The following is a 57671-nucleotide window of genomic DNA, read 5'->3' on the forward strand; positions in this document are numbered from 1 at the left end:
TTCGCCAAGGGCGGCAAGACCTACGCCGCTCCGGTGACCCTGCAGGGCCACCCGATCTACTACAACAAGGCGCTCTACGAGCGGGCCGGCCTCGACCCGGCGAAGCCGGCCACGACGTGGCAGGAGTTCGTCGCCAACTGCGCCACCATCACCCAGAAGACAGGTGCCAAGTGCTTCGCCCAGGGCAACAAGGAGGGCATCGGCATCCAGTTCTTCCTGTCGGCCATGGCGTCGGGAGTCCTCACCCCGCAGGAGTACGACAACTGGATCGCCGGCAAGCGCGACTGGAACTCGCCGAACGTGAAGAAGATCTTCGAGCTGTGGAAGGAGACCGGCACCGCGAAGCTGAACAACGACGGGGCCAACTCCACCGCGATGTTCAACGACGCCTTCGCCGTCTTCCAGTCCGGTAAGGCCGCCCACATCATCGGTCTGATGTCGGACATCGGGCACTGGAAGGACTTCAACGAGTTCATCACGCCGGAGAAGCTCGGCGTGATGATGGCCCCGACGGTGACCAGCGGCGCCACCCCGAGCCTGCCGTACGACGGTGGTATCGGTTACGCGGTCGCCAAGTGGACCAAGGACCCGAAGGTGGCCGCCGACCTGGTGCGCTCGCTGACCTCCACCGACGCCCTGAAGGCGTTCTACGCCAACGCCGGCGCGATCACCGCCGACACGACAATCGACGTGTCGCAGTCGGGGCCGGCCGTGACCACGATCGTCGGCGCGCTCAAGACCGGCAAGCCGGCGCCGCACGTGGCGCTCTCCTCGAAGGCGCTCGACCTGATGGGCAGGCTCTCCCAGCAGCTGCTCAGCGGTTCGATCAGTGTCGACGACGTCGTGAAGCAGATGGCCGCCGCGGACACGGCGGGCTGATCTCGTGTCGATTGGTAAGTCGCTCCCGTCGGTCCGCTCGGCCTCGGCCGAGCGGGCCGGCGGGGTCCCGCCCGTGCCACCGACGTCTCGCGACCGTGCCGTTCCCCGGCGCGTCGCCGGCGGCCGTCGCGCCGAGATGCTCGCGCCCTTCGTGCTTGTCGCGCCGGCCGTCCTGATCCTCGTGCTGTTGCGGCTGTACCCGCTGCTGCTCGGCGTCAACTTCTCCTTCACCGGCGACGGCGACCGCGACGGGGCGATGGTCGGCTTCGACAACTACGTCGACCTGTTGCAGGACCCGCTGTTCCAGGGCGCCCTGCGCAACGTGGGACTGCTGGTGCTGCTCCTGCCGGTGGCGGTGGCCATCCCGGGTCTGCTCGCCACCTTCATCTACCTGCGCGTCCCCGGCCACCGGTTCTACCGCAGCGTCTACTTCTTCCCGGCCGTGCTGTCGCCGGTCATCGTCGGCGCGATCTTCAACCTGTTGCTCTCGTTCGACGGCCCGGTCAACAGCATCCTCGGCGCGGTGGGCATCGGCCCGGTGGACTGGCTCGGTGACCCGGACGTCGCCATGTTCGCGGTCGTCGGCGTGCACGTGTGGGCGACCTTCGGCATGGCCCTGGTCGTGTTCCTCGCGGGCTTCGCGACCCTGGACTCCGCGCTGCTTGACGCCGCGCGGGTGGATGGCGCGTCCCTGACCCAGGTCATCTGGCACGTGATCATCCCCAGCCTCTCCCGCACCATCCAGTTCGTCTTCGTGACCACGATGATCGGGATGCTGACGTCCATGTTCGGCCTGCTCTACGTCATGACCAGTGGCGGCCCGGAGGGCTCGACGTACCTGCCGGAGTACTACATCTGGATCCAGCAGGGGCAGATGAACAGGCCGGCGCTCGCGTCGGCCGCGTCCACCGTCCTCTTCGTCATCATGCTCGTCGTCGGGCTGTTGCAACTCAAGCTGCTCCGACGAGCGGGGAGGGAAGACTGATGTCCCGCGTCCGACTGGGCAGATGGCTGCTCGTGATCCCGATGGGGCTCCTCGCGCTCGCGACGATCTACCCGCTGCTGTTCACGGCGAACGTCGCCATGAAGACCCGGCGGGAGTACATTCTCGACCGCTTCTCACTTGCGGACTCGCTGCGCTTCGAGAACATCACCACGGCGTGGACAAGCGTCGGCATGGGCCGCTACGCCGTCAACTCGGTCCTCGTGGTGGCCTGCTCGGTGTTCCTGCTGCTGCTGTTCGGATCGATGGCCGGCTTCGCGCTGAGCCAACTGCGATTCCGGGGCTCGAACGCGTTGTTCATCGGCTGCCTCGCGGCGCTCTTCATCCCCTTCCAGGTGATCATGGTGCCGCTGGCCCGGGTCATGGCGGACAGCGGCCTCGTCGACACGTACCCGGGGCTGATCCTCGCGTACGTCGCGCAGTTCCTGCCCTTCACGGTCTTCCTGATGACCAGCTACTACAAGACCATCCCGGCGGAGATCGTCGACGCGGCCCGGATCGACGGCAACACCGTGTACGGCGTCTACCGGCGGATCATGCTGCCGCTCGGTGCTCCGGCGCTGCTCTCGGTAGGCATCCTCAACACGCTGTTCTGCTGGAACGACGTGCTCATCTCGTTGCTGCTGATGCCGTCGGCCGACCACCGCACCCTCATGGTCGGGGTGACCTCGCTGCGGGGGCAGTACTCCGAGGACATTCCCACGTTCGCCTCCGGGGTGCTCATCGCCGCGATCCCCGTCCTGGCGGTCTACCTGTTCCTTCAGCGCCAGATCGCCGACGGCGTCGCCGCTGGTTCCACGAAAGGCTGACATGCGCATCACCGGGTATCGAACCCTCACCACGGTCCAGGAGTGGGGCCGGCCCGTCGGGGACGCCAACGGCGTGTTCCCCGACGGCGTCACGACGGTGCCGATCACCATCGTCGAGACCGACGCGGGGATCAGCGGCGTCGGCCTGGGACCGCACGTGGAGATCGAGAAGATCTTCCCGGCCATCGAGGGGGAAGATCCCCGCGCGGTGACCACCCTGTACGACCGGATGCTCCGGCACACCTTCAAGGCCGGTCACGGCGGCCCGGTGTTCGGGACGATCGGCGCCCTGGACACGGCACTGTGGGACATCAAGGCGCAGCTCGCCGGTGAGCCGCTCTGGCGGCTGCTCGGCGGACGGGACCGGCGCGTCCCCGCCTACGCGTCCGGGCTCGACATCGGTCTGACCGACGACGAGCTCGTCGCGGAGTACGAGGTCTACGCGGGGTTGGGCCTGCGTGCCGCGAAGCTCAAGGGCGGTCTCGACATCGAGCGGGATCGACACCGGCTCGGGTTGGTGCGGGACGTGCTGACCGAGGCGGGCCACGGCCGGCGGCCCGGTCTGATGCTCGACGTCAACGAGGCGTGGTCGCGCAAGCAGGCCGTCCGGCACGTGGCCGAGCTGGAACGCACCCTCGATCTGATCTGGATCGAGGAGCCGGTCCGCCGCTGGGACGCCGAGGGTCTGGCCGCGGTCGGCCGGGGCGTCCGAGCCTCGGTCGCCACCGGCGAGAACCTCACAGGCCTGGAGCAGTACCGCCCGCTGATCGGGGCGGGCGCTGTCGACATCGTCCAGATGGCCGCCGTCTGGGGCGTCACCCACTTCCTGCGGGTGGCGGCCCTGGCACATGCCCACGACCTGCCGGTCAGCCCCATCGGCAACATCCCCGTCGGGCTGCTGCACGCCGCCACCTCGGTGCCGAACCACCTGGTCAGCGAGCTACAGGATCTGCGGCCGCCCGCGGGCATCGGCCTCGACCTGCACGTCGAGGACGGCGCGTTCATCCTCGGCGACACGCCGGGCCTGGGCATCCAGATCGACGAGGTGGCGATCGCGGCGGCCGGACACCGAGCCGGCAGCCAGGCCGCGCACAGCCCGAACGTCCGACCGGAACGGGCGGGCAAACGCCTGCTGGCGGTGGCCGAGCACATGCCCACCGCCCCACCGGTCCGGGTCGACGCCCTGCTCGCCGACGCCGTCGCCGCGCAGAACGACGTGGCGCCCCTGCGGCACTGAGGCCGCCGACCGCTTCCACGACCGAAGGGAGGCAGAATGTCGTGCCTCTGGTACGCGGCGACGACTGGACCAGAATTCGTCGGATGATTACGGTGTCCGTGTCGTCGACACAAGGGAGGCAGGTCTGGCCGTCCTGGCACACGCCTCCGCACGCCTGCCGCCGTTCGGCTTCAGCTTCCCTGGTGAGCCAAGGACTGTGGACCTCGGGTGTGCCGGGCGGCAGTGCGCCCATGGTCGTGGGCACCGTACGAACCAACCACGTTGAGACGGAGCAGCAGTGAAGGCAGTTGTCTACCGGGGTGCGCGTGATCTCGGGATCGAGGATCGCGCCCCCGAACCGCCGGGCCCCGGCCAGGTGCGGATCGCGGTGGCGTACACCGGGATCTGCGGCACGGACCTGCACATCTTCCACGGCGACATGGACGCCCGGGTGGGCGCGTCGGCGGTGATCGGGCACGAGATGTCCGGCCGGGTCGCCGCGCTGGGCGACGGCGTCGACGGCCTGACCGTCGGGCAGCCCGTCACAGTGATGCCGACCCGCGCCTGCGGGCGGTGCGCGGCGTGCCGCCGCGGCAATTCGCACATCTGCCACGCCATGAACTTCCTCGGCATCGACTCGCCCGGTGCGATGCAGTCCTCGTGGACCGTGCCGGCCGAGTTGGTGCTTCCGCTCCCCGACGACCTGCCGTTGGACCACGCGGCGCTCGTCGAGCCGGTCGCGGTCGCGGTGCACGACGTCGGACGGGCGAAGGTGACGTCCGGAGACCACGTGGTCGTCGTCGGCGGCGGCCCGGTGGGCGTCCTCATCGCGGCCGTCGCCCAGGCGCGTGGGGCGGAGGTCCTGCTCGTCGAACCGGACGGCTTCCGGCGCGGGGTCGCGTCGGGGATCGGGATCGAGGCTGTGGACCCGGGTCCGACCGATGTGGTGGCCCTCGTCGACGAGCGGACCGGGGGCGCGGGCGCGGACGTCGCGTTCGAGGTGTCCGGTTCCGCCGCCGGGGTCGGCACGGCCGTGGACGTGCTGACCACCCGGGGTCGGCTGGTGATGGTGGCGATCCACCCGCAGCCGCGTCCGGTGAACCTGCACCGGTTCTTCTGGCGGGAGCTGGAGTTGCTGGGCGCGCGGTTGTACCAGCGCGAGGACGTGGTGGAGGCGATCCGGCTTGTCGCGGCGGGCGCCATTCCCGCCCAGGAGCTGATCTCCCGGGTGCTCCCCGTGGCCGGCGTCACGGACGCGTTCACGGCTCTGGAGGGTGGTGGCGGCGTCATGAAGGTGCTGCTCGACTGGCGGGAGGAGGGCCGATGAGCGCCCTGTTCGACCTGACGGGACGTACGGCGTTGGTGACCGGCGCCCGGCGCGGGATCGGCCTGGCGATGGCGGAGGCCCTGGCCGTGGCCGGCGCGGACGTCATCGGGGTGTCGGCACAGATGGAGTCCGAGGGCAGCGAGGTGCAGCGGCGGGTCGAGGCGGCCGGTCGCCGGTTCACAGGCATCCGCACGGACCTGGGTGACCGGGCCGCGGTCTACCGGTTGGCCGAGGAGGCCGCGGCGGTGGCGCCGGTGGACATCCTCGTGAACAACGGTGGCACGATCGCCAGGGCGCCTGCCGCCGAGCACCCGGACGAGATGTGGGACCGGGTGTTGCAGGTGAACCTGTCCAGCCAGTTCGTGTTGAGCCGGGAGATCGGTCGGCGGATGCTCGACCGCGGCCGGGGCAAGATCATCTTTACCGCCTCGCTGCTGAGCTTCCAGGGCGGCATCAACGTCGCCAGCTACACCGCGGCGAAGTCGGGCCTCGCCGGGCTGACCAGAGCCCTGTCCAACGAGTGGGCCGGTCGCGGGGTGAACGTCAACGCGATCGCGCCCGGGTACATCGCCACCGACAACACCCAGGCGCTCCGTGACGACGCCGCGCGCAACGACGCGATCCTGGGCCGGATCCCGGCCGGCCGCTGGGGACGCGCCGACGACCTGGCCGGCGCCACCGTGTTCCTGGCCGCCGCGGCCTCGGACTACGTGCACGGCACCGTCCTGCCCGTCGACGGCGGCTGGTTGGGCCGATGACGCAGACCTCGCCGGCCGGGCGCCCCGGCATCGTCGACGCCCACCACCATCTCTGGGTCCGTGCGCGACACCCGCAACCCTGGATCGACCCGGACACGATGGCGGCGATCGACAACGACTTCACCCCGGCGGACCTCGCCCCGGCAGCACGGGCCGCCGGCGTCACCGAGACCGTCGTCGTGCAGTCCATCGCCTCAGTGGCGGAGACGGAACACCTGCTCGGCATCGCGGCCGACGACCCGCTCATCAGCGGAGTCGTCGGCTGGGTCAACCTCACCGCAGACGACATCGACGAGCGCCTCGACCGGCTCCGGGCGGCACGCGGCGGGGAGCGGCTGGTAAGCATCCGGCACCTCGTCCAGTCCGAACCCGACCCGGCGTACCTCGACCGACGCGACGTCCGGCGGGGCATCGCGGCGGTCGGCGCGGCCGGCCTCGCCTACGACCTGCTGGTCCGCGACCACCAGCTGCCGGCGGCCACCCGGCTCGCCCGCGACCTGCCCGAGGTGTCGTTCGTCCTGGACCACCTCGGCAAACCGGCGCTCGGCACGGGGGGCCTCGGCGACTGGCCGACCCACCTGCGGGCGCTCGCCGCGGAACCGAACGTCACCGCGAAGCTCTCCGGGCTGGTGACCGAGGTGGACGGATCATCCTGGACGGCCGACGACCTGCGGCCGGCCGTCGACCACGCGCTCGCCGTGTTCGGCCCGGACCGGCTCATGTTCGGCTCGGACTGGCCGGTGTGCCTGCTCGCCAGCTCCTACACCAGGTGGGTCGCCGTGCTCGCCGACCTGGTGCAACGACTCGGTGACGAGGAGCAGGCGGCGATCTGGCGGGAAACCGCCCTCCGTGCCTACCGGTTGGAGGCGTCATGACGAGCCGGGCGCTGCCCCACCGGCCGGCGGTCCGCCTCACCGCGCTGGGCTTCGGCGCCGCCCAGGGCGGCAACCTGTACCGGGGGACGTCGGACGACGAGTTCGCCGCCGCCGTCGACGCCGCCTGGGCCGCCGGCATCAGGTACTTCGACACCGCGCCGCACTACGGCCTCGGCCTGTCCGAGCGGCGGTTGGGCGACGCGCTGCGGTCCCGGCCGCGCGACGAGTACGTGGTGTCGACGAAGGTCGGGCGGCTGCTCGTACCCTCGCCGGAGACCGCGGGGGAGCGCGACTCGGAGGGCTTCGACGTGCCGGCCGACAAGCGGCGGGTCTGGGACTTCAGCCGCGACGGCGTACGCCGGTCGTTGGAGGCCAGCCTGGAACGCACCGGCCTGGACCGCGTGGACGTGGTGTACCTGCACGACCCGGACGAGCACTGGGAGCAGGCGGCGACCGAGGCGGTGCCCGCGCTTGTGGAACTGCGCGACCAGGGCGTCATCGGCGCGATCGGGGCCGGCATGAACCAGTCGGCGATGCTGGCCCGGTTCGTCGAGCAGACCGACATCGACGTGGTCATGTGCGCCGGCCGCTACACACTCCTCGAACAGGGCGCGCTCGACGACCTGCTGCCCGCCGCGCAGGCCCGTGGGGTCGGCGTGGTGATCGCCGGCGTCTACAACTCGGGTCTGCTGGCCCGCGACCAGCCGCCGGCGGACGCGGTCTACAACTACCAGCAGGCGCCGCCGGAGCTGATCGAGCGGGCCCGGCGGATCGCCGCGGTCTGTCAGGCGTACGGCGTCACGCTGCCGCAGGCGGCACTGGCGTTCGTCCGCCGGCATCCGACAGTGGTCTCGACAGTTGTCGGCCTGCGCGACGCCGCCCAGGTGACCGAGACCCTGCGCCGGTCGGACGTGAAGGTGCCGGAGCAGCTCTGGGCGGCGCTGCGCGATGCCGGGCTGCTCGGCGGGTGACGGCACACAGCTGAACGCGGTGCGCCGGCCACCCGATCCTCAGATCGGGTGGCCGGCGCCTTTGCGGAGCTACGGCCTGATCGTTAGACCGCGGTGAACCGCCACTGCTGGTTGGTGGCGCTGTGGCAGCCCCACTGCAACAGTCGGGCCCCGTCGGCGGTCGAGGCGCCGTTGACATCGAGGCAGAGCCCGCTGAGCGCGCTCTTGACCGTGTAGACACCCGTGGTGCCGGTCGCCGTCACGGTGAACTTCTGCTGGTTGGAGTTGGTGCAGGTGCTGTGTTGCAGGAAGGCGCCCTGTGCGGTGGATCCGCCGGTGACGTCGAGGCACTTACCGCTGTGCACCGCCTTGAGGTAGACGGCGCCGTTGCCGGCGTCCACCGCCTGCCACTTCTGGTTGTTGCCGCCGGTGGCCGCCCACTGCACGACCTGGGCGCCGTCGGCGGTGGAGTTGCCGCTGACGTCCATCAGCTTGCCGCTGTGCTGCGCCGCGACGGTCCAGGTCCGGCCGGCGATTCCGCCGCCGGAGCTGGGGACCCCCACGCCGTTGCCCCCGAAGGTGAACGAGTCGAGGTCGAACCAGTTGGACGACGAGCCCTTGAACACCATGTAGAGCGTGTGCGTCCCGGACAGGGCCGCCACGGACACCGCCGACGTGGACTGGTAGTTGTCCCAGCCGCCGGTGCTGGGCACCGTCGTGGTGGCCAGCAGGGTGCCGGTAGGCGAGTCGGCCCGCAGCTCGATGGAACCCCCACCGCTCGGTGACGACAGCCGGTAGCTGACGTTGCTGATGCCCGACAGGCTCATCGGGTTGAACGCCACCCAGTCGTTGTTGGAGATGTCACCGACGCGCTTGCCACTCTCCGCGGCGGTCTGGTCGACGACCCGGATGCCGGACTGGCTGCTGAAGTACTCGGCCTGCTTGTGCTTGGGCTGCAGGATCGCCGTCGCGTAGCCGGTCAGCGGCGCCGCGCCACCCGAGCCACCGTCGTCGGTGTAGCGGGCGTTGAGCACGTAGTACAGGTTCGCGCCCTCGGGGTGCCCGCCGAGCAGGTCGGTGGAGATGGTGCCCGAGCATCCCGGGTACTCAGTGGTCTCGTGCGCGTGGTCGTCGTGACCGAGAGCCGGGTTGACGAGCACCTTCGAGCAGTCGATTGCCGCGCCGCCGGGGTCGGAGACACTTACCGTGTACGACACCTTGTCGCCGAAGTTCAGCATGCCGCCGTTGGGCGGCACGTTGATGGTGACGACCGGGGCGGTGTTGCCGACGGTGATCTGCACGTTGGCGAAGCCGGTCTTGCCGGTGTTGTCGGTGACCTTCAGCTGCGCCGTGTAGTTGCCGTTGGTGGTGTAGGTGTGCGACGGGTTCGCTGCCGTGGACGTGTCACCGTCACCGAAGGTCCACTGGTAGCTGAGGGTGTTTCCGGCGTCCGGGTCCGCAGTGCCGGCGCTGCTGAACTGGACGGTCAGCGGGGAGCTGCCGCTGGTGGGCGTGCCGACGGCCTTCGCGATCGGTGAGCGTCCACCCTGGATGTAGTCGATGCGGTAGAGCCCGGAGTCGTTGTTGCCGCCGCCGAAGTTGGAGCCCCACTCCAGCAGGTAGAGCGAGCCGTCCGGGCCGAACTCCATGTCCATCGGCTTGTTGAAGTTGCCGCCGGGCATGAACGAGTTGGTCCGCGTGACAGCCGTCGACGAGTCGAAGTGCGTCTCCTTGATGAAGTTGCGCGACCACTCGTAGAAGAAGTGCACGCCGTCGTAGTAGGCTGGGAACTTCGTCGCCGACGGGTTCGCCGCGTTGTAGCGGTAGACCGGCCCACCCATCGGCGCCGACCCGCCGGAGCCCAGCTCCGGGAAGGTCGTCGAGGCGGGGTAGCCGTACCAGATGTTGGGCGCGACGATCGGCTTGAGGTTGACCAGGCCGGTGTTGTTGGGCGAGTTGTTGACCGGGGCGCTGCAGTTGAACTTCGACCCGACGACGCCGGTGTCCGGGTTGAACGGCGCGTACGGCTGGTTGTTGCCGTGGCAGAAGGGCCAGCCGTAGTTGCCGGCCGCCTTGATCACGTTGAGCTCGACGAGCCCCTCGGGACCCCTGTTGGTCGTCGGCGGGTTGCGGTCGGGGCCGTAGTCGGCCAGGTAGACCCAGCCGGTGGACGCGTCGATCGAGAATCGGAACGGGTTGCGGAAGCCCATCGCGTAGACCTCGGGTCGGGTCTGCGCGGTGCCCTGGGGGTAGAGGTTGCCCGTCGGGATGGTGTAGCCACCGGTGGCCGAGGGCGTGATGCGCAGCAGCTTGCCGCGCAGGTCGTTGGTGTTGCCGGCGGATCGGGCGGCGTCCAGGTTGGCCTTGCCCGACCGCCAGTCCAGCGGGGCGTAGCCCTGCCAGTTGGGGTCGAGGTTGGGCGGGGTGTCGTCGCCGGTGCCGATGTAGAGGTTGCCGTCCGGACCGAACTCGATGTAGCCGCCGGTGTGGCCGGGCTCGGCGAAGGTCCGGTCCCGGTACGCCGGGATGTCGATGATCCGGGCCTCGCTGGCCAGGTTCAGGGTGTCACCGGTGAGCGTGTAGCGGGAGACCCGGTTGACGTCGGTCGTGCTGCTCGCCGGCGAATGATAGACGTACACGTATCCGTTGCTGGCGAATGCCGGGTCTATCGCGACGCCGGTGAGGCCGTCCTCACCGCCGGTGTAGACGCTCAGCGTGGCGGCGGTGACGGTGCTGTTCGTGCTCGGCTTGAAGATCTTGACCTGTCCGCCGCGCTGGACGTAGAGCACGCGGCCGTCCGGCAGCACGGCCAGCGCCATCGGGTCGGCGGTGTTGTCGTCCAGGGTGCGCTTCTCGAAGTTGCTCCAGACGGTGCCGCCACAGTCGCCGGGCTGGTTGCCGGCGGCCCACTTGACGCCGCCGAGGACGTGGTTGCGGAAGTACGTCTCGCTGTAGGACTCGATCGCGTGGCCCATCGCGGTGGCCCACACCCGGCCGCCGCCGGCGTTACGGCACCACGAGATCGGGTGGTCCGGACCCATCGCCCGGGAGCCCGGGTTGTACGTGCGCTCGTCGGCGGTCACCAGGACGTGGACGTTGCCGCGCGGGTTGGAGTCGAAGTTGTACCACTCCTCGCTGCGGTTCCAGCGGTCCGGCAGGCCGACAGTCGACGGGTGCTGCTTGTCGGCGACGATGGCGGTGCCGGCGAGAACGCCTGGGGAGTGCTCGGGCATGTGGGCGCCGCCGTTGATGGTCTGGTCCCACCACGGGTACTCGGACTCGATGCCCATGTCGGTGGCGTTGTGCACACCGACGATGCCCTTGCCGCTGGCGAGGTAGCCCTCCACGGCCTGGCGTTGGGCGGCCGAGGTCCACACCATGCCGGAGGTCTGGAACATGATGATGACGTCGAAGGTGGCGAGGTTGGAGGGCGTGAAGACACTCGCGTCCTCGGTCGCCACAAGCTCGAAGTTGTTCGCGGCCGCCTGCTGCTGGAACATCGAGATTCCGGCGGCGATCGAGTCGTGCCGGTAGCCGGCGGTCTTGGTGAACAACAGGGCGCGGAAGGCCGGGGCGGCCGAGGCCGGCGGGGCCAGGCCGAGGGCCACTAACAGGCCGACGATCATTCCTATGATCATGGTGGGGCGACGCATGCCGTCTCCTAGGTCTGGGCGGGCAACTCCGTTTGCGAGCACGGGTCCGGCACGCGCCAGGTTGTGCCTGGGCGCGTGTGGGCCACGAATGTGCTGGTCGCGGTCGTCGTGCCGTCCGCCGAAACGGCAGTCAGCCCCGCAGGACGTCACACAGCGTGACGTGGGCTGTGTGTGCGTCCCTGGTCTGCGAGGTCAGGATGGGCTATCCAGTGATCGGTGTCAATGTAACGTCGAGCGTCTGATGTTACCCCCGAGTAGGAGTGGTCGGGTCTGACCCGCCTGGGCCGACAGTCGGGCCGATCGAGTGCCGGGCCTGGCAGTCGCCGCAGATCGAGGATTGCGGACGCGCATCCAAACATCTATCTTCATACGTGTGATGTTTCCTCGATGTCAAGGAAATGTTTGCACCATAAAAACGCAAGTTCTGCAGAGAGCTACGAAAGTGCGTCGCTCAGCGCGTCGAACGGCCTACCGACCGACGTATGGATCTCTTCGATGACTACTATGTGTAAGGGCTATCGGGATGGCAGATCCACCACCGGCACCGTTGCTGGCCCTGCGGGGCATCGGCAAGTCCTTTCTCGGTGTGCGCGTCCTCGACGGGGTCGACCTCGACGTGGCGCCGGGCGAGGTCCACGCGGTCGTCGGTGAGAACGGCGCCGGGAAGTCGACGCTCATGAAGATCGTCTCGGGTGGGTACGCCCCGGACGAGGGCACCGTCGAGTTCGCCGGCCGACCGCGCGTCTTCCAGGGCCCCCGCGACGCGCAGCGGGCCGGCGTCGGCATCATCCACCAGGAGTTCAACCTGCTGCCCGAGCGCACCGTCGCGGAGAACGTCTATCTGGGCCACGAGCCGGTCCGGCGCGGGCTGGTCGACCGCCGCGAGATGCTCGACCGCACCCGGCGTCTGCTGGCCTCGATCGGGGAGACCGCGCTGCCGGCCGACTCCCGCGTGGGGCGGCTCGGCGTCGCCCAGCAACAGGTCGTCGAGATCGCCAAGGCGCTCGCCCTGGACGCGCGGCTGCTCATCATGGACGAGCCGACCGCGGCGCTTGCGGACCAGGAGGTCGAGCTGCTCTACGGGCTGGTACGCCGCCTGCAGGAACGCGGCATCGGCCTGCTGTACGTCTCGCACCGGCTCACCGAGGTCTTCGACCTGTCCACCCGGATCACGGTCCTCAAGGACGGCCGCCGGGTGACCACTGTGAACACCGCGCAGACCACCGCCGACGAGCTGGTGCGGCACATGGTCGGCCGCGAGCTGTCCAGCTACTACCCGCAGCGGGCCGGTCCCGACGATCGCGGGCCGGTGCGCCTCACCGTCCGCGGCGGGGGCAACCGGAAGCTGCGCGGAGTGGACCTCGAGTTGCGCGCCGGCGAGGTGCTCGGCGTCGGCGGCCTGCAGGGTTCCGGACGGTCGGCGCTGGCCCGTGCGCTCTTCGGAGTCGCCCCGTTCACGACCGGCGACGTCGAGCTCGACGGCGAACCGGTGCGGCTGCGCTCACCGCGCGCCGCCATGCGGGCGGGCATCGCGTACGTCACCGAGGACCGCAAGGGTGAGGGCATCGTGGCCCGGCAGTCGGTGCTCGACAACGCGCTGCTCGCCAGCCGGGCCGTGTTCGCGGCGCGGTCCGGTCGCGCCGCCCGCACCGCGCGGGTGCGTGAACTGCTCGACGCCGTCGAGGTCCGTGCCGCAGGCGACGACCAGGAGATCCGTTTCCTCTCCGGCGGCAACCAGCAGAAGGTCGTCCTGGCCCGCTGGCTCGCGCTGACACCACGGATCCTGCTCTTCGACGAGCCGACCCGGGGTATCGACGTGGGCGCGAAGTCGGCCATCCACGATCTCGTCCGCCGCCTGGCGACCGACGGCGCGGCCGTTCTGATGATCTCGTCGGAGTTGCCGGAGCTGCTCGGCATGAGCGACCGCATCGTCGTCCTGCGCGACGGCCGGATCGCGGGCGAGCTGCCCGCCGGCGCGACCGAGGAGGATGTCGTCGCCCTCGCGGTCGGCACCGTCCGGGAGGCCGCCGCGTGAGCGCGAGGAGTGAGCCGGCTTTGCGAGCCCCGCAGTCGCGAACGAAAGGCGGTTCAGCGTGAGCGCGAGGAGTGAGCCGGGTTTGCGAGCCCCGCAGTCGCGAATGGAGTTGGTCCGGTGAGCGCCCTGTCGCTTCGTCCGGCCCGACACGCCGTACCGGGTGTGTTCGTGGCCCTGGCCCTCACCCTGGTCATCGGCTGGCTTGTCGTCCTGCTCGACGGCGGGCAGCTCTTCAACCAGTCGACGACTGTGAGTCTGCTGCACGTCGCCGCCGGCCTCGGGCTCGTCGCCGTCGGGCAGACCCTGGTCATCCTCGGCGGTTCGCTCGACCTCTCCGTGGCGTTCGTGATCAGTCTGAGCACGCTCGTGGCGGCCGAGGCGATGAACGGCAGCGACGGCGCGATGCTCCCGGCGATCGGGCTCGCGCTCGCGGTCAGCGCCGCCGTCGGGCTGCTCAACGGGGTGCTGGTCACCAAGGTGCGGATCAACGCGTTCATCGCGACCCTCGGCGTCGGGTTGCTGCTCAAGGGCTACCTCGACAACGGCTACGACGGCCCGGCCGGCGAGAGCGCACCGGCTCTCGTACGTACGCTCGGATATCAGCGGGTCGGTCCGGTCCCGGTGTCCTTCGTGCTGCTGCTCGCCGTGACCGCGGCGGCCTGGTTCGCGCTGTCGCGGACCCGCTTCGGCCACCACCTGGTGGCCGTCGGCGGCGATCCGGAGGTCGCCCGGCTCTCCGGCGTCCGCAACGACCGGGTCCTCATCACCGCCCACGTGCTGTGCTCCCTCTGCGCCGGTCTGGCCGGTGTCTACCTGGCCAGTCGACTCGGCTCCGGTGCCCCACGGGTGGGCACCGAGGGGCTCTACGACCTGGAGTCGATCGCCGCGGTGGTGCTCGGCGGCACCGCTCTCGCGGGCGGGCGTGGGGGAGTCCTCGGCACGGTCGGCGGCGTGCTGCTGCTCGCCAGCATCGACGCGGTCTTCAACCAGCTCGAGGTGGACGCGTTCTTCAAGCAGGTGATCCGCGGCGTGATCATCATCGCCGCCGTCGCCGTCTACGCCCGACGGGCCATGCGAAAGGCGGGGTCCTGACCATGCGGGTCGCTGAACGTCGTCCGCTGCCGCTGCGGATCCGTACCGACGGGATCGCGCCGATCGTCGCGCTCCTGGTGGTGCTGCTGATCCTTGTCGCGTTCGTCCAGCCCGACTTCCTCGCGCCGTCGTCGCTGATGTCGTTCCTCGGGCGGTCGGCGCCGATCATCCTGCTCGCCGCCGGTCAGTACTTCGTGATCGTCTGCGGAGAGTTCGACCTCTCCGTCGGCTCGCTGGTCACGGCGCAGGTCGTCGTCGCGGCCCGGCTCATCGACAGCGACCCGTCGCGCACCTGGCCGGTGGTCGTGCTGCTGCTCGCCGGCGGCGCGCTCGTCGGGTTGGTCAACGGCCTGGTGACCACGGTGCTGCGGGTGCCGTCCTTCATCACCACTCTCGGCATGTTCCTGATCCTCGTCGGCGCCGTGTACCTGTGGTCCGACGGCGCTCCCAAGGGCGGGCTCTCCGAGGAGTTCCGCCGCTTCGGCCGACGCGCCATCGAGGACGTGCCGCTGCTGGGCCGGATCCCGTACGCGCTGCTCGTCCTGGTGGTCGTCGCCGCGGTCGCCGTCGTACTGACGCGCTCCGACTTCGGTCGCACACTTGTCGCCGTCGGCGACAATCCGCGCACCGCCGAGCTGAGCGGCGTACGGGTCGTGCGTACCAAGACGATCGCGTTCATGCTCAGCGGTCTCGCGGCGGCGGTCGCGGCGATCCTCCTGGGCGGGTACAGCGGCGTGTCGTTCCAGGCCGGCGTCGGCCTGGAGTTCGGGGCGATCACCGCGGTCGTGCTCGGTGGGGTCGCCCTCGGCGGCGGTCGCGGCTCGGTCGTCGGGGCGATGCTCGGTGCGCTGACCCTCGAGACGCTCTTCGCGCTCATGAACTTCACAGGCGTCTCCGGCGCTCTCAGATCCACCGTCCAGGGCGTGATCATCCTGCTCGCCGTGGCGGTCTCGTCCCTGCGTTCCTCCTCCTCCCGATAAAGGTGATTCGATGAGACGATCCATGACCGCTCTGGCCGCGGTGAGTGTCCTGGTGCTGGCGGGGTGCGCCACCGACGAGCCGACCGCGTCCCCCTCCGGCACCGCCTCCGCGGCGGCCGGGTCGGGGACCGGTGAGCAGTCCAAGTTCTTCGTGCAGGCCGACTACGACAACGAGCTGGCGCTGCTCGACGCCGCACCGACGGGCCCGGCCGACAAGCCGTGGGAGCAGGTGCTCAACCCGAAGATGGTGGACACCGCGAAGTACAGGAAGCCCGGCAAGCACAAGATCTGCTTCTCCAACGCGGCGCTGAACAACCCCTGGCGGCAGGTCGGGTTCAAGACCATGCAGGCCGAGGTCGAGGCGCAGCGGAGCCGGATCAGCGAGTTCGTGCACGTCGACGCCGAGGGCAAGGACCAGAAGCAGATCGCCGACATCAACGATCTGCTCGGCAAGAAGTGCGACGCCCTCATCGTCTCGCCGAACACCACAGCCACGCTCACCCCGGCGGTCGAGGCGGCCTGCCAGGCGGGCCTTCCGGTGGTCGTCTTCGACCGGGGGGTCAACACCACCTGTCCGGTGACCTTCATCAACCCGGTGGGCGGCTACGGCTTCGGCCACGTGGGCGCGGAGTTCGTCAGCCAGAAGATGAAGCCCGGCGGCAAGGTGCTGGCCCTGCGCATCCTGCCCGGCGTCGACGTGCTGGAGACCCGCTGGTCGGCCGCGAAGATCGCCCTGGACAAGGCGAAGGTCAACGTCGTCGGGGTCGAGTTCACCGACGGTGACCCGGCCAAGACCAAGAAGATCGTGAACGACTACATCCAGCGGTACGGCACGATCGACGGGGTCTGGATGGACGCCGGAGCGGTCGCCGTGGCGGCGGTCGAGGCGTTCCAGGACGCCGGCAAACCCGTACCGCCGATGAACGGTGAGGACCAGCTCGACTTCCTGAAGCTGTGGAAGGACAAGAAGCTCACCGCCATCGCGCCGACGTATCCGACGTACCAGTGGCGGACGCCGATCATCGCCGCGCTGAGCATCCTCGACGGCACCCAGGTGTCCAACCCGTGGAAGCTGCCGCAGCCGACGATCACCCAGGACAACCTGGACCAGTACCTCGACGCCAGCATGCCGCCGCTGCACTACGCGATGTGTGGCTGCACCGACCTGCCGGGCTACCCCCAGCGCTGGAAGTAGGTTTGCGGTGTACGCCATCGGCGTCAACCCCTGGGTGTGGGCCTCGCCCGTCGACGACGAGGCCCTCGCCGAGCTGATCCCGCGGATCGCCTCGTTCGGGTTCGACGCGGTCGAACTGCCGATCGAGCAGCCCGGCGACTGGGACCCGGCGCGCACCAGGGACCTGCTGGCCGCGCACGGTCTCGTCGCGGTCGGTGTCTGCGCTGTCACCCCGCCCGGGCGGGACCTGGTGGACGCGGCGCCGGCCGTCGTCGAGTCGACAGTCGCGTACCTCATGGGGTGTGTGGCGAGCGCGGCGGCCGTGGGCGCGCCGTGCGTCGGCGGGCCGGTGTACGCCGCGGTGGGCCGCACCTGGCGGATGTCGCCGGCGGAGCGTGCGGCCTGCTACGCCGACTTTCGGCGGGCCTTGACGCCGGTGGCCGAGCGGGCCGGCGAGTGCGGTGTGAGCATCGGTGTCGAGGCGTTGAACCGCTACGAGACGAGCGTGGTCAACACCATCGAGCAGACGGTCGACCTGATCGACGGCCTGCCCGCGAACGTCGGCATCATGATCGACACCTATCACATGAACATCGAGGAGTCCGATCCCTACGCCGCGCTCGCGCTTGCCGGCCCGCACATCAAGCACGTCCAGGTCAGCGGCACCGACCGCGGCGCCCCAGGCGCGGATCACTTCGACTGGCCCCGCTTCTTCACCGTCCTGCGGGGCACCGGCTACCAGGGTGCGGTCTGCATCGAGTCGTTCACGGCCGACAACGCGACGATCGCCACCGCGGCGTCGATCTGGCGTCCCCTGGCCGCCTCGCAGGACCGCCTCGCCATCGACGGCCTGCACCACCTGCGCAAGGTCGTCGCCTGACCCGGCGACGGCTCGCCCGTGGTGTTAGCGCTAACGCCCATCCGCCCCCGAACCCGCCTCGCTGAGGCGTTTCCCCCACCACCCCCGTCACCCCAGGAGACCGTCCCATGTCCGTCCCATCAACCATCTCCGTGGCACGCCGGCTTCTCGCCGGCGCCGCCGCGGCGGCGGTGACCGCTCTGGTCGCCGTGACCGCCTCGGCGTCTCCGGCCCTCGCGGCCACCACCACCCTCTATGCGTCCCCCAACGGCACGGGCACCACCTGCACCTCCGCCCAGCCCTGCTCGTTGACGGCGGCGCAGACCGCCGTGCGGTCGCTCAACAGCACGATGTCCGGCGACATCGTCGTGGAGTTGGCCGACGGCGTGTACCGGCTCGCGGCGCCGTTCCGGCTCACCGCCGCCGACTCCGGTAACAACGGCTACCAGGTGATCTGGCGGGCTGCGGCCTCGGCCCGACCGACGATCAGCGGCGCCCGGGCGGTCACCGGGTGGTCCCTCGTCGACTCCGGCAAGAACATCTGGCGGGCCAGCGTCCCGGCCGGGATCGACAGCCGCCAGCTCTACGTCAACGGCGCCATCGCCACCCGGGCGCGCACGGCGGTGAACAGGTCCGACTTCACGTTCACCACGTCGGGCATGCGGTTCAGCAACAGCGCGCTGAGCTACCTCAACAACGTCGGCAACCAGAACCGGGTCGAGGTGGAGAGCGTCGGCTCGTTCACCGACAGGTACTCGCCTGTGCAGAGCATCAGCGGCAACTTCCTGACCATGCAGCAGCCGGCCTGGAACAACAACACGTTCGGCTTCGACACCCTGTCCCGCCCCCACCGGGCCGGCCCGTTCTACCTGGCCAATGCGTACGAGTTCCTCGACTCGCCGGGGGAGTGGTATCTCAACCCCGGCAGCGGTCAGCTCAACTACATCCCCCTCTCCGGGCAGAACATGAGCAGCGTCAGCGTGGAGCTGCCGCAGCTGCAGTCCCTGGTCAACGTCGGCGGCACGTACGACGCGCCGGCGCACCACATCTCGTTCAGCGGGATCACCTTCACCGGCACCAGCTGGCTCGGCCCGAGCGGCAGCAACGGTTTCGCCGACCAGCAGACCGGCGCGCACATCGTCGGCACCTGGGCCCGTCCGTCCGACGCGTTGACCTCCTGCCAGGAGGGCTGCCCGCTGTTCGAGGCCACCCGCCCGAGCTGGGCCCAGATGCCGGCCGCCGTGCAGGTCTCCGCCGCCAACACCATCGCCTTCAGTGACTCCCAGTTCGTCAACCTGGGGCAGACGGCCATCGGTATCGGCAACGACGCCAACGCCCACGCCAGCGGCGTCGGCCTGGGCGTCAACAACATCACCGTCACCCGCTCCGAGATCGCCCGCAACTCGGCCGGCGGCGTCGTGGTCGGCGGCGTGCGCGCCGACGCCCACCACCCCAGCGACCAGCGGATGGTCAACCGGAACGTCACGATCAGCAACAACCGGGTGCACGATCTCGGTCTGGAGTACCGCGGCGTGGTCTCGATCCTGACCACCTACGTGAACACCTCGCTGGTCTCGCACAACGAGGTGTACAACATGCCGTACACCGGCATGTCGGTCGGCTACGGCTGGGGCGCCAACGACGCCGGCGGTAGCCAGCACTACGCGAACCGGGGCCTGTACAACTACCAGCCCCGCTACTCGACGGCGACCACCGCCGCCAACAACCAGGTCATCGGCAACTACGTGCACGACGTCATGCAGCAGATGACCGACGGCGGGTGCATCTACACGCTGTCGGCGAACCCGGGCGGGTTGATCTCCGAGAACTACTGCCTGCGGACCAACGGCTGGTTCGGGCTCTACTTCGACGAGGGCTCGCGCTACTACACCGCCCGTAACAACGTGTTCTCCTCCGTCGGCACCTGGGCCACCGCCAACTACTACTACGCCGAGAACATGGGCAACTTCACGGTCACCAACAACTGGTCGACCAGCAGCGGCACGAACGTGACGAACGGCGACCGCGGCAACGTCGTCAACAGCAACGTCACGGTCTCGAACGGCAACTGGCCGTCCGGCGCGCAAACGGTCATCAGCTCCGCAGGCGTGCAGAGCGGCGGCAGCACCAATCCGCAGAACGTGCAGCTCGTCGGCGTCCAGTCGGGTCGCTGCGCCGAGATCGGCAACTCCAGCACCACAAACGGCACGCAGGCCCAGATCTGGGACTGCATCAGTGGCGCCGCCAACCAGCGGTGGACCCAGACCGCGAGTCGGCAGCTGATGGTGTACGGCACCAAGTGCCTGGACGCCTCCGGTCAGGGCACGGCCAACGGCACGGCCGTGGTGATCTGGGACTGCAACGGCCAGGCCAACCAGCAGTGGAACGTCAACGCCAACGGCACGATCACGGGCGCGCAGTCGGGCCTCTGCCTGGACGCCAACGGCGCCGGGACGGCGAACGGCACGAAGCTCATCCTCTGGGCGTGCAACGGCGGCACCAACCAGCAGTGGCAGTTGCGCAGCTGAGATCTGGTTCGCCCCGGCCGGCCGCACCCCGGCCGGGGCGACCCGGCAGCGGGCCCCCGACCTGGCGGGCCCACCGGCTGCTGCCGGTCATCGACCAGCGGCTGTGTTAACGCTAACCCGAACAGGTCACCAACCAGCAGTGGCACAGCAACCGCCACCGGTCGATCTTCGCCTCCCACTGACGAGGTGGTACCGGGGCGGAGGTCAACTCGGGTGGTACGAGTGGGACGCGGTGGTCCTTCTCGCAGTTCCAGCGATCCTGCTCGGCGACCGCGACACCGTCGCGCCGACGTCCGAGCGTCGACGCGCGGTGGCCTGTTGACGGCTCGCCGGCAGGGGCGGTTTCCGGTCACGCGACCGGATGCCGCCCCTGTGTTCGTACGGAGACAGTGCGTCGATACATGGAAGTAGTTGAATTCGACGTAACGGCTCCGTAATATGACCGGCGTCCGCTGTTAACGCTAACAGTGGGCTCGTAGACACCATGACGCCCGCCTCATCCGGGCCGCTGTCCCCGGTGGACGGCATCACGAAGGGATGCTCCCGCATGAAGCGAAACGTCCGAGCCCGGTACTGGGGGCGGGCGGCGGCGGCCGGGCTGCTCGTGGCCGCCGCCCTCGTGGGCCTGCGCGCCCCCGGTGCACAGGCGCTGGAGAACGGCGTCGCCCGGACACCCCCGATGGGGTGGAACAGCTGGAACTCGTTCGGCTGCAACATCAACGAGGGGCTGATCCGGCAGACTGCCGATGCGATGGTCAGCAACGGCATGCGCGATCTGGGCTACCAGTACGTCGTGGTCGACGACTGCTGGTTCAACCCGAACCGCGACAGCTCCGGCAACCTCCAGGGCGACCCCACCCGTTTCCCCAGCGGGATGAAGGCGCTCGGTGACTACCTGCACGCCCGAGGGCTGAAGTTCGGCCTCTACCAGGTGCCTGTCGACAAGACCTGCGCCCAGTACTTCAACAGCTACCCGGGCGCGACCGGCAGCCAGGGCCACGAAGCACAGGACGCCAGGCAGTTCGCCGCGTGGGGCGTCGACTACCTGAAGTACGACTGGTGCTCCCCGAACGGCAGCATCAACGATCAGGTCACCACGTTCGCCAAGATGCGTGACGCGCTGGCCGCGAGCGGCCGGCAGATCGTCTACAGCATCAACCCCAACAGCATCCACGCGAAGACCGGTCCGCAGCGCAACTGGGGCGACGTGGCCAACATCTGGCGGACCACCGAGGACATCACCAACGCGTGGGACACCGGGCAGACCAACGGCTACCCGATGGGCATCCAGAACATCATCAACGTCACCGTCCCCCTGGCGCCCTACGCGCGACCGGGTTCGTTCACCGACCCGGACATGATGGAGGTCGGCCGGGGCGGCATGAACGACACCGAGATGCGCAGCCACTTCGCGATGTGGGCAGTCATGGCGTCGCCGCTGATCGCCGGCAACGACGTGCGCAACATGAACTCCGCGACGCAGACAATTCTCAAGAACGCCAACCTGGTCGCGATCAACCAGGACTCGCTCGGGCTGCAGGGCACGCAGGTCTCGTTCGACGGCACCCGTCGGGTGCTCGCCAAGCGGCTGGCCAACGGTGACGTCGCCGTCGCCCTGTTCAACCAGGGTGGCTCCACGACGACGATCTCCACCACTGCCGCCGCCGTCGGCAAGTCCGGCAGCTCGTTCACACTTGTGGAGGCCTGGAGCAACGCCACCACCACCAGCACCGGCGCCATCTCGGCAAGCGTCCCGGCGCACGGCACGGTGGTGTACCGGGTCAGCGGCGGCGACACCACCACCCCGCCGCCCACCACCACCCCGCCTCCGAGCACGTCCTTCGCGCTCGCCAGCGTGGCCTCGAACCGCTGCCTGGACGTCCCGCAGAGCAACACCACCAACGGCACCCAGCCGGTCATCTGGGACTGCAACGGGGCCGCCAACCAGCGCTGGACGGCCAACGGGCAGACCCTCCAGTCGCTCGGCAAGTGCCTGGACGCGCCCACCAACGCCGCGGCGGGCAGCAAGGTCCAGATCTGGGACTGCAACGGCGGGGCCAACCAGCGGTGGACCATCAACACCAACGGCACGATCAGCGGGGCGCAGTCCGGCCTCTGCCTCGACGTCAACAACAACGCGACCGCCAACGGCACCACGGTGATCCTCTGGTCCTGCACGGGGGCCACCAACCAGCGCTGGACCCAGCGCTAGCGGCAGTAGTGAAGGTCCGGGCCGGGGCGACGTCGCCCCGGCCCGGACCTGTGTCGTCTCGGCCGGATCGAGGCCCGCCGGGCCGTCGACCGAGTTCGCTGGACCGGGCGCGGGCCCGCGCGTCAGGTCGTGGGCGCAGCCGGCGGCCGGAGGTGACCGCCGGTCACCTTCGTGGGGGGCGGATGCGGTGCTGAGCGGTATACCTCGGAGTCATATTCATACCTCTGAGGTATACCGCTCACCGGCGCATCGACACGGCGGGCAGCCACAGCGGATGGCCACCGCCCGTCGCCGCAGCCCAGCCCCGTCTTGAGGTGGGACTCGTCGGGAACCGCGGGTCCAGGTGCTGCTGGCCCGGGGGCTGCCCGACGACTCCCCGCCGGCGGCACGTTCCACGGTGATCGACGGCCGAGATGGACGGCACCCCCGGGGCGCGCGGTACGTCCGCGACGCCCCGGGGGTGCCGGGGTGGTGAGCTGAGAGGGGACGGGTCAGCTCGCGGTGCAGGTCGGGGTGCCGGACGGGCTGGAGCCGGTGCCCTGGAAGCCGAACTCGGTGCTGGCTCCCGCGCCGACCTGGCCGTTGTAGTCGACGTTGCGGAAGTCCACGGTGCCCGACGAGCCGCTGGCCTGCGCGCTCCAGGTGTTGGTGACGGCGGTGCCCGAGGGCAGCGTGACCCGGACCGTCCAGCCCCGCAGGGCCGTCGACCCGGCGGTGACCTTGACGGTGGCGACGAAGCCGCCGTTCCAGGAGTTCAGCGACACCGAGGCCGTGCACCCGTCACCGGTCGGTGGCGGGGTGGTCGGCGGCGGGGTCGTGGGCGGCGGGGTGGTGGGCGGCGGCGTCGTCGGCGGAGGGGTCGTCGGCGGCGCGGTGGTCGGAATGGGCGTTCCGGAGTTCAGGGCGTTGAGGACGGAGGTGTACGCCGCCTTCTTGTTGCCCGAGCGGTCGAACAGCAGCGGATTGTCGTTACCGCGCCAGGAGTCGCTGTCCCGCACACCCCACACGGTGATGCCTGTGCAGCGGGAGATGGCCATGCAGGCCCGGGTGACCTGGGCGTAGGCGTTGGCCTGGTTGGAGCCCTGGGTGATGTCCAGCTCGGTGATCTGCACGTCGACGCCGAGGTCGGCGAAGCGCTGCAGGTTGGCCTGGTAGTCGCCGGGCACCGAGGTGCCCAGGTGGGACTGGAAGCCGACGCAGTCGATCGGCACGCCGCGGGACTTGAAGTCGCGCACCATGTTGTAGATGCCCGTGGACTTCGCGTTGATCCCGTCGGTGTTGTAGTCGTTGTAGCAGAGCTTCGCGCCCGGGTCGGCGGCGCGGGCGGCGCGGAACGCCGCCTCGATCCAGTCGTTGCCGGTGCGCTGCAGGTTCGAGTCGCGCCGTCCCCCGCTGCCACCGTCGGCGAACGCCTCGTTCACCACGTCCCAGGCGTAGATCTTGCCCCGGAAGTGGGTGGCGACCTGCGTGACGTGGTTGATCGCGGCGTTGCGCAGCGCGGTGCCGGACATGCCCTGCGCCCAGCCCGGCTGCTGCTGGTACCACAGCAGCGTGTGACCGCGGACCAGCATGCCGTGCGACTGGGCGTGGGCGACGATCTGGTCGCCACCGGAGTAGGTGAACCGGCCCTGCTGCGGCTCGGTGGCGTCCCACTTCATCTCGTTCTCGGGAGTGAGCTGGTTGAACTCCCGGTTCACGATGCCTGCGAACTGACTGTCCGACAGCTTGAAGGCGGGTACCGCGGCGCCGTAGTAGCGGCCCTTCTCGGCCGCCGAGGCGCCCAGGGTGGTGCCGGCGTTGGCGGCCGAGGTCATCGCCACCGTCGCGGCGACGGCCGCGAGGGTGGCCGCGATCGGCACCAGCGCCCGACGGCCCCGGAACCGGGGTCGTGGAGCGTCTTCGTCGGGGATCTTGTCCATGGGGTTCTGCCTTTCGAGATGGTGGCGGCCGGAGTCGGGGGATCGGCCTGTCCAACCGGTGGTGGGTTGCCGTCGGAAACGGGTTCGGGGCGGGTGTGGAGGGACCCCGGGTGGCCGACAGGCGGCCGACGGCGATGGCCTGAGGGCGGACGTCACGATGCGAGCTGTCGCGTGCGCGGACGCGGGAACACGGCGTACGCCGGACAGGTGTGGCTCGGACAGGTCACCGACCGTCGACCGGGTCGCGGGACCCGATGCCCTTCGAGGTGTCGGTAACTCCGAACGGGAGGGACGTGCCCTCGACTCCTTGGCGGAACATAGCATGTTATCGATAACATGCTCAAGGCGAGTGGCGACCGGGCAGCGAGGGCCGACGGCGATGACGCCCACGAGGTGGTTCTCGGGCGTTGTCGCTGACAGTGGCCGGCACGGCGGGCTTGTCGGTTGGCCCCGGGGACGGGGTGCACGCGACAGTCGGTCACAGGTGGTGGAGTTTGGTCCGACGTATCTCGCCGGAAATGGGCCCTAACGATGCCACAACATGGCTGTAAGACCTTGGCAACATGAGTGTGACCATGGCAAGGTAACGCCTGATCGCAGGAAACATCCGATCTATCGCGCAAGGCGCTGCGGGTGTGGACCCGTGGGTGACTTCCTGGGAGGTCCGGTTGCTGAGAAGTGCGTTGTTCGCCGGTGCAGACGCCTGTGAAACCGGGGGCACAGTGGAGGAAGGTCGGGTCCGACGATGAGTGCTGTCGAGGCAACGGCGGACGCCCGGGGCGGCGCGCTCAACGACTGGTTGCGGGAGCGCATCTCCCACGCGCTCTCCGAGTTCACCGCGGCCACCGCGCTCGTCGTCCTGTTCATCGCGTTGAGTTTCGCCAGTCCCTACTTCCTGACGGCGGACAACCTGTTCAACATCGGCGCGCAGACCGCGGTGATCGCCATCATCGCCGCCGCGCAGACGATGGTCATCATCACCCGGGGCATCGACCTGTCGGTCGGGTCGGTCGCCGCGCTCGCCGGTGTGGCGGGAGCGATGGTCGTCCGTGACCTGGGTTTCCCACTCCTCGCGGCGACGGCGGTCGCGATCGGCGTCGGCGCCCTGGCCGGGCTGCTCAACGGGCTGCTGGTGACCGTCGCCCGGATACCCCCGTTCATCGCGACGCTCGGCACGATGTCGGTCGGCCGGGGCCTTGTCTTCATCATGACCGGGGCGGTCGGCGTCTACGGTCTGCCCCGGTCGTTCCAGCTGCTCGGCAACGGGGAGATCATCGGCATCCCGTTCGCCGTGGTGATCACCGCGGTGGTCGCCGTCGGGGTCGCGTTCCTGCTCTCGCAGACCCGCTTCGGGCAGTACACCTACGCGATGGGTTCCAACCTGGAAGCCGCGCGCCGCTCGGGCATCGCGGTGGGCCGGAACCTGACCTACGTGTACGTCCTGGCGGGTGTGCTCGTCGGTCTGGGCGGCATGATCGCCGCCTCCCGGGTCAACTCGGGTCAGCCGAACTACGGCATCTCGTTGGAACTCGACGTCATCGCCGCAGCGGTCATCGGCGGCGCGAGCCTGTTCGGGGGGCAGGGCCGGATCGTCGGGACCATCATCGGCGCCTTCCTCATCGCCCTGGTCCGCAACGGCGCCGTCCTGCTCGACATCAGCATCCACTACCAGCAGGTGATCGTCGGCCTGATCATCTGGGCCGCCGTCTACTTCGACCAGTACCGCCGTCGGCGGCTGGAGTCACGGGGCTGACATGCCGTTTCCGGAGTTCGACAGAGGAAGGACGCACACCATGTCACACACCACCACCAGCCGACGGCCACGAGGGCGTCTCCTGCGCGCACAGGTCATCCTCGCCGCCGCCGCGGCGACCGCTCTGCTCGGCGCGTGCGGCGGAGTCGAGGTCCGCGACGGAGGTGACGGCGCGTCCAAGGACGCGAGCGGTCCGCTGAAGCTCGCCGTCGTGCCGAAGGCGGTCGGGGCCGACTACTGGAACACGGTGAAGGCGGGCGCCGAGTGCGCCGCGCAGCGCGCCGGTGACGTCACGGTCCAGTGGGACGGGGTGACGACCGAGACCGACGTCGAGGGTCAGGTCAACCTCATCCAGAACTTCGTCACCAAGAAGGTCGACGGCATCGTCTACGCGGCGACCGACTCCAGCGCGCTGGCGCCCGCGACCGACCAGGCGCTCGCCGCGAAGATTCCGGTCGCGATGATCGACTCCGGCACCAGCCCGCAGCCGTCGGGCGTGCCCCTCTTCGCCACCGACAACCGCGCGTCGGCCACCGAGGCGGCGAAGTTGCTCGCCACCGAACTGGGCCCCGGCAACCACCAGGTCGCCCTGGTCGAGTTCCAGCCCGGCTCGCAGACCAACACCGAGCGGGTCGACGGGTTCAAGGCCGGCCTCGCGCAGTTCCCCAATCTGAAGCTGGTCGGCCAGCAGCCCAGCCGTAGCGATGTCAACGAGGCCCGGCGGGTCACCGAGAACATCCTCACCGCGAACCCGAACCTCGCCGGCATCTTCGCGGCTAACGAGCCGAGTGTGCTCGGCGCCGCGCAGGCCATTCAGGCGGCGGGCAAGTCCGGCAAGGTGGTCATCATCGGATGGGACGCCGCTCCGGACGAGGTCGCTGGGCTGCGCAGCGGCCAGATCTCCGCGCTTGTCGTGCAGAACCCGTTCAAGATGGGCTACTTCGGCGTCGACAAGATGGTCAAGCACCTCCGGGACAAGGCGCCGCTGGCGTCGGCGGACACCGGCGTCACGTTCGTCACCAAGAAGAACATCGACTCGGCGGAGATCAAGGCGGTGCTCGAGCCCAGCTGCGCCAACCCCCCGGTGCAGTGATGGCCACCGCCGCAACGGCCACCGCCGAGAACGACCAGCCGGCCGCCGACGAACCGCCGGTCCTCGAAGCCCGGGGCATCGTCAAGCGGTTCGGCCACGTCGAGGCGCTGCGCGGTGCCGACTTCACCGTGCACAAGGGTGAGGTCGTCGCGCTCATCGGCGACAACGGTGCCGGAAAGAGCACACTGATCAAGACGTTGTCCGGTGTGCACGCGCCCGACGAGGGTGAGATCCGGGTGGGTGGCCGTCCCGTGCACTTCGCGACGCCTGTGGACGCCCGGCGCGCGGGGGTGGAGACCGTCTACCAGGATCTGGCGGTCGCTGACGACCTCAGCGTCGCCGCCAACCTCTACCTCGGGCGGGAGATCCTGCGCTCCGGGCCGCTCGGCCGGCTGGGGCTGCTCGACAAGCGCGCCATGCGGCAGGGTGCCGCCGCGGCCCTCGCCGAGCTGGGCGTGCGGATTCCCCGGGTCACCACGCCGATCGCGATGCTGTCCGGTGGGCAGCGGCAGTGCGTGGCGGTGGCACGGGCGATCATCTGGGCGACGAACGTGGTCATTCTCGACGAGCCGACCGCGGCGCTGGGCGTCGTGCAGACCGGGCGGGTGCTCGACGTCGTTCGCCGGGCCCGGGACGCTGGCATGTCGGTGGTGCTGGTCAGCCACAACATGCCGCAGGTGCTCGAGATCGCCGACCGGGTGGAGGTGCTGCGCCTGGGCCAGCGGGCGGCCCGGCTGCGTGCCGACGAGGTCACCACCGACGACCTGGTCGCGGCAATGACCGGGAGCACTGGCGCGGAGCGGGACGAGCGGTGACGGGGGTCGCCCGTCCGTGACCGTGCACGGTGGACCGGTATCGGTTTCGCCGGCGCGCGGAGCGGGCGGGCGAGCACTGCCCCTGCGCGTCGCCGCCCGTCTCACCCCTCGTCGGGCAGCCCCTGTAGCGACTCCTCCACACCGATCAGGTGGTTGGCCATCCGGGTGCGGGCCCGCTCCGGGTCGCGTGCCCGGAGGGCCTTCAGGATCGCCACGTGCTCGTCGTGGGTACGCCGGTCGGCGCCCTCCTCGTGCAGGCTCCGCCAGAGCCGTCCGCGGAGGGTGCGCCCGGCGAACGCCTCGATCAGGCCGATGAGCACCGGGTTGTCGGCGTGTGCGGCGATGATCCGGTGGAACGCGATGTCGATCTCCATGATGCGCTCATGGTCCTGCGGAGACCGACCGGCGATCCGGGCCGCCTCGTCGAGCAGCTCCCCGGCCTGGGCGAGGGCCTCGTCGGTGATCCTGGTCGCCGCCAATCGGGCGGCCTCGCACTCGAGCAGGCGGCGGACGGTGTGGATGTGCCGCCCGTCGCCCTGGCCCTGAAAGTCGACGACGAAGCCCATCGGGGCCAGCAGTTGCGGCGCGTCGAGGTTGGTGACGTACGTGCCGTCGCCCTGGCGGATGTTGACGATGCCGAGGATCGACAGCGCCGACATCCCCTCGCGCAGCGATCCCCGCGAGACGCCGAGGGACTCGGCCAGGTCCTTCTCGATGGGCAGCCGGTCTCCGGGCTTGAACGTCCCTTCGAGGATCATCCGTTTGATGCCGTTCACCACTTCGTCGGTGCGGGACATGACACCTCCTAGCGGCCGGCGGGGGTGGCCGCCCCACCCGCGATCACGTACGGCTCCGGAGATGACACCGTAGCCGGCTCGGCCGTGGCCCAGTAGAGGCCATCGGGGAACCGGTACCGCGCGATCGACTCGGGGTGCATCCGGGTGGAGTAGCCGGGCGTGCCGGGCAGCACGTAACCGCTGCCCGAGCCGGTGTCCCGGACGACACACGGATCGGTGAAGTGCTCGTGCAGGTGGTCGACGAACTCGGTCACACGACCGGTGAGATCCCCCGAGATCGCGACGTAGTCGAGCACCGACACGTGCTGGACCATCTCACAGAGCCCGACACCGCCGGCGTGCGGGCACACCGGGACGTCGAACTTCGCGGCGAGCAGCAGCACGGCGACGATCTCGTTGATGCTGGCCAGCCGGCCGGTGTCCAACTGGCAGAAGTCGATGGCCTCGGCCTGGAACAACTGCTTGAACATCACCCGGTTGTGGCAGTGCTCGCCGGTGGCGACGCCCACGGGAGCGACGGCGCGGCGTACGGCGGCGTGGCCGAGGATGTCGTCCGGGCTGGTCGGCTCCTCGATCCACAGTGGCGAGAACTGGGCGAGGGCCTTTACCCACTCGATTGCCTGGTCGACGTCCCACACCTGGTTGGCATCGATCATCAGGTTGCGGTGCGGGCCCAGGATCTCCCGGGCGATCCGACACCGCCGGATGTCGTCGTCGAGGTCGGCGCCGACCTTGAGCTTGACGTAGCCGTAGCCGGAGTCGACCGCCTCCTGGCACAGCCGGCGCAGCTTGTCGTCGCCGTAGCCGAGCCAGCCCGCCGAGGTGGTGTAGGCCGGGTAGCCGGTGCGCGCCAACTCGGCCAGGCGGTCGGCCTTCGTGCTCTGCTTGGCGCGCAGGATGGCCAGTGCCTCGTCCCGGGTCAGCGCGTCGGACAGGTAGCGCAGGTCCGCGATGTCGACGAGTTGTTCGGGGGACATGTCGGTGAGCAGCCGCCACAGCGGCTTGTCCGCGAGTCGCGCGGCCAGATCCCAGGCCGCGTTCAGCACGGCGGCCAACGACAGGTGGATGACGCCCTTTTCCGGTCCGAGCCAGCGCAGCTGCGAGTCCGAGGTGAGCAGGCGGTAGACGGCGCCCATGTCTGCGGCCATCGTCGTCACGTCCAGGCCCACCAGGCGGTGGGCCTGGTGCACCGCCGCCGCGACGACGATGTCGTTGCCCCGCCCGATGGTGAAGGTGAGGCCGTGACCCGCCAGCGGGGCGCCGGCGCCGTCGACGCCGTCGGTGTGCAGGACGACGTAGGCAGCCGAGTAGTCGCCGTCCTTGTTCATGGCGTCGGACCCGTCAGCGGTCAGCGAGGTGGGGAAGCGGACATCCTCGACGGTGACGCCAGTGATCTGCGGCATGCGCTCCTCGCCCGACTAGGCTAAAGATCTGATGATCATTTGGAGTATACGGAGGCCCGATCGGGTGCGTCAACGACATCGATCGACCTATGCCAATATAGATCCGATGTCTTATGCTCTCCGGCGACGTCCGGTGACCGCTTCCGTTCTCCGCCCGCCGGGGCGTTCCCCGAGCCCGCCGGACGGACCGGGGCGGGAAGGTCGCGACGGGCTTCGGTGGACGCCGACGCTGCTTATCGACCCTCTCGTAGGGCGGCCTACCTGCTCCGCCGCACTGCCGACCGGGCAGGGCGACACCGTCTCGGTCGGGGCTGGGTGGTTCCGCGAACGTCGATGAAGCCCGATGAAGATTAGATGTTCACGGCGACGACCACCGACGGCAGCGGGAGGCGTTATCGATGCCGCTGCGTTGATACATCGCATCTTTGTGGACGTCTAGTGCTGTCGGTGAGTCGCGGTCGGCGGGGGCGTATGTCGGTCTCGTCCGGGATCAGGCGAGCGCTGCCAGGTCGGCGAGGAGCTGCTGCACCCGGGTCCGAATGTCGTCGCGGATTCCACGCACGGCCTCGACGTCCTTGCCGGCCGGGTCGTCGAGTTTCCAGTCCTCGTAGCGCTTGCCGGGGAAGACCGGGCAGGCGTCGCCGCAGCCCATTGTCACGATGACGTCGGAGGACTCGGCGGTGGCGTACTCCAGGAGCTTTGGGATCTGGTCGGTGATGTCGATGCCGACCTCGCGCATGGCGGCGACGGCGGCGGGGTTGATCGTCTCGGCCGGGGCGGAGCCGGCCGAGCGGACCTCGACGGCGTCGCCGGCGAGGTGGCGCAGCCAGCCGGCGGCCATCTGGGAGCGGCCGGCGTTGTGGACGCAGACGAACAGGACGCTTGGTGTGTCGCTCATCGTGACGCCTCTCGGTCGAGGGGTGTGGCAAAGAGGCGGCGGCGCGCCCAGAGCGAGACGTGGACGAGGCCGACCAGCACGGGCACCTCGATCAGCGGCCCGACGACCCCGGCGAGCGCCTGGCCGGAGGCCACGCCGAAGGTGCCGATCGCGACCGCGATGGCGAGTTCGAAGTTGTTGCCGGCGGCGGTGAACGCGAGGGTGGTCGTGCGCGGGTAGCCGAGGCCGAGGGCCCGGCCGAGAGCGTAGGAGCCGGCCCACATGAGCGCGAAGTACACAAGCAGCGGCAGGGCGATGCGGGCGACGTCGAACGGCCGGCCGGTGATGGCGTCGCCCTGCAGGGCGAACAGGATCGCGATGGTGAACAGCAGCCCGTACAGGGCGACGGGGCCGATGCGGGGCAGGAGGCGGGATTCGTACCAGTCACGACCCCTGGCGCGCTCGCCGAGGCGGCGGGTGAGGTAGCCGGCAAGCAGCGGGATGCCGAGGAAGACGAGCACGTTGCGGGCGATCTCCCAGGCCGAGACGCGCAGCTCGGCGCCCGACAACCCGAGCCACCGCGGCAGCACCGACAGGTAGAACCAGCCGAGCAGGCCGAAGGTCAGGACCTGGAAGACCGAGTTGAGCGCGACCAGGACGGCCGCGGCCTCGCGGTCGCCACACGCGAGGTCGTTCCAGATGACGACCATGGCGATGCAGCGGGCGAGGCCGACGATGATCAAGCCGGTGCGGTACGCGGGCTGGTCGGCCAGGAACACCCAGGCCAGGGCGAACATCACGGCCGGCCCGACGAGCCAGTTGAGGACCAGCGACGAGATCAGCAGGCGGCGGTCGCCGGTCACTGTGCCGAGTCGGTCGTAGCGGACCTTCGCCAGCACCGGATACATCATGACCAGCAGGCCGAGCGCGATCGGCAGTGAGATCCCGCCGACCGCCACCGCGTCCAGCGCGTCGTCGAGCCCGGGGATCAGGCGGCCGAGGAGCAGTCCGACGACCATGGCCAGCCCGATCCAGACGGGAAGGAACCGGTCGAGTCGGGAGAGTCGACCGACGACGGCGCTCGCGGCCGGGTCGGTCTGGCGGGTGAGGGTGCTCACGAGCACTCCGGCCGGGCGGCGGTAGCGGCGTCGGCACCTGTCGGCACGACGGTGAGCAGCGCGGCGAGTTGCCGCAGGACCGTCGGTCGGGCGCGGTAGTAGACCCAGGTGCCGCGGCGGTCGGCGTCGACGAGCCCGGCCTCGCGCAGCGTCCGCAGGTGGTGCGAGATGGTCGGGCCTGTCAGGTCGAACGCGGGGGTGAGGTCGCAGACGCAGATCTCGCCGCCCTCGGCGGAGGCGATCATCGACATCAGCTGCAGGCGGACCGGGTCGCCGAGGGCCTTGAACGCGGGGGCGAGCGCGGCTGCGGTCTCGGCCGGCACGCGCCGCTCGGACAGGGGCGGGCAGCACAGCACGTCCACGGCCGCTTGTTTCGACATTTCTCTAGGTTGACAGACATCTAATCAGCGTGCAACTGTCTGATTCGACAGACGTCGAGACAGTGTCTTCTGGCCCGAGACCGGAACGGAGCCCGCCGATGACCGACCTGACCACGCGCCCGCTGACCGCCACCGACGCCTACCGTGTCCTGACGATCTACCAGGCGGGCCTCGACAGCGGTGACGCCAGCTTCGAGACCACCGCGCCGACCTGGGAGGCGTTCGACACCACCCGGTTGACCGCGCACCGCTTCGTGGCCGTGGACGCCGATGGCGTCATCCTCGGCTGGGTCGCGGTCACACCGACATCGAGTCGCCCGGTCTACGCCGGAGTGGTCGAGCACTCCGTCTACGTCGACCCGGCGGCCCAGGGGCGCGGCGTCGGCCGGGTGTTGCTCGACGCGCTGATCACCTCGACCGAGGCCGCCGGCATCTGGACCATCCAGTCCGGCATCTTCCCGGAGAACACCGGCAGCCTGGCCCTGCACCGGCGGGCCGGGTTCCGTGTCATAGGCGTCCGGGAGCGGATCGGCCGCCACCACGACCGCTGGCGCGACGTCGTCCTGCTCGAACGCCGCAGCCCCACCATCAGCTGACGAGGAGTCGCCAGATGAACGCCCCACACAGCCTTCCCGTCGTAGTCGTCGGCGCTGGCCCGGCCGGCCTCGCCGCCGCCGCCCACCTGCACGAACGCGGCCTGCCCTTCGTCGTCCTGGAGGCCGGCGACACCCCGGGCGCCGCCGTCGCCCAGTGGGGGCACGTGCGGGTCTTCTCGCCCTGGCGCTACAACATCGACCCGGCCGCTCGCCGGATCCTCGACGACGCCGGCTGGGTCGCCCCCGACCCGGAGACCCTGCCGACAGGGGCGGAGCTGGTCCGCGCGTACCTCCAGCCGCTCGCGGAGCTGCCCCAGCTCACACCGCACGTCCGCTACGGCGCCCGGGTCCAGGCGCTCAGTCGCCTCGGCCTCGACCGGCTGCGCATCGCGGGCCGCGACACCACGCCGTTCCTGGTTCGCCTCGCCGACGGCGACGAGCTGCTGGCCCGCGCCGTGATCGACGCCTCCGGCACCTGGGGCACCCCGAACGTCGTCGGCGCGTCCGGCCTGCCCGCCCGGGGCGAGGCCGACGTCGCCGCGTACCTCGAACACGCGCTGCCCGACGTGCTCGGCGCCGACCGGGACCGCTTCGCCGGGCGCCACACGCTCGTCGTGGGCGCCGGTCACTCCGCGGCGAACACCCTGCTGTCGCTGGCGGACCTGGCCGCCGCCGAGCCCGGCACCGAGGTGACCTGGGCGATCCGCACCGCCTCGCCCGCGCGGACGTACGGCGGTGGGGACGCCGACGCCCTGCCGGCGCGCGGCGCCCTCGGCGCGCGGCTGCGGGCTCACGTCGACGCGGGGCGGGTCCGGCTGCTCACCGGCTTCTGGGTGCACGCCCTCACGCCTGTCGACGGGCGCGTCCGGGTTGTCGTCCGGCACGCCGACGGCGGCGAGGAGTCGGTGCTCGTGGACCGCGTCGTCGCGGCTACCGGCTTCCGCCCGGACCACTCGATCAGCACCGAGCTGCGGCTGGACCTGGACCCGGTGCTGGGCGCGACCCGCGCGCTCGCCCCGCTGATCGACCCGAACGAGCACTCCTGCGGCACCGTGCCTCCGCACGGCGTCGACGCGCTGGGCCACCCGGAGGTGGGCTACTACGCCGTCGGGATGAAGTCCTACGGTCGGGCGCCGACGTTCCTCATGGCCACTGGCTACGAGCAGGTCCGCTCGGTCGTCGCCGCCCTCGCCGGAGACTGGGCCGCCGCCCGCGACGTCCAGCTCGACCTGCCCGCGACCGGCGTGTGCAGCAGCAACGCCGCCGACCCGGTGAGTGGCGACGGCTGCTGCGGTCCGACGCCGGCCGCCGAGCCGGCCCGCCGCGGGCTGGCCACCGGCGTCTCCGGCGGGCTGCTCAGCCTCGTCGCCGTCGACACCGCGTCCGCCGGGGGCTGCTGCGCCGGCTGAGGACACTGCGGTGAGGACGCCCGCCGGCCCCCAGGGCCGCCGTCACCGTCGGCCTGCGCAGGCGACACAGGTACGCGCCGACGGGCGGGCGGCGAGCCGCTCGGCGGGTATGGGGCGCAGGCATCGTTCGCAGACGCCGTAGGTGCCTGCGTCGACGCGGCTCAGGGCCACGTCCAGCTCGGTCAGGCGTCGACGTGCCGCATCCAGGACGGCGCTGAGTTGTGCCCGTTCGAACGCGATCGTGCTGCCCTCGGGATCGTGTTCGTCGTCGGCGTTGGAGGACCGGGACGCCTCGAAGAGGCTCCGCAGGTCGTCCTGAAGCGCCGCGGCCTGGGCCGTGGTCTCGTCGCGCCGGCGCAGCAGGTCCGCACGGATCGCGCGGGATTCGGTGTCCATGGCCGTTCCACAGTACGCGGCACGCGGACCCGCACACGTCTACATGAAGTTGCGGGTGTGCAGGGCGGAGAGCGCGGCCGCCTCGTCCGGTCGGAAACCCAGCCGGACGAGACGGCGCTGGCGGCCCTGGTCCATCGCCTGTTGCAGCGCGCGTACGTGCTCGAAGCCGGCGGCCACGTCATCGGGGTTCCACCCGCCCGCCGCGAGCACCACCAACGCGTCGAAGACGTCCGCGTTGAGGCCCGCGGTGTCGGCCAACGCGTCGTGGCGGCGGTGGATCGCGGCACGGAGTCGGTCCCGCAGCAGCGGGTCGACGGTCGCCTGGTGCTCCAGGTGGGCCATGCCGAACACCACGTGCCGGCGCTCGTCCTGCATCGCCAGCCAGCAGATCCGGCGGGTCACCGGATCGGGAGCGTGCCGCACCAGGAATCCCAGCAGGTCGACGAAGCTGCCCTCGCCGAGCACGGAGAGCAGGAACGACGCCAGGGCGAAATCCGACTCGGCGACGAGCGTGAAGAGCGACTGCCGGCCACCCGCCGAGGAGGTGCCCAGCTCCGCGCCGCGCAGCAGCGCCCGCCGGCTGAAGACCTCCATGTGCCGGGCCTCGTCGGCCACCTGCACCGCGAGGAGCTGCACCACCTCCCGGAAGTGCGGGTGGATGCGGCCGATGAACCGGGCCGGTACGACGAGAGCCGCCTGCTCGTTCTCGACCAGGTAGGTCATGACCTGCACCACCGCGGCCTCGACGTCGGCCGGCAGCGTGAACGTGTCGTCCCACGGCACCGCCGTCTGCGGGTCCCACTGCCGGGCGGCGGCCTGCGCGTACAGGGTGGGGGCGATGTCGGCCCACACCAGATCGCGGTCGTCCAGGTCGAACCGGGCCTCGGGCCCGCCGGCCTCCAGCAGCGCGCCACGGGCGCCGAGCCCCCAGCGCGGCGGTGGGCGACTGTGCAGCGCCCCGGGCAGGGGCGGCCCGGCCCGCTCCGCGCCGAACCAGCGGTCGTCGTCTGCGGTGCCCCGGACGACGACCGCCACCAGGCGACTCCGGTCCGCGGGATCGGGCCATTCGACCCGGTGACCCCGGCTTCGGCACCACGCCGGCAGGTGCACTCCCAGCGCCGCGTCGGTGCCGGAGACCGCCAACCGGCCGCCCGGCGGCAACCCGGCCAGGGCGCGCTGCACCAGCAGGTGCGCGCCACGGTCGAAGCCGAGGCCGCCGAGATCGATGTCGACGTCGGCGGTCACGGCCGGTAGTCCGCGGCGGTCACCCGCCCGTCGGGGGCGTAGAACCCGCTCGCGTCGACCGCCTCGGCGAGGGCCGCGTACCCCGTCGTACGGCCGTCCTGCCAGGCCGTCAGGCCCTCCAGGTCGAGCAACGGTCGCACCTGCGGGTCGGCGTACGACATGCCGCGCAGCAGGTCGCCGAAGAGCCGGACCCCGTCGGACGCCGGCTCGCGCACCGTCATGTTGCAGTGGTCGTACCGCCCGGTCTGCGCGACGATCCGGGTGCCCTCGGGTGGCAGCGTGCCCTCCTGGACGAACATCAGGTGGTTGGCGTCGATCATGCAGGCGGCGTCGACCTCTCCGGCCGCCAGGGCGCGGGCGGCGTCACGTTCGCCGCCGATGTGGTCACCGTGCAGGCCGACACCGACGTCGAACCGGCGCACGTCGACCCGGACTCCGGCCGCGGCGAGGTGGCCGAGCGGGATCAGCGTGGCCTGCGGGCTGTCCACCGCGCCGGTGGCCACCAGCCTCCCGGCGAGATCCTCGACCCGGTGTACCGGCGAGTCGGCGCGCACCACCACGACTGAGGTGAGGTCCCGGTCGGTGTCGCGCATCGTGAGCGCGTGCACCGAGCCGCCGCCGGCCGTCGCCAACCGGTCGGCCCGTAGCCACGCGAGCGGGGAGTTCCAGGCCGCGTCGATGCGGCCGGCGACAAGGTCGTCGACCTGCCGCTCGTAGTGCGAGTAGAGGACGAAGTCGAATTCCAGGCCGCGTCCGCGCAGCCAGCCGCGAAAGCCCTCCCAGATGGTGACGACCTTCGGGTCGTACGCGACCGCGCCCATCAGGACCGACGGCGTCGGCATCAGCGGTTGGCCTCGTCGAGCAGCGGCAGGCCGGTGGCGACGCGGCCCACGAAGTCGTGCAGGGCGTCCGTGGTCGGTGCCATCACCCGGGCGGCTCGGGAGTCCCGGAATCGGCGTTCCAGGCCCAGCTCCTTGCGGAAGGCGCTGCCGCCGCAGAGCCGCATCGCGCCGTCGGTGACGTCCGCGACAGTCTCGCCGGCCAGGGCCTTGACCTGGAGCACGCGCAGTGTCGCGTCGTCCCGGCCGGTCTCCAGCGCGGTGAGGGTGTCGCCGAGAAAGGCCCGCAGGGCGTCGGTGCGGATCGTCAACTGGGCGAAGTCGCGTCGGGCGACGGGCGCGTCACGAAGCGCCGCGCCGGTGTGCGTGAGCGTGGTGCCGGTGAGGTGCCGGCCCGCCTCGGCGACCGCGCTGTCGGCGAGGCCGAGACAGAAGGCCGCGTTGAGCACCAGGAACCAGGGGAGTACGGCGCCGAGCGCGGTGTCGAGGCCGGTGCCGTCGGTGCCCAGCATCGCGTCGACGGGGACCACCACGCCGTCGGCAGTCATCGGCCGGGAGCCGTTGCCGCGCAGGCCGAGCCCGTCGAAGTCACCGGCGACGTGGAGCCCGGCGCTGTCGGCGGGGACAAGCCACAGCGTCATCGGCCCGGCCCCCGGCGCAAGCGGAAGACTCGACCAGACGTAGCTGTCGGTCTCGCCCGCCGAGGTGACCCAACTCTTGCGGGCGTCGAGTCGCACCGCGTCGTCGTCGGACGCCGTCGCGGAGCCGGTGGGCGACCAGAAGTGACTGCGGGAGCCGAACTCGGAGAACGCAAGCGTGGTCAGGTGACGGCCGGCGGCGATGGCCGCGCGGACCTCGTGCGGGCCGTGTGCCTCGACGACGGCCGTCGCCGCGTAGTGCATGAGAACCACCATCGCCGTGGACCCACACTCGGCGGCCAGCCGTTCGACGACGTCGGCGACGACGCGCATGCCCTGGCCGCCCCCGCCGACCTCGGTCGCGCTGGCCAGGCCGAGCAGGCCGGCGGCGGCGAGGGCGTCGACCCCCTCGCGGGGAAACGCCCCGTCGCGGTCGACGGTCCCCGCCCGCGGGCGGATCACGTCCTCGATCACGCTGTTGAGTCTGGTGAGGACATCGGTGCGGGACTGGACACTGTCGACACCTGCCGTCATGCGCGGTGCCCCTTCAGTCGGACCGGCGGGACCGCAATCGACACTAGCGGATCAAACCCTCATGATCGAGAGCCCGGTTTCACAGTCGGCTGTGGGTGTCCTCGTGGTGCGGCCGTCCGTGCGGGTCCTCCCGGTCGATCCGCAACTCCCGCTCCAACTCGCCGATGACCGCCCGCAGGTCGTCCAGCCGTTGGGTGAGCGCGATGCGGTCCACCTCGTCGGGTACGCCGTCGCCGTCGGAGTCGTAGCCGGGGGCCAACCGCTCGGTCATCTCCAGGCGACGGGCCTCCTCCATCGAGTTGACGATGACCGCGATGAGGATGTTGAGCAGGAGGTTGACGGTGATCACCACGTAGCTGACGTAGTAGAGCAGCGTCCACGGCGAGATGGCCAGGCCCTGCTCGATGAGGTCCGGCAGTGTCTCCAGCGAGAGCAGCACGAACAAGGTCAGCAGCGACCGGCCGATGTCGCCGTACTCGTCCGGGTACCGGTCGCCGAAGATCAGCCAACCGGCCATCCCGTACACGTAGAGCGTCACCATCGCCAGGGCGAGGAACCCGGTGACGCCGGGCAGGCTGCGCCACAGCGCGGACACGATGGTCCGCAGGCCCGGCGAGAAGCGCACCAGTCGGACCATCCGGGCGACCCGCACGACGCGCAGCAGCGCCGTGTCACCGTGCAGGCCCGGAACGAAGATGGCCGCGATCACGACGAAGTCGAAGACGTTCCAGCCGTGCCGGAAGAAGTCCTGCGGACGTCGGCCGTAGGCCGCCAGCCGGATGCCGATCTCGACGACGAAGACGGCGCGGAAGAGCAGCTCCAGCCCGTGCAGCGCCCGGGTCGCGGGGACCAGACCGTCGTACGTCTCCAGACCGAGGACGATCCCGTTGGAGAGGATGACGACGACGATGCCGATCTCGAAGGGGCGGGACCGGGCGAGGCGTGCGCAGGCGTCGGCAAGCGCGGGCCGACCACGTCCGGGTGTGGACGGTGCGCGCCGCTGGGCGGGCGCCCCGCTCATTCGGCGGCCGAACCGTTGGCGCGCGCCGACGCCGTCGCGGGGGCCCATCTCCGGTCGTCGTGGTGGCGGCGCGGAGGCATGCCACCACCCTAGCCAAGATCACGGATGCGGGGGTGGCCGTGCACCTGAACGGCGAACAGTGTTTGCTGTTTAGAGTGGGTCGGTGAGCGACACACCCAGGAGATCCGGCGACCGCGACACCAGCCGGCAGCCGATCTGGGCCAGGCCCGAACGGGGCGCCCGTGGGCCCGTTCCGACGCACAGCCGGGACGCCATCGTCAGGGCCGCCGTCACCCTGGCCGACGCCGAGGGACTCGCCGCGGTGTCGATGCGCGCCGTCGCCTCCGCGCTCGGCACCGGCGCCGGATCGCTCTACCGGTACCTGTCGTCCCGCGACGACCTGCTGGACCTGATGACCGACCGGGTGGTGGGGGAGCTGCGGCCGTACCCGTCGGCGCGCGGCGACTGGCTCGACGAGATGCTGCTGGTGGCCCGCCAGCAGTTGGGGCTCTACCGCGCCCACCCGTGGCTGGTCGAGGTGATCCAACGGCCGTCCGGCGTCGGCCCCGAGAGTCTGGCGTGGTTCGACAACTGCATCCGGATCCTGCAACCCGTGCGCTGTGCCGTCAGCGCCAAGTTCGAGGCGATCGCCATGCTGACCGGTGTGGTGAGCCTCTTCGCCCGCAGTGCGGCCGCCGCCGGGTCGGTGAGCTTCGCCGGCGCCGATCTTTCGGCATACCCGCACCTGGTCGAGGCGTTCCGCCAGCCCGCGCCGCCGGCGCCCCGCACGGACCTCTTCGAGCGGACGCTGCGCGGTCTGTTGACCGGCCTGCTCGCCGCGTCGCCCGAGGTGGGCTGACCCGGGGCGTACCCGAGGTTGTCCCGACCGTTCGGCGTCGCGCCGGGCGGGTGACGGAGACGTACACGTACACCCGTCACCCGCCCGATGGGTCGCGGCCGGTCAGGCCCGCGCGGCCCGGACGGCGTCGCGCAGCGGTGTGCTCGGCCTGCCGATCAGCCGGCTGAGGTCGTCGCTGTCGGTGGCCAGCTCGCCGATGGCGATCGAGTGGTCGAGCGCGGCGACGAACCCGGCGGTGCCGGCGTCGAGCCCGACGTTCTCCAGCGCCGAGGCCAGCTCGGCGGCCGACAGGTCGCGGTGGACGACAGTGGTGCCGGTCACCTCGGTGACGGCGTCGGCCAGCTCGTCGAAGGTGAACGCGGTGCCACCCAACTCGTAGACGGCGTTGCCGTCCTCGTCCCTGGTGAGCGCGGCCGCGGCGGCGGCCGCGTAGTCGATCCGTGCGGCGGCGGAGACCTTGCTGCCGCCGGTGGCGCCGAGGATGGTGCCGCTCTGCAGGTACTGCGGAAGCTGGTCGGTGTAGTTCTCGGTGTACCAGCTGTTGCGCAGCACCGTGTGGGGCAGGCCCGACGCGGCCAGGACCTCCTCGGTCGCCTTGTGCTCCGGGGCGAGCGGGTTCGTGGTCGTGTCCGCCTTCAGGATGCTGGTGTAGACGACGCGCCCGACCCCGGCGAGCGCGGCGGCCTCGATGACCGCGGTGTGCTGGGCGGTCCGCTGGCCGGGGGTGTCGCCGGAGATGAGCAGCAGGCGGCGGACGCCGGCCACGGCGCCGGGCAGCGTCGACGGGTCGTCGTAGTCGGCCCGGCGGATCTCGATCCCGCGTGCGGCGAGGTCGGCGGCCTTCTCCGGGCTGCGGACGACGGCGGCGATCTCGGTGGCGGGCACGCCGGTGTCGAGCAGTTGCTCGATCACCAGGCGGCCCAGCCGGCCGGTGGCACCGGTGACGGCGTACGTGGGCATGGGGACCTCCGAGCGTCGGGAGCGAACGTAAGCACTTACGAATCTACAGTACTATCGGTCAAGTAAGCGTCGGGTAGGCTGGTGAGGTGAGCGACATGCCGGTCCAGGACCCGCAGGGGCCTACCCAGGACCTCGTCAGCGATGTCTTCGCGCGGGGTTGTACCTCCCGTGCCGCCTTCGAGGACGTCACCTCGAAGTGGGCCTCGCTCGTCCTGCTCGCGCTCGGGGAGGGCCGCTACCGGTTCAACGCGCTGCGACGGCGCGTCGACGGCGTCAGTGAGCGGATGCTCTCCCAGACCCTGCAGACCCTCGAACGCGACGGCATGCTCACCCGCGAGGTGCTCACGGCGATCCCGCCGCGTGTCGAATACTCGTTGACGCCCCTCGGCGCCCGGGTCGCCGAGCAGTTGCGCGGCCTCGCGGACCTGCTGGAAGCCTCGGTACCCGAGTTGCAGACCGCCCGGGCACGCGAGCGGGACCAGTAGGTCAGGCGCGGAGCGTCTCGCGGGGTGGTACGCCGTAGCTGGCGTGGTAGCGGGCGGTGAACCTGCTGTGGTTGGCGAACCCCCAGCGACTCGCGATGGCCGACACGGTCTCCTGCCGGGGGTCGGCCCGGACCAGGTCGTGGTGGGCCCGGTCGAGCCGGATCCTGCGCAGGTGCGCCATCGGGGTCGTGCCGAGATGGCGGCGGAAGGCGAGTTGCACCGCGCGCTGGGAGACGGCGGCGGCGCCGGCGATGTCGGCGGCGCCGATGTCCCGGTCCGCGTTCTCCTCCATGAAGGCGATGGCGCGGCGCACGGTGGCGGTGCTGGCGTCGCGGCGGTCCTCGGCGGTCTCGTCGGTGAACGCCGTGTTCGGAAAGATCGCGAGCGCCGACGCGGCGAGCATCCGCGCGGCGTTGCCGATCACCAACGGCTGGGCGTTGGCGTTCGGGATGCTCGCCACGACGTCGCTGACGTAACTGGTGGTCCGCTGCCACTGCCGGGCGAGCAGGGGGTCGACGCCGCCGAGGCCGGTGAATCGGATCTGGCCGGGCCTGCGGGCCGTGGCAGCGGTCGCCACCTGCGTCAGCACCCCGAGGTCCAGGACGCAGAGTTCCACCTCGCCGGGGTCCCATCGCAGCTTGAACGGCTGACCGGGCCGGGTGACGAGGAAGGCGTCGCCGGGACCGAAGAGGTGGGTCGACCCCGCGCTGGCGCGGCTGATCCCCGCGGTGCGGGTGCGGCAGACGACAAGTCCGTCCATCTCGCCCACCTCGATGTCGAGATGAGCGGTCTGCCGGGTCGTGGCGAGGGCGAACGGGCCGGCGTCGACGCGCTGATGGACGAGGTGGTATCCGGCCTCGCCGGCGCGGATCCGCAGGTCCGTGGTGTACGTGCTGGCCAGGAAGCGGTGGATGGCCGCCGGGTCGCGGCTGTCGAATCCTCGGGTCTGCACTGGTGACGTCATCCGCTGTCTCCGTCCGGGAGGAAACCGCCGGATGGGGACCAGGGCCGGCGGTGTGTTCGGGACGTGTCCGGGCGCACGCGCCGCTGATCGCGGCACGTTGCTGACCGGCGGTACGGCGGTGGTGGCGGTCTCCCCGGTGCCGCCCGCGAGTGGGGCGGTCGAAAGAGGACCCAGTGGACCTCGGGTGTCGGCGGAGGGACGGGTGGTGACCGGTCGAGCGGTGTCGAGGTGGGCGGAACGTTAAGCATTCCCAACAACTCATATATCCATTGATGGGAATTCCACCATACGACAGTCGGCGGCGCCCTGTCGGCGATACGCCAATATGGCGAGCCGACTTCGCTTTTCGACTATCGCGCGCCGCGATCCTGCGCCTGCTGTCCTAGTCGTCCCGCCGGCCGCAACGAAATCTTGTTCATGATCCCCGGGCGTCGTCGGCGTCCGGACCGCTGCCGGAGATCCGGCCAGCAGGCGGAGGTGAGGCGTTGGACAGTACCGATCCGGAGCGCGTCGTTCGACTGGCGGTGGCCGAGGCGCTGGCGCGGGTGGCGGACGAGGACAGCCTGGGGCTGGGCGAGGGCGATGCGCTGGTGAGCCTCGGCGCCGCTCTGCGTACGGTGGTGCGCCGTGCGCTCGACGACCGGGTGCCGCTGACCACGCCCGAGTTCGTCGACCTGTGCCGCGACCTGCGGCTCAACCGTGACTCCTTCGACCTGCTGGGGCACTACCTGCTCACGGCGTTGCTGGCGCACCACGTGGGGCCGGACGCCCTGGTCCGCGTCGGGGCGCTCCTCGGCACCGTCCGACGCTACCTGCCGGCCCCCCGGCCACCCGCGCACCGCAACAGCGGTCCGGAGCCGCGGCGACGCGACGTGCGCGCGGACAACAGCGTCGTGGGTCGGTACCGGCGCACGAAGCTGCCCGAGCACCTGCCCAGTCCGCCGAGCTGGACCTGCACCGGATGTGGCCGCGAATGGCCCTGCGCGACCAAGCAGAGCCAACTGCTCGCCGAGTTCGGCGGGGCGCGTGCCTCTCTCGCCGTCTACCTCGGTTCCTGCCTCGTCGCCGCAGCCCAGGATCTGCCGACGCTGCCCCTCCCGCGAGCACGACTCCGCTTCCTGGGTTGGCTGCCTCGCGCCCGGATCTGACGACGACGCGCCGCCCCGAGCACTAGGCAAGCGCACATCGATGCGATGGAATGTCCTCGACGCGTCGTACCCGGGAGGACACCGATGTCGACCGCCCGACCCCGCGCACGGATCGCCACCGTCCTGGCCAGCCTGCTGGTCGCGGCGCTCGCCGCCGCCCCCGCCGCCGCCTCGCCGGTGGCCCAGCCGGCCACCCGACACCGCCCGACGCCGCCGCACGTCGTCGGCACCGGGACGGTCCCCGCCTACTCCTACGCCGACGCGATCAGGGAGAGCGTCTGGGTCGAGACCCGCGCCGACAGCGACGGCGACGGCGTGCGCGACCGGGTGGCTGTGGACGTCGTCCGACCCCGGGAGGCGGCCGCCGCCGGGGTCCGCGTGCCGGTCATCATGGAAGCCTCGCCCTACTACCTCTGCTGCGGCCGCGGCAACGAGGGCGAACTCAAGACGTACGACGCGGCAGGCGTCATCGCCAAGGTGCCGCTCTTCTACGACAACTACTTCGTCCCGCGCGGATACGCCTTCGTCGCCGTCGACCTCGCCGGCACCGCCCGCTCGACCGGCTGCGAGGACGTCGGAGGGCCGGTCGAGGTGGGCAGCGCCAAGGCGGTGGTGGACTGGCTCAACGGCCGGGCCCGCGCCTTCACGGGCGACGGTCGACGGGTGGACGCCGGCTGGAGCACGGGTCGGGTCGGCATGATCGGCAAGTCGTGGGACGGCTCGGTCGCCAACGGGGTCGCCGCCACGGGCGTGCCGGGCCTGGCCACCATCGTGCCGATCTCGGCGATCTCCAGCTGGTACGACTACATGCGCTACCGGGGGATGTTGACCGCCACCGACTATCCCGGCTTCCTGCACTCCGACGTCAACGGCCGCCCCGAGGATGCCTGTGCGCAGGTGCTGGCCCGGCTGCGTGCGGGCAGTGCGGAGGAGACCGGGAACTACAACCGGTTCTGGGCGCAGCGGAACTACCGGCCCTCGGCCGACCGGGTCCGGGCCAGCGTCTTCGTGGCACACGGCCTCAACGATCTCAACGTCACGACAAACCAGTTCGCCGACTGGTGGCAGGAGTTGGCCGAGCGGGGAGTGCCCCGCAAGCTGTGGTTGTCCCAGTCCGGCCACCAGGACCCGTTCGACGTGCGACGCGCCGAGTGGGTGGCAGCCCTGCACCGCTGGTTCGACTACTGGTTGCAGGGGCTGCCCAACGGGGTGATGGACGAGCCGCGGGTCGACCTGCAGACCGCACCGCACACGTGGACGACGCAACGCGACTGGCCCGCCCCCGGCACCCGGAACGTCCGCGTGCCCCTCGGCGTCGGCGACGGCGTGACCGGCACCCTTGGCGGGCGCGGGGCGCGGCCCGGCCGGGAGCAGGCGTACGTCGACGCGTCGTTGACCGAGGAGGAGGTGACCGCCGAGCCGAACACCGCGACCGCCGGCCGGTTGGTCTTCCTCTCCGGCGCCCTGCGCACTCCACTGCGGATCTCGGGCAGCCCGTCCGTGCGGCTGCGGATCCGGGTGGACCGGCCGACCACCGAGCTGAGCGCCCGGCTTGTCGACTACGGCAGCGCCGAGCGCACCAGCTTCGGGGGCGTGCGGACGCTTGACACCGAGTCCTGCTGGGGAGCGTCCACCGACGTCGACGACGCCTGTTACCACGACACCCAGGAGATCACCGAGGTCTCCGACCACGCGGTGCTGACCCGGGGCTGGCTGGACGCGGCGCACCACCGCACACTGCGGTTCACCACGCCGCTGCGGCCGGACCGGTGGTACACGGTGACCGTGCCGCTGAGCGCGTACGACGCGGTGGTGCCGGCCGGGCACGTCCTCGGCCTGGTGCTCTGCCAGAGCGACCCGGAGTTCACCGAGACCGACGACCAGGACGCCACAGTCCGGGTCGACCTCGGTCGCAGCGACCTGATCCTTCCGGTCACCGGCCGGGCCGGGCTGCCCCCCGTCGACGTCGCACCGTCGGTGCGCACCGCGCCGAGCCAGCCGTCGGCGGCGAGGTCGGCGCACGAGCCGCGGCAGCGGCCCTGACTCCCGCCGGCACCCGTCCGGCGGCACGCCCCGCTGTCGGGGGATGACCCTCCGCCGCGTCTGGCCGCGCCTTCAACGGGCTCTGCCAGGGTGTTCATCGTGCGCCCGCCCGTCGTACGGCGGGCGTTCACCCACCTCTCCGAGGCTTCTAGATCGAAAGAGCATTCGCTTGATCGAGGAGAGGCTCTCACGTGAGAGACAAGCAAGCCGAAGAGGTCGAGCACGCGCAGCTGTCGCGGCGCAAGCTGGTCAAGTACGCGGGCGTCGGCGCGACGCTGGCCGCGGCCAGCCCGCTCGTGGGCGCTGGCACGGCGTGGGCCGACGAGGAGCGCCGACCCGGCGACGACACGAGCGACCGGGGCAACGCCAGGAACCGGTCCTGGCGCGCTGGTGACCACCACGTGCACTCCGAGTACAGCGGCGAGTTCGACACCACGAAGAGCCCGATCGTGTTCCACAAGGGCGCGGACGCGGTCTACCCGATCGTCACCAACGCGATCATGGCCAAGAACTTCGGTCTGACCTGGGCGATGTGCACCGACCACGGTGGGCCGACGCACTCGAAGGTGAACATCGAGCAGGCGTACCCCGACCTGTTGCGCTCGCGCAAGCTGGTCCCCGAGGTGCTCCAGTTCTGGGGCATGGAGTTCGACGCGCCCTCGCTCGACCACCACACGCTCATGATCCCGCGCCACGACGACGAGGCGAAGCAGCTCTTCGAGCTGGAGAGCCGGTTCGCCAAGTACGACGCGTTCCCCACCGACCCGGCCCGCGACACCGAGGCCAGGATGGTGGAGTTCCTCAAGGTCGCCCGGGGCATGCCGCACAAGCCGCTGGTCATCGCCCACCACGCGTCCCGCTCGGCCACCGGTCTCGGCGTCTACGGCCAGGACACCCCGCGGGAGTTCCGCAACGGCAACAACGCCGCGCCGGATGTCTACATCGGCTTCGAGGGTGCGCCCGGTCACCAGGCCGGACCGCTCAACGGCGGCAAGCGTGGCGGGTACGGCAACCACCCCACCTACGGCGGCTTCGACCAGATGACCGCCCGGGTCGGTGGGCTCTGGGACTCGCTGCTCGGTGAGGGCCGGCGCTGGTGGATCACCGCGACGTCGGACTCGCACGTGCACTGGTCGCGCGGCGGCTCGGACTTCTGGCCCGGCGAGTACAGCAAGACCTACGTGCACGCCCGCCAGGACTACGGCGACATCATGGACGGCCTGCGCAACGGCCGGATCTGGGTGACCACCGGCGACCTGATCCGCAGCCTCGACGTGACCGCCACGTCCCAGGGGCGGACGGCCGAGGTCGGCGAGACCATCACGGTCAGCCGCCGCAGCCGCACCGACGTCGAGATCGAGATCACGTTCCGTCCGCTGAACGGTGTGAACGGCAACGGGGACCGTCCCGAGGTCCGTCGGGTGGACCTGATCGTCGGCCAGATCACCGGACCGAGCGCCAACCTGGACGCCGACACCAACCCCACCACCAAGGTGGTGGCCCGGTTCGGCCCGCGGGACTGGCGTCGCCAGGGTGCGGACTACGTCATCAGGCACACCCTGCGCAACGTCGAGGCCGACATGTACGCACGGGTGCGCGGCACCAGCACCGACGAGGCCGAGCCGCTCGCCGACGGGCTGGAGAGCCCGTGGGACGACCTGTGGTTCTACTCGAACCCGGTGTTCGTGCACGTGCGCTGACCCAGCGCTGATCCGGGCCCGCCGGCACGCCTCGACCAGGACGGTCAGGCGACGCCGGCGGGCCCGCGTCGTGCCACCGGAACCCTCTCGTCGTTCACGAGAGGTGCGTCAGGATTCTGGCGTGCGGGGACGCGCACCTCGTGACCGACGAGGTGCGGTGGGATCCGGCGGGGTGGGTGGTGCCTGGTCGGGCCGCACCTCGGCGACCGCCTGGCAGAGATCGCGCAGCGGGTCGATCGCCTGGGTCGAGCAGGCGACCCGTTGCAGCAATGCCCGCAGGGTCGCCGACTCGGTCGGCGTGAGCGCCCCCAGCAGGTGCGCCTCCACCTGCCGCAGCGCCCCGCGCCGCTGCTCCCAGGCCGCCCGCCCGGCGTCGGTGACGTCCACCAGCCGGCTGCGCCGGTCGGCCGGATCCGCGCGCCGGGCCACGAACCCGGGGCGTTCGAGGTCGTCGATCAGGTAGGTGAGCACCGTCCGGTCGATGCCCAGCTCCTCGGCGATCGCGCCCTGGTTGCGGGCCGGTCCGGTGGCCGCGGCGGTGAGCACCTGGTAGCCGCGCGGGCCGCCGGGGAAGTCGATCAGGGTGTGCTCGGCTGCCCGGACGTAGCCCCGGAAGACGATCCCCAGCATCCAGCCGAGGTCGTCGTCGAGGGGATCGGGCCGGTCCGGCCGGTCGCTGTCACCCGTCATGCCCCGACAATAGCGCAGGACGACCAACCTTGTTGGCAACAGATGTTCTGTCTGACATAAGGTTGAGGTCACGACGCATCGTCCGACGCGTCACGACGGGAGGCTCGCACCATGAGCGACTACGGCCACGACCTGGTCTTCGGATCGTTCACCACGCCCGGCAACGACGACCCGGACCGCACTGTCGCCCTCGCGGTCCTGGCCGAGCAGGTAGGGCTGGACCTGGTCACCTTCCAGGACCACCCGTACCAGCCGCGGTTTCTGGACACCTGGACGCTGCTGAGCTTCGTCGCGGCGCGGACGGACCGGGTGCACCTCTCGGCGAACGTCACAAACCTCCCGCTGCGCCCGCCCGCCGTGCTCGCCCGCAGCGTCGCCAGCCTCGACCTGCTCAGCGGCGGTCGGGTCGCGCTGGGTCTCGGCGCGGGAGCGTTCTGGGACGCCATCGAGGCGATGGGCGGCCGGCGGCTGACCCCCGGGCAGGGCGTGCGGGCGCTGGAGGAGGCCGTCGACGTCATCCGGCAGCTGTGGGACGCGCAGGCGCGCGGTGGCGTACGGGTCGACGGCGAGTTCCACCGGGTGGTCGGCGCCAGGCGCGGTCCCGCACCCGCCCACGCGGTGCCGATCTGGCTCGGGGCGTACAAGCCGCGCATGCTCGCGCTCACCGGTCGCCGGGCCGACGGCTGGCTTCCGTCACTTGACTATCTCCAGCCCGGTGACCTGGCCCGGGGCAACACAATCATCGACGACGCCGCGATCGAGGCAGGCCGCTCGCCAGGCGACGTCCGCCGCCTGCTCAACATCTCCGGCACCTTCTCGTCGGCAGGGGGCGGCCTGTTGCACGGGCCCGCCGAGCAGTGGGTACGGGAGCTTGTCGAGTTGGCGCTGGGCGATGGCGTCGGCACGTTCATCCTCGCCAGCGACGACCCCGACGACCTGCGCCGGTTCGCCGGCGAGGTGGCCCCCGCCGTGCGCGAACTGGTCGCGGCCGAACGCGACGGCGGCGCCGCGTCGGCGCGTACTCCCGCCGAGTCCGTGGTGGCCGCGGAGCCGGCGGCTGTCGTCGCGCCTCCCGCGCGGCCGGCCCGCGCGAGGGTGACCGCCGGGGCCTTCGCGGTGGTGCCGACGCCCGACGACGGCCGGCGGCTCAGCGACCGGCAGGTCTGGGACGAGTCCGCACGCCCCACCGGGCCCGCGCCCGACCCGACGCGCGCCTACACGGCGCACGAGCAGGCCAACGGTCAGCACCTCGTGCAGGTGCACGACGGCCTGCGCGGCGAACTGGCCCAGATCCACGACCTGATCGAGCAGGTCGCGGCGGGCGAGATCGACGCCGGTACGGCCCGATCGCACATCAACACGATGACCATGCGGCAGAACCGGTGGACGCTTGGCGCCTACTGCGAGTCCTACTGCCGCATCGTCACCACCCACCACACCATCGAGGACCAGGCTCTGTTTCCGCGGCTGCGGCAGGCCGACCCGCGGCTGCGGCCTGTCGTCGATCGGCTGGAGCAGGAGCACCACGTCATTCACGAGGTGTTGGAGGGCGTCGACAAGGCGCTTGTCGCGTACGTCGGAGCGCCGGACGGCCTGGCCGAGCTGCGCGCCGCGGTGAACCTGCTTACCGACGCCCTGCTGTCGCACCTCAGCTACGAGGAGCGCGAGCTGGTCGAGCCGCTGGCCCGCCTGGGGGTGAGCTGATCGGCGGAACCGTCAGTTGGTGACCCCGAAGCACTCCTGTCCCGGTTGATCGCCGGCGGGGTGGTAGCAGGCGCGCAGGCGCGACGGATCGGGCGCCGCGATCATCGCCGTGGTGGTCACCTGCTGGTCCGTCGCCGGGGTCGCCGCGACGGCGGTCTGGGGTTGGGTGTCCGGTCCGCTGATCTCGACGCGGAAGCCGGCGTGCGTGGGCCAGGCGCGGATCCAACCGGCCCGGCAGCTCGGGCTGAGGCGGATCTCCAGCCGGGTCCCGTCGGCAGCGATGTGCGACGCCAGGGTGACCGGGTCCTCGCAGGCCGTGGTGCGGGGGTTGCGGCCCTCGCAGTCCCGCAGCTCGCAGATGGGTGGGCGGGCGCCCGCGACGGAGCTGGCACGCGAGGCGTGCACCACAGCGGCGGGCGTGACCATCGCCGCGCACGCCAGCGCGACCCCGACCGCGCTGGCCACCGGACGGCTGGCGACCAGATCGGACGCCGCCAGCAGCGCTCTGCGGACGAGCCCCGAGCGCCGCCGAGGCGGTGGGTCGGCGAGCGCGACGTCGGATGCCGGCCCCGCGCCGGCGGGAGCGCTCCGCGCGCGGCCGCTCCAGGCCGCGTCTGCCACGTCCCAGCAGGTCAGGACCCTGCCGTCGGGCTCACACGCGGCCTCGCACAGCGCCCGGACCGCCTGACGGGGCGGGAACTGCTTGCCGTTGAGATAGCGTTCCCACGACGACCTGCTGATGGCCGTCGCCGCCGCCAACTGGTCCAGACTCAGGCGGCTACGGTCCTTCAGCTCACGCAGCTCGGTGACCAGGAGCGTGCAGGGCGCGGGCAGCGTGTGCGGGAGCGCCCTCCAGCGGGTCGCGTTCGGTGGGTACGCCATCGCCGGTCCCTCGCTCATCGCACGTGCCGCAACAACTGCCACGTCTGCTGACTGACGATCCCGTCGGCGGGCAGGTGATCCTGGAGCTGCAACCGCTTGACCTCGGCCTCGGTGTGCTCGCCGAAGTATCCGTCCACCTCGCCGGGGGACAGGTTGTGGCGTCGCAGCAGACACTGCACCTCGGCGGCGTCCGGACCGGTGCTGTTGCGCATCACCAGGTGCGACGTGGTGGTGCTGTTGCCGGCGAACAGGAGGTCGCCCCGCTGGGTGTACGTGCACGCGTACTTGCCGACGTCGGTCGCCACTGCGGGATCCTCCTCGCGCCAGGGATCGACGAGCAGCAGTATCGAGGTGACGGCGGAGAGCAGCAGCGCGCTCCCGGCGACGGACAGCGCCGCGACCCGAATCCGCGGCTCGGCCTGATCAGGCGCCGGCCCGTCCGTGTCACCGGGCGCCGTGACCTCGGTCGACGGTGCCTCGGCCTGCTGGCTGGCCGCGAGCAGGGCGAGCAGGGAGACCGGGTCGGCCCGGGTGATCTGGGCGAGGGCGACGATCGCCGTCTCCGGTGGCAGCGCCTTTCCGTTGAGGTACCGCTCCCAGGAGGAGGCGCTGAACGCCGTCTTCGTCCCCAGCGCCTTCAGGCTCAGCCCGCTGTGATCCTTGAGCTGACGCAACCGGACGACGAGCCGGTGCGCGTGCTGATCCAACGTCTCCGGCAGGGTCCGCCACCTCACGATGCGCTCCGTGGCGGCACCAGCCCCCAGAGGGATCGCGGGCAGGTCTTCGTCAAGGGATCGGACCATTCGCCGTCGGCAATGTGACCGGTTGTCAGATTAGCGCCCCGATCACCGTGGCTCAATGTCGCCGTCCGATATCCCGCGACGTACCCGCGTCGAGCGCGTTCGTGCAGTTCCGCACGGTGGACGTCCCGAGACGTCTCGGATCGACCGGCGCGGCGTGCGGTGTGCTCCCGGTGCCCCGCAGGCTGACGCCCTGATCGCTGCCGTGCGCACCGGATCGCACGGGGGCTTCGGGCTGCCCGGCCCGTAGCGCAGCGAGTCGGCGGCCCCGCCGTGGCCGCGTGGACGTGAGGAGACCCATGCGTACCGGACATTATCTCGCCAGGTGGATGCTCGGCGCGGTGGGCGTTCTCGCGATCGTCGCCGCGGCCGGTACGACAGTGGTGCCCCCGACGCCTGCCCACGCCGCCTCCGGCTCGCCCCGGGAGCGCTCGGTGCCCGCCAGGGCGGTTCCCCGCGTCCGGACGGCGCCCGACCCGGAGGCCGACGCGGCCGCGCCGCTGCCGGCGCCGCACTGGCCGGCTGCCGGCACTGTCGACGTCGCGCTCGCGTCGGGACATCCGGTGCGGGCCGGCTCGCTGCCGATCGAGGTGTCCGCGACCGAAACCGGCGCGGCGCCCACCGAGGTTCGGGTGGAGCTGCTCGACCAGGACAGCGGAACGGTGCCGGGCACCGTCGGGACGGCGTTCCGGCTGACCCGTCTCGCGGGGGGAGCGGGCACGGTCCACGTCGACGTCGACTACTCGCGCTTCCGTTACGGCTACGGGGGAAACCTCGCCGACCGGTTGCGGCTGGTCCGTGTGGCGCGGTGCGTGACGCGGGAGTGCGTCCGGACGCCCGTCCCCGTGGCCGCCCGCAACGACCTGGCTGCCGGCCGCCTGTCGGCCGACGTCGACAGCGGTCCCGATCAGGTGTACGCGGTGACCGCCGCCGCGTCGGGGTCCGGCACCGGGGACTATCGCGCGACCGACCTGTCCCCGGCCGAGAAGTGGACCGCGGGGACCAACTCCGGCAGTTTCCACGAGTCCTACCCGCTGGGGCTGCCACCCTCGGTCGGCGGCGACGCCCCGGACCTGTCCCTAGACTACGATTCCTCCACTGTGGACGGGCGCACGTCCTCCACCAACAACCAGGCGTCCTGGGTCGGGCTCGGATGGAACCTCGGCATCGGGTTCATCGAGCGGAGGTACCGGTCCTGCGTCGAGGACGGGGATCCGTACCACGCCGATCTGTGCTGGTCGTCGCCGTACTCCGGCGACGAGGACGGCGCCGCGTTCGTGCTGTCCCTGGACGGGGTCTCCACCGAGCTGATCAAGACAGCCGACGGCACCTACCGGATGCGCGACGACCGCGGCTGGAAGATCGAGCATCGGTTCAACGGGTCCAACGGCGACAACACAGGCGAGTACTGGGTGGTGTCCACCCCGGACGGCGAGCAGCACACCTTCGGCTACCGGAAGGACTCGAACTGGACCGTACCCGTCGTCGGCGACGACGCGGGGGAGCCGTGCCACTCGACCGCGCCCGTGCCCTGCCGCCAGACCTGGCGCTGGAACCTCGACAAGGTCGTCGACGCGAACGAGAACGTGACGGCGGTGTACTGGACCCCCGAGACCAACAACTACCGGCAGGCCAACGGCGGCGCCACCTACCGCTACGACCGGGGCGGGCACCTCGACCGGATCGAGTACGGCATGCTTGCCGGTCAGCACCCCGCCGCGCAGGTCGCCTTCACCGCTGTCGGCCGCTGCACCCAGCGGATCGCCAACCCGACCGCCTCCTGCCCGGCCGCCACGGCGGCCAACGCCACGTCGTACCCGGACGTGCCGACCGACCTGGTCTGCGCCGACGGCGCCGGCTGCGCGAAGTACTCACCGACGTTCTTCAGCACCAGCCGGTTGGACCTGATCTCGGCCCAGGTGTGGGACGCGCAGGCGCAGACGTGGCAGGAGACCACCAGGTGGCGGCCGACGTTCGCCTTCCCGCCCGCCCCGGACGGCACCACGCCGTCGCTGTGGCTCAACAGCATCCAGCAGACCGGCGTGTGGGGCGGCGAGACGGTGACGTTGCCGCCTGTCGCGTTCGACGGGATCTTCCTCGGCAACCGTCAGGACTACACGACCACCGCGCAGCAGTTGCAGATGCGGCGGTTGTCGGTGGTGCGCAACGGCCTCGGCGGCGAGACCCGGGTCAGCTACGGTCACGCCTCCCCTGCCACGACCTGTCCCGCCGGTGGTGAGAACACCGGTTGGGAGGCGGGAATGCTGTGGGACCAGAACCGCTACGAGTGCTTCCGGGTCCGCTTCAAACCGGAGGGCGCCACGAACCCGGTCAAGGGCGTGTTCCACAGGTACCTGGTCACGACTGTCGACCAGGTCGACCTGGTCGGTGGCTCACCGACCACGACCACCTCCTACGCGTACGGGGTGGACCAACTCGTGCCGTGGCCGGCCTGGCACCGCGACGACGATCTGACGGTCGCCGCCAAGGATCTGGACTGGACCGACTGGCGTGGCTACCAGACCGTGCGAGTCACCGAGGGCAGCGGCGGAGCGGACCGCCAGAGCGTCACCGACACCCGGTACTTCCGGGGCATGAACGGTGACCTGCTCGGCTCCGGCAGCGCCCGGACCGAGGCGGTCAGGGACTACGCGGGCCAGCCCTGGCCGGACGACCCGCAGTTGGCGGGCAAGGTGCTGCACCAACAGCGCTACCGACGGAACGCCGACAACTCGCTCACCGAGCTGGATTCCGAGCGGAGCACCTACTGGGACTCCGGGGTCATCGCCGACGGTCCCGGATCCCATGACGTGCACATGGTGCGCCCGGCCTACGAGTACCGGCGCGACAGGCGTGGCGACGGCACCTGGCGCGAGACCGCGAAACGGTCCGACGGCTACTCCGTCGGCAACGGTGGCCTGGCCACCCGGGAGGCCGACCTCGGTGAGACGGGAGTGGCGGACAGCGTGTGCACCGAGATCGGCTACGCCCAGAACACCGCTGGCGGGCAGTGGATGCTCGACGTCGTCGAACGGCGGGAGACCCACGTCGGTGACCCGGACGGCCAGAGCCTGCGGTGCCCCGGCCCGGTCGTCGACCGGACCGTGACGCTTTACGACGGCGCCACCGGGCCGGGCGACGGGGTGAACGAGCCGACCGACGGCAACCCCACCGAGGTTCGCTCCTACACCGCGGACGGTGCGTACAACTGGGTGCGTAACACCTACGACGACTACGGGCGGGAGCTGACCGAGACCAACCCCGACGGTGTCACCCGCACCGGCTACACCCCGGCGACCGGGTTCCCGAGCGGCGGGGTCAGCGTGACAGACCCCAAGGGCTTCACCGCCACCAGCTACCCGTCGCCCGCCTTCGACGACGCTGAGGACAAGAGCGTCGACGTCAACGGTCGGACCACCACGTCGGCGTACGACGGTGTCGGACGGTTGCGCAAGGTGTGGTTGCCCACGGAACAGCAGACGGGCACCACCACACCGTCGTACGAGTTCACCTATCGCGTCACCGCCACCGGCACCGATCAGCCGAGCAGACCCACTGTCGTGACGGCCCGCCAGTTGCAGACCCTGGCCGGGGCGCGTGTCGAATGGCTGACCACCCACACCTACCTCGACGGCCTGGGGCGTACCCGTGAGGTGCAGGCGCCGGCGCCCAGCGGGTCCGGCCGCACCGTCACCGTCACCGCGTACGACGACAGGGGTCTGACGGCGGGCACGTCCCAGCCGATGTGGAACAGCACCGCCGCGGGGGACAACCCGGACCTGCTGCTCAACCCGGCCACCTCGACGATCCCGTCGTGGACCGAGCGGCAGTACGACGCCCTGGAACGGGAGACCCTCTCGACCGTGTACGGACTCGGCGCGGCAAAGGCGCGCACGACGACTGACAACTTCGGCAACGGCTCGGTCGTCACGCCACCGGTGGGCGCCCGGACCGGTACCTGGCAGGACGCCTTCGACCGGGTCGTCCAGACCCAGCAGAACCTGCCGGCCGGCGTGTCGATGCCGCAACCCGGGGCGCCGACCACCTCGTACTCCTACACCCCCCGGGGTGACCTCGCGTCGACCACCGATCCCGCCGGGGACGTCTCGACCTACACGTACGACTGGCTCGGTCACCGCCTCACCGCGAAGGATCCGAACGCCGGACTCACCACCTACACCTACGACGGCGTGGGCCGGGTCGGGTCCGCCACCGACGCCCTGCGCAAGAAGGTCAGCTACAGCTACGACCCCCTCGGCCGGCGCAGCGTCACCTGGTCAGGCGACGTGCAGACCGGCACGAGGCTCGCCGAGTGGACCTACGACACGGTTCCCGGCGGGAAGGGGCGGCTCGCCGCCACCATCCGCCACCTCGGAAGCGACAACTACCGGACCGAGGTGGCCAGCTACGACGACCGCTACCGGGTCACCGGGAGGCGGTGGGTCCTGCCGACGAGCGAGAAGAGTCTCGCCGGCACGTACGAGATCACCTACGGCTACGACCGCGCGGACCACCTGACCGACACCACGTACCCGGCGGGGAACGGTCTGGCCCAGGAGACCGTGCACCAGGGCTACACCGGCACCGGCGTTCCGGACACCCTGGCCAGCGAACTGGGCACCTACGTCAGCGCTACGGCGTACCACGAGTTCGGCGCGGTGAAGAGCCGTGACTACGGCGGCGCGGGGGAGCTGCGCCGCAGCTACCGCTACGAGGACAGCGGCGAGCGGCGGCTCGTCGGCCTCGGCGCCACCGCCGGCGCCGACACGTCGACGCCCCGCACAGTGCAATCCGACGAGTACGGGTACGACGCCGTCGGCAACGTGCGGCAGGTGTCCGACGGCACCACCGGGCAGACCGAGTGCTTCGGCTACGACGGACTGCAGCGGCTCACCGACGCCTGGACCACCACGGCCGGGTCCTGCGCGGGAGGAACCGGAACAGCGGACGGCGGCGGACCGGACCCGTACCGGCTGACCTACGCCTACGACGCCACCGGAAGCATCACGTCCGTCACGTCCGGGGGCGTGTCGAGGAGCTACAGCTACCCCGCAGCGGGACCGGAGGCGGTCCGACCGCAGGCCGTCAGCGCGGTCGGCGCCGACACCTTCGCCTACGACGCCGATGGCCAGGAGACCTCACGCACCGTCGGAGGGGTCACCACCACCTCGGCGTACGACGAGGGCGGGCGGCTCACCGAGCAGACCACGGCCGGGGCCACTACCGGTTACGTCTACGACGCCGACGGGACGCGGCTCATCCGACGGGCTCCCGGCGCCACGACCCTCTACCTCGACGGCGTGGAACTCGTCCTCACCACCTCCGTGTCCGCCACCCGGTTCTACAGTCTCGGCGACGACCTGGCGGCGATGCGGACCCCGGGCGGCGTCCGCTTCCTGCTCAGCGACGAGCAGGGCACCGTCCAGTTCGCCGTCGACGCCGCGGCGTCCGGCACGGCACACCGCGTCAGCGGCGACGGTGTCTCCCGACAGCGGTACCTGCCGTACGGTGCGCACCGCGGCGGCGACACCATCGCCGGCACCGATCGCGGCTACCTGGGCAAGGTCGAGGACGCGGCGACGTCGTTGATCGCCCTGGACAACCGTCAGCACGACCCGCTCACCGGCCGGCTCACCAGCCCCGACCCGCTGCTGAACACGGACAATCCGGCCGCGCAGAACCCATACGCGTACGCCGCCAACAACCCCACGACCCTGAGCGACCCGAGTGGGCTGTGCATCCCGGGCGACTGCCCGCAACGCATGGCGGGCCTTCTCCGCCTGGCGGCCAGCACGAAGAACAAGAAGCAACGCCACCGCTACCGCCAACTGGCCTACCGGTCGGAACGGCGCGAGGCGCGCATCTACCGGCGGGTCTACCAGCGATCGGATCGCATGTCGGTCTGCTGGAACCTGAAGCGCGGCTGCCATTCGCTGCCGCAGCGCGACCGGCAGCCGCCCCGAAAGCACTGGATCGTCGCGCGGTTCGTGCACGAGCACCGCAGCGCGTTCGAGTGGACGCACGCCATCGGAGCCACCGTGAACGTCGTCGGCTCCGGGGTGGCCGTCGGGTGCGCCGCCTTCTACGGCTGTGGCGGAGTCGGCCCCGCAGCCCAACGCATCGCCCAGCTGGGCGCGACGGCGCAGGCGGTGTCCGGGGTCGCCATGGCCATCGACACCTGCTCGTACGAGTCCCGCGGCAAGTGCGTGACGGAGTCGATCGAGGCCGGCATCGATGTAACGAGCACTGCTAT

General features: G+C 70.8%; 44 protein-coding genes (2 of these 44 only partly in view). 27 read left to right on the forward strand and 17 right to left on the reverse strand.

The window, feature by feature from the left end:
• The 8 genes from OOJ91_RS00990 to OOJ91_RS01025 all read left to right on the forward strand — a co-directional run.
• On the forward strand, positions 1–879 hold the 3' portion of the coding sequence (locus OOJ91_RS00990; RefSeq protein WP_266241404.1) for an ABC transporter substrate-binding protein. Its footprint begins 390 nt before the window's first position; only the last 879 of its 1269 coding nucleotides appear in the window; the start codon falls outside the window, past its left edge; the stop codon is at positions 877–879.
• 73 nt (positions 880–952) lie between these two features.
• Entirely contained in the window at positions 953–1864 is a 912-nt protein-coding gene (locus OOJ91_RS00995) for a carbohydrate ABC transporter permease (protein WP_266241406.1), read from the forward strand.
• On the forward strand, positions 1864–2691 hold the full coding sequence (locus OOJ91_RS01000) for a carbohydrate ABC transporter permease (RefSeq protein WP_266241407.1): 828 nt from the start codon (positions 1864–1866) through the stop codon (positions 2689–2691). Before OOJ91_RS00995 ends, OOJ91_RS01000 begins: the two co-directional genes overlap by 1 nt.
• A 1-nt stretch (position 2692) precedes the next feature.
• Positions 2693–3928: a mandelate racemase/muconate lactonizing enzyme family protein gene (locus OOJ91_RS01005; RefSeq protein WP_266241408.1), complete on the forward strand. Its 1236-nt coding sequence runs from the start codon at positions 2693–2695 to the stop codon at positions 3926–3928.
• Positions 3929–4205: 277 nt separating this feature from the next.
• Positions 4206–5234, forward strand: a complete 1029-nt coding sequence (locus OOJ91_RS01010) for a zinc-dependent alcohol dehydrogenase (protein ID WP_266241409.1) — start codon at positions 4206–4208, stop codon at positions 5232–5234.
• On the forward strand, positions 5231–5992 hold the full coding sequence (locus tag OOJ91_RS01015; protein WP_266241410.1) for an SDR family NAD(P)-dependent oxidoreductase: 762 nt from the start codon (positions 5231–5233) through the stop codon (positions 5990–5992). The genes OOJ91_RS01010 and OOJ91_RS01015 overlap by 4 nt, the downstream gene beginning before the upstream one ends.
• Entirely contained in the window at positions 5989–6867 is an 879-nt protein-coding gene (locus OOJ91_RS01020) for an amidohydrolase family protein (protein WP_266241412.1), read from the forward strand. The genes OOJ91_RS01015 and OOJ91_RS01020 overlap by 4 nt, the downstream gene beginning before the upstream one ends.
• On the forward strand, positions 6864–7838 hold the full coding sequence (locus tag OOJ91_RS01025; protein ID WP_266241413.1) for an aldo/keto reductase: 975 nt from the start codon (positions 6864–6866) through the stop codon (positions 7836–7838). The genes OOJ91_RS01020 and OOJ91_RS01025 overlap by 4 nt, the downstream gene beginning before the upstream one ends.
• A gap of 83 nt (positions 7839–7921) precedes the next feature.
• On the opposite strand, the gene OOJ91_RS01030 is transcribed toward OOJ91_RS01025, so the two are convergent.
• On the reverse strand, positions 7922–11443 hold the full coding sequence (locus OOJ91_RS01030) for a ThuA domain-containing protein (RefSeq protein ID WP_266241415.1): 3522 nt from the start codon (positions 11441–11443) through the stop codon (positions 7922–7924).
• A gap of 550 nt (positions 11444–11993) precedes the next feature.
• On the opposite strand from OOJ91_RS01030, the gene OOJ91_RS01035 reads away from it, so the two are divergent.
• The 7 genes from OOJ91_RS01035 (at position 11994) to OOJ91_RS01065 (ending at position 22350) form a co-directional block, all read left to right on the forward strand.
• Positions 11994–13505 (forward strand): sugar ABC transporter ATP-binding protein, encoded by a 1512-nt coding sequence (locus OOJ91_RS01035; RefSeq protein ID WP_266241416.1) that lies wholly within the window; start codon positions 11994–11996, stop codon positions 13503–13505.
• 117 nt (positions 13506–13622) lie between these two features.
• Positions 13623–14597, forward strand: coding sequence for an ABC transporter permease (locus tag OOJ91_RS01040; RefSeq protein ID WP_266241417.1), 975 nt, complete (start codon positions 13623–13625; stop codon positions 14595–14597).
• A gap of 2 nt (positions 14598–14599) precedes the next feature.
• On the forward strand, positions 14600–15577 hold the full coding sequence (locus tag OOJ91_RS01045) for an ABC transporter permease (protein ID WP_266241418.1): 978 nt from the start codon (positions 14600–14602) through the stop codon (positions 15575–15577).
• A 10-nt stretch (positions 15578–15587) separates the two neighbouring features.
• The gene (locus OOJ91_RS01050) at positions 15588–16772 is read left to right on the forward strand and encodes a substrate-binding domain-containing protein (protein ID WP_266241419.1); all 1185 of its coding nucleotides are present in this window, start codon (positions 15588–15590) and stop codon (positions 16770–16772) included.
• A 7-nt stretch (positions 16773–16779) separates the two neighbouring features.
• A complete protein-coding gene (locus OOJ91_RS01055; RefSeq protein WP_266241420.1) occupies positions 16780–17631 on the forward strand; it encodes a sugar phosphate isomerase/epimerase family protein in 852 nt (283 codons plus the stop codon).
• A gap of 107 nt (positions 17632–17738) precedes the next feature.
• Positions 17739–20138 (forward strand): RICIN domain-containing protein, encoded by a 2400-nt coding sequence (locus tag OOJ91_RS01060; RefSeq protein WP_266241421.1) that lies wholly within the window; start codon positions 17739–17741, stop codon positions 20136–20138.
• 547 nt (positions 20139–20685) lie between these two features.
• Positions 20686–22350: a glycoside hydrolase family 27 protein gene (locus tag OOJ91_RS01065; RefSeq protein WP_266241423.1), complete on the forward strand. Its 1665-nt coding sequence runs from the start codon at positions 20686–20688 to the stop codon at positions 22348–22350.
• Between the two features lie 491 nt (positions 22351–22841).
• On the opposite strand, the gene OOJ91_RS01070 is transcribed toward OOJ91_RS01065, so the two are convergent.
• Complete coding sequence (locus OOJ91_RS01070; RefSeq protein ID WP_266241424.1) at positions 22842–24269, reverse strand: endo-1,4-beta-xylanase; 1428 nt, start codon at positions 24267–24269, stop codon at positions 22842–22844.
• Positions 24270–25014: 745 nt separating this feature from the next.
• Here OOJ91_RS01070 and OOJ91_RS01075 point away from each other — a divergent pair.
• From OOJ91_RS01075 to OOJ91_RS01085, 3 genes are read left to right on the forward strand one after another with little or no spacing between them, the layout of a single operon-like run.
• Positions 25015–26022, forward strand: a complete 1008-nt coding sequence (locus OOJ91_RS01075; protein ID WP_266241426.1) for an ABC transporter permease — start codon at positions 25015–25017, stop codon at positions 26020–26022.
• 40 nt (positions 26023–26062) lie between these two features.
• Positions 26063–27115, forward strand: a complete 1053-nt coding sequence (locus OOJ91_RS01080; RefSeq protein WP_266241428.1) for an ABC transporter substrate-binding protein — start codon at positions 26063–26065, stop codon at positions 27113–27115.
• Positions 27115–27930 (forward strand): ATP-binding cassette domain-containing protein, encoded by an 816-nt coding sequence (locus tag OOJ91_RS01085; RefSeq protein ID WP_266241430.1) that lies wholly within the window; start codon positions 27115–27117, stop codon positions 27928–27930. The genes OOJ91_RS01080 and OOJ91_RS01085 overlap by 1 nt, the downstream gene beginning before the upstream one ends.
• Before the next feature lie 101 nt (positions 27931–28031).
• On the opposite strand, the gene OOJ91_RS01090 is transcribed toward OOJ91_RS01085, so the two are convergent.
• From OOJ91_RS01090 to OOJ91_RS01110, 5 genes are all read right to left on the reverse strand, one after another.
• The gene (locus OOJ91_RS01090; RefSeq protein ID WP_266241432.1) at positions 28032–28727 is read right to left on the reverse strand and encodes a FadR/GntR family transcriptional regulator; all 696 of its coding nucleotides are present in this window, start codon (positions 28725–28727) and stop codon (positions 28032–28034) included.
• A gap of 8 nt (positions 28728–28735) precedes the next feature.
• A complete protein-coding gene (locus tag OOJ91_RS01095; RefSeq protein WP_266241434.1) occupies positions 28736–30130 on the reverse strand; it encodes an enolase C-terminal domain-like protein in 1395 nt (464 codons plus the stop codon).
• A gap of 490 nt (positions 30131–30620) precedes the next feature.
• Positions 30621–31028 (reverse strand): arsenate reductase ArsC, encoded by a 408-nt coding sequence (locus OOJ91_RS01100; RefSeq protein ID WP_266241436.1) that lies wholly within the window; start codon positions 31026–31028, stop codon positions 30621–30623.
• On the reverse strand, positions 31025–32125 hold the full coding sequence (arsB, locus tag OOJ91_RS01105; RefSeq protein ID WP_266241438.1) for an ACR3 family arsenite efflux transporter: 1101 nt from the start codon (positions 32123–32125) through the stop codon (positions 31025–31027). The genes OOJ91_RS01100 and arsB overlap by 4 nt, the downstream gene beginning before the upstream one ends.
• Positions 32122–32505: an ArsR/SmtB family transcription factor gene (locus OOJ91_RS01110; protein WP_266241440.1), complete on the reverse strand. Its 384-nt coding sequence runs from the start codon at positions 32503–32505 to the stop codon at positions 32122–32124. Before OOJ91_RS01110 ends, arsB begins: the two co-directional genes overlap by 4 nt.
• 98 nt (positions 32506–32603) lie before the next feature.
• Between OOJ91_RS01110 and OOJ91_RS01115 the strand changes: the two genes are divergently transcribed.
• Both OOJ91_RS01115 and OOJ91_RS01120 read left to right on the forward strand, forming a co-directional pair.
• Positions 32604–33101, forward strand: coding sequence for a GNAT family N-acetyltransferase (locus OOJ91_RS01115; protein ID WP_266241441.1), 498 nt, complete (start codon positions 32604–32606; stop codon positions 33099–33101).
• A gap of 14 nt (positions 33102–33115) precedes the next feature.
• Positions 33116–34510 carry an NAD(P)-binding domain-containing protein gene (locus OOJ91_RS01120; protein WP_266241442.1) on the forward strand — a complete coding sequence of 465 codons (1395 nt, stop codon included), beginning with the start codon at positions 33116–33118 and terminating at the stop codon, positions 34508–34510.
• Between the two features lie 42 nt (positions 34511–34552).
• Here OOJ91_RS01120 and OOJ91_RS01125 read toward each other — a convergent pair whose 3' ends face one another.
• The 5 genes from OOJ91_RS01125 to OOJ91_RS01145 form a co-directional block, all read right to left on the reverse strand.
• Complete coding sequence (locus OOJ91_RS01125) at positions 34553–34906, reverse strand: TraR/DksA family transcriptional regulator (protein WP_266241443.1); 354 nt, start codon at positions 34904–34906, stop codon at positions 34553–34555.
• Between the two features lie 39 nt (positions 34907–34945).
• A complete protein-coding gene (locus tag OOJ91_RS01130) occupies positions 34946–36151 on the reverse strand; it encodes a ferritin-like domain-containing protein (RefSeq protein ID WP_266241445.1) in 1206 nt (401 codons plus the stop codon).
• Positions 36148–36993, reverse strand: coding sequence for a phosphate/phosphite/phosphonate ABC transporter substrate-binding protein (locus OOJ91_RS01135; RefSeq protein WP_266241447.1), 846 nt, complete (start codon positions 36991–36993; stop codon positions 36148–36150). Before OOJ91_RS01135 ends, OOJ91_RS01130 begins: the two co-directional genes overlap by 4 nt.
• Entirely contained in the window at positions 36993–38162 is a 1170-nt protein-coding gene (locus tag OOJ91_RS01140; RefSeq protein ID WP_266241449.1) for an acyl-CoA dehydrogenase family protein, read from the reverse strand. Before OOJ91_RS01140 ends, OOJ91_RS01135 begins: the two co-directional genes overlap by 1 nt.
• Positions 38163–38241: 79 nt before the next feature.
• A complete protein-coding gene (locus OOJ91_RS01145) occupies positions 38242–39183 on the reverse strand; it encodes an ion transporter (RefSeq protein WP_266241451.1) in 942 nt (313 codons plus the stop codon).
• A 163-nt stretch (positions 39184–39346) separates the two neighbouring features.
• Here OOJ91_RS01145 and OOJ91_RS01150 point away from each other — a divergent pair, with 163 nt between their 5' ends.
• Positions 39347–40042: a TetR/AcrR family transcriptional regulator gene (locus OOJ91_RS01150; RefSeq protein ID WP_266241453.1), complete on the forward strand. Its 696-nt coding sequence runs from the start codon at positions 39347–39349 to the stop codon at positions 40040–40042.
• Positions 40043–40144: 102 nt separating this feature from the next.
• On the opposite strand, the gene OOJ91_RS01155 is transcribed toward OOJ91_RS01150, so the two are convergent.
• A complete protein-coding gene (locus OOJ91_RS01155; RefSeq protein WP_266241455.1) occupies positions 40145–41002 on the reverse strand; it encodes an SDR family oxidoreductase in 858 nt (285 codons plus the stop codon).
• A gap of 95 nt (positions 41003–41097) precedes the next feature.
• On the opposite strand from OOJ91_RS01155, the gene OOJ91_RS01160 reads away from it, so the two are divergent.
• Positions 41098–41487: a winged helix-turn-helix transcriptional regulator gene (locus OOJ91_RS01160; protein WP_266245216.1), complete on the forward strand. Its 390-nt coding sequence runs from the start codon at positions 41098–41100 to the stop codon at positions 41485–41487.
• A gap of 1 nt (position 41488) precedes the next feature.
• Here the strand turns inward: OOJ91_RS01160 and OOJ91_RS01165 are convergent, their stop codons facing one another.
• Positions 41489–42451 (reverse strand): helix-turn-helix transcriptional regulator, encoded by a 963-nt coding sequence (locus OOJ91_RS01165; RefSeq protein WP_266241457.1) that lies wholly within the window; start codon positions 42449–42451, stop codon positions 41489–41491.
• Positions 42452–42936: 485 nt separating this feature from the next.
• Here OOJ91_RS01165 and OOJ91_RS01170 point away from each other — a divergent pair, with 485 nt between their 5' ends.
• The 3 genes from OOJ91_RS01170 to OOJ91_RS01180 all read left to right on the forward strand — a co-directional run bounded on the left by OOJ91_RS01170 (position 42937) and on the right by OOJ91_RS01180 (position 47342).
• Entirely contained in the window at positions 42937–43599 is a 663-nt protein-coding gene (locus tag OOJ91_RS01170) for a hypothetical protein (RefSeq protein WP_266241459.1), read from the forward strand.
• A gap of 84 nt (positions 43600–43683) precedes the next feature.
• Entirely contained in the window at positions 43684–45642 is a 1959-nt protein-coding gene (locus OOJ91_RS01175; protein WP_266241461.1) for a Xaa-Pro dipeptidyl-peptidase, read from the forward strand.
• Between the two features lie 191 nt (positions 45643–45833).
• Positions 45834–47342 (forward strand): phosphoesterase, encoded by a 1509-nt coding sequence (locus OOJ91_RS01180; protein ID WP_266241463.1) that lies wholly within the window; start codon positions 45834–45836, stop codon positions 47340–47342.
• A gap of 108 nt (positions 47343–47450) precedes the next feature.
• Here OOJ91_RS01180 and OOJ91_RS01185 read toward each other — a convergent pair whose 3' ends face one another.
• Positions 47451–48032 (reverse strand): MarR family winged helix-turn-helix transcriptional regulator, encoded by a 582-nt coding sequence (locus OOJ91_RS01185; protein WP_266241465.1) that lies wholly within the window; start codon positions 48030–48032, stop codon positions 47451–47453.
• 111 nt (positions 48033–48143) lie between these two features.
• On the opposite strand from OOJ91_RS01185, the gene OOJ91_RS01190 reads away from it, so the two are divergent.
• A complete protein-coding gene (locus OOJ91_RS01190) occupies positions 48144–49736 on the forward strand; it encodes an LLM class flavin-dependent oxidoreductase (protein WP_266241467.1) in 1593 nt (530 codons plus the stop codon).
• Between the two features lie 12 nt (positions 49737–49748).
• On the opposite strand, the gene OOJ91_RS01195 is transcribed toward OOJ91_RS01190, so the two are convergent.
• Both OOJ91_RS01195 and OOJ91_RS01200 read right to left on the reverse strand, forming a co-directional pair.
• Positions 49749–50618 carry a helix-turn-helix domain-containing protein gene (locus tag OOJ91_RS01195; protein ID WP_266241469.1) on the reverse strand — a complete coding sequence of 290 codons (870 nt, stop codon included), beginning with the start codon at positions 50616–50618 and terminating at the stop codon, positions 49749–49751.
• Positions 50619–50632: 14 nt separating this feature from the next.
• Positions 50633–51352, reverse strand: coding sequence for a helix-turn-helix domain-containing protein (locus OOJ91_RS01200; protein WP_266241470.1), 720 nt, complete (start codon positions 51350–51352; stop codon positions 50633–50635).
• A 365-nt stretch (positions 51353–51717) separates the two neighbouring features.
• Here OOJ91_RS01200 and OOJ91_RS01205 point away from each other — a divergent pair, with 365 nt between their 5' ends.
• Positions 51718–57671, forward strand: the 5' portion of a protein-coding gene (locus OOJ91_RS01205) for an RHS repeat domain-containing protein (protein ID WP_266241472.1). Its footprint extends 58 nt past the window's final position; only the first 5954 of its 6012 coding nucleotides appear in the window; the start codon lies at positions 51718–51720; its stop codon lies off the right edge, out of view.

The sequence above is a fragment of the Micromonospora lupini genome, from assembly GCF_026342015.1.
In the GTDB taxonomy this organism is placed as follows: domain Bacteria; phylum Actinomycetota; class Actinomycetes; order Mycobacteriales; family Micromonosporaceae; genus Micromonospora; species Micromonospora lupini_B.

What these genes read in the sequence shown, in the direction of transcription:
- OOJ91_RS01190 (WP_266241467.1), top strand. Translation starts at nt 48,144, where the DNA reads ATGAGCGACTACGGCCACGACCTGGTCTTCGGATCGTTCACCACGCCC.
- OOJ91_RS01100 (WP_266241436.1), bottom strand. Translation starts at nt 31,028, where the DNA reads ATGAGCGACACACCAAGCGTCCTGTTCGTCTGCGTCCACAACGCCGGC.
- OOJ91_RS01195 (WP_266241469.1), bottom strand. Translation starts at nt 50,618, where the DNA reads ATGGCGTACCCACCGAACGCGACCCGCTGGAGGGCGCTCCCGCACACG.
- OOJ91_RS01140 (WP_266241449.1), bottom strand. Translation starts at nt 38,162, where the DNA reads ATGACGGCAGGTGTCGACAGTGTCCAGTCCCGCACCGATGTCCTCACC.
- OOJ91_RS01080 (WP_266241428.1), top strand. Translation starts at nt 26,063, where the DNA reads ATGTCACACACCACCACCAGCCGACGGCCACGAGGGCGTCTCCTGCGC.
- OOJ91_RS01065 (WP_266241423.1), top strand. Translation starts at nt 20,686, where the DNA reads ATGAAGCGAAACGTCCGAGCCCGGTACTGGGGGCGGGCGGCGGCGGCC.
- OOJ91_RS01160 (WP_266245216.1), top strand. Translation starts at nt 41,098, where the DNA reads ATGCCGGTCCAGGACCCGCAGGGGCCTACCCAGGACCTCGTCAGCGAT.
- OOJ91_RS01070 (WP_266241424.1), bottom strand. Translation starts at nt 24,269, where the DNA reads ATGGACAAGATCCCCGACGAAGACGCTCCACGACCCCGGTTCCGGGGC.
- OOJ91_RS01115 (WP_266241441.1), top strand. Translation starts at nt 32,604, where the DNA reads ATGACCGACCTGACCACGCGCCCGCTGACCGCCACCGACGCCTACCGT.
- OOJ91_RS01005 (WP_266241408.1), top strand. Translation starts at nt 2,693, where the DNA reads ATGCGCATCACCGGGTATCGAACCCTCACCACGGTCCAGGAGTGGGGC.
- OOJ91_RS01060 (WP_266241421.1), top strand. Translation starts at nt 17,739, where the DNA reads ATGTCCGTCCCATCAACCATCTCCGTGGCACGCCGGCTTCTCGCCGGC.
- OOJ91_RS01110 (WP_266241440.1), bottom strand. Translation starts at nt 32,505, where the DNA reads ATGTCGAAACAAGCGGCCGTGGACGTGCTGTGCTGCCCGCCCCTGTCC.
- OOJ91_RS01145 (WP_266241451.1), bottom strand. Translation starts at nt 39,183, where the DNA reads ATGAGCGGGGCGCCCGCCCAGCGGCGCGCACCGTCCACACCCGGACGT.
- OOJ91_RS01045 (WP_266241418.1), top strand. Translation starts at nt 14,600, where the DNA reads ATGCGGGTCGCTGAACGTCGTCCGCTGCCGCTGCGGATCCGTACCGAC.
- OOJ91_RS01090 (WP_266241432.1), bottom strand. Translation starts at nt 28,727, where the DNA reads ATGTCCCGCACCGACGAAGTGGTGAACGGCATCAAACGGATGATCCTC.
- OOJ91_RS01175 (WP_266241461.1), top strand. Translation starts at nt 43,684, where the DNA reads ATGTCGACCGCCCGACCCCGCGCACGGATCGCCACCGTCCTGGCCAGC.
- OOJ91_RS01185 (WP_266241465.1), bottom strand. Translation starts at nt 48,032, where the DNA reads ATGACGGGTGACAGCGACCGGCCGGACCGGCCCGATCCCCTCGACGAC.
- OOJ91_RS01020 (WP_266241412.1), top strand. Translation starts at nt 5,989, where the DNA reads ATGACGCAGACCTCGCCGGCCGGGCGCCCCGGCATCGTCGACGCCCAC.
- OOJ91_RS01050 (WP_266241419.1), top strand. Translation starts at nt 15,588, where the DNA reads ATGAGACGATCCATGACCGCTCTGGCCGCGGTGAGTGTCCTGGTGCTG.
- OOJ91_RS01120 (WP_266241442.1), top strand. Translation starts at nt 33,116, where the DNA reads ATGAACGCCCCACACAGCCTTCCCGTCGTAGTCGTCGGCGCTGGCCCG.
- OOJ91_RS01015 (WP_266241410.1), top strand. Translation starts at nt 5,231, where the DNA reads ATGAGCGCCCTGTTCGACCTGACGGGACGTACGGCGTTGGTGACCGGC.
- OOJ91_RS01125 (WP_266241443.1), bottom strand. Translation starts at nt 34,906, where the DNA reads ATGGACACCGAATCCCGCGCGATCCGTGCGGACCTGCTGCGCCGGCGC.
- OOJ91_RS01075 (WP_266241426.1), top strand. Translation starts at nt 25,015, where the DNA reads ATGAGTGCTGTCGAGGCAACGGCGGACGCCCGGGGCGGCGCGCTCAAC.
- OOJ91_RS01035 (WP_266241416.1), top strand. Translation starts at nt 11,994, where the DNA reads ATGGCAGATCCACCACCGGCACCGTTGCTGGCCCTGCGGGGCATCGGC.
- OOJ91_RS01135 (WP_266241447.1), bottom strand. Translation starts at nt 36,993, where the DNA reads ATGCCGACGCCGTCGGTCCTGATGGGCGCGGTCGCGTACGACCCGAAG.
- OOJ91_RS01085 (WP_266241430.1), top strand. Translation starts at nt 27,115, where the DNA reads ATGGCCACCGCCGCAACGGCCACCGCCGAGAACGACCAGCCGGCCGCC.
- OOJ91_RS01000 (WP_266241407.1), top strand. Translation starts at nt 1,864, where the DNA reads ATGTCCCGCGTCCGACTGGGCAGATGGCTGCTCGTGATCCCGATGGGG.
- OOJ91_RS01095 (WP_266241434.1), bottom strand. Translation starts at nt 30,130, where the DNA reads ATGCCGCAGATCACTGGCGTCACCGTCGAGGATGTCCGCTTCCCCACC.
- OOJ91_RS01030 (WP_266241415.1), bottom strand. Translation starts at nt 11,443, where the DNA reads ATGATCGTCGGCCTGTTAGTGGCCCTCGGCCTGGCCCCGCCGGCCTCG.
- OOJ91_RS01165 (WP_266241457.1), bottom strand. Translation starts at nt 42,451, where the DNA reads ATGACGTCACCAGTGCAGACCCGAGGATTCGACAGCCGCGACCCGGCG.
- OOJ91_RS01155 (WP_266241455.1), bottom strand. Translation starts at nt 41,002, where the DNA reads ATGCCCACGTACGCCGTCACCGGTGCCACCGGCCGGCTGGGCCGCCTG.
- OOJ91_RS01025 (WP_266241413.1), top strand. Translation starts at nt 6,864, where the DNA reads ATGACGAGCCGGGCGCTGCCCCACCGGCCGGCGGTCCGCCTCACCGCG.